This window comes from Pseudomonas sp. SWRI68 (genome assembly GCF_014269165.1).
Lineage (GTDB): Bacteria > Pseudomonadota > Gammaproteobacteria > Pseudomonadales > Pseudomonadaceae > Aquipseudomonas > Aquipseudomonas capeferrum.
Map to the genome: position 1 here is coordinate 227804 of NZ_JABWRU010000004.1, position 57082 is coordinate 284885.

52 protein-coding genes and 2 tRNA genes (2 of these 54 cut by a window edge) are annotated in these 57082 nt (G+C 63.2%); 39 read left to right on the top strand and 15 right to left on the bottom strand.

Annotated features, from left to right (window positions below; all coding sequences use genetic code 11):
• On the top strand, positions 1 to 447 hold the end of the coding sequence (cytX, locus tag HU770_RS09115; RefSeq protein WP_186663513.1) for a putative hydroxymethylpyrimidine transporter CytX. 837 nt of this gene lie to the left of the window's left edge; the window shows 447 of its 1284 coding nt (coding positions 838-1284); the start codon falls outside the window, past its left edge; it ends in the stop codon at positions 445 to 447.
• Here cytX and HU770_RS09120 read toward each other — a convergent pair.
• On the bottom strand, positions 416 to 1162 hold the full coding sequence (locus HU770_RS09120) for an RsiV family protein (RefSeq protein ID WP_033701838.1): 747 nt from the start codon (positions 1160 to 1162) through the stop codon (positions 416 to 418). The genes cytX and HU770_RS09120 overlap by 32 nt on opposite strands.
• Before the next feature lie 185 nt (positions 1163 to 1347).
• On the opposite strand from HU770_RS09120, the gene HU770_RS09125 reads away from it, so the two are divergent.
• From HU770_RS09125 to HU770_RS09165, 9 genes are all read left to right on the top strand, one after another.
• On the top strand, positions 1348 to 1965 hold the full coding sequence (locus HU770_RS09125) for an NUDIX domain-containing protein (RefSeq protein ID WP_033701837.1): 618 nt from the start codon (positions 1348 to 1350) through the stop codon (positions 1963 to 1965).
• The gene (locus HU770_RS09130) at positions 1956 to 2408 is read left to right on the top strand and encodes a DUF1249 domain-containing protein (RefSeq protein WP_027592506.1); all 453 of its coding nucleotides are present in this window, start codon (positions 1956 to 1958) and stop codon (positions 2406 to 2408) included. The genes HU770_RS09125 and HU770_RS09130 overlap by 10 nt, the downstream gene beginning before the upstream one ends.
• Positions 2409 to 2493: 85 nt before the next feature.
• A complete protein-coding gene (gene cpdA, locus HU770_RS09135) occupies positions 2494 to 3300 on the top strand; it encodes a 3',5'-cyclic-AMP phosphodiesterase (protein ID WP_189673082.1) in 807 nt (268 codons plus the stop codon).
• Positions 3301 to 3451: 151 nt separating this feature from the next.
• Positions 3452 to 4060 carry a YqiA/YcfP family alpha/beta fold hydrolase gene (locus HU770_RS09140; protein WP_186663514.1) on the top strand — a complete coding sequence of 203 codons (609 nt, stop codon included), beginning with the start codon at positions 3452 to 3454 and terminating at the stop codon, positions 4058 to 4060.
• 48 nt (positions 4061 to 4108) lie between these two features.
• Positions 4109 to 6013 (top strand): DNA topoisomerase IV subunit B, encoded by a 1905-nt coding sequence (gene parE / locus HU770_RS09145; protein WP_033701834.1) that lies wholly within the window; start codon positions 4109 to 4111, stop codon positions 6011 to 6013.
• Positions 6010 to 6996, top strand: a complete 987-nt coding sequence (locus tag HU770_RS09150; RefSeq protein ID WP_186652772.1) for an esterase-like activity of phytase family protein — start codon at positions 6010 to 6012, stop codon at positions 6994 to 6996. The genes parE and HU770_RS09150 overlap by 4 nt, the downstream gene beginning before the upstream one ends.
• Positions 6993 to 7511 carry a TIGR02281 family clan AA aspartic protease gene (locus HU770_RS09155; RefSeq protein WP_186652769.1) on the top strand — a complete coding sequence of 173 codons (519 nt, stop codon included), beginning with the start codon at positions 6993 to 6995 and terminating at the stop codon, positions 7509 to 7511. Before HU770_RS09150 ends, HU770_RS09155 begins: the two co-directional genes overlap by 4 nt.
• A 10-nt stretch (positions 7512 to 7521) precedes the next feature.
• Positions 7522 to 9780 carry a DNA topoisomerase IV subunit A gene (parC, locus tag HU770_RS09160; protein ID WP_033701831.1) on the top strand — a complete coding sequence of 753 codons (2259 nt, stop codon included), beginning with the start codon at positions 7522 to 7524 and terminating at the stop codon, positions 9778 to 9780.
• Between the two features lie 173 nt (positions 9781 to 9953).
• Complete coding sequence (locus HU770_RS09165) at positions 9954 to 10664, top strand: ABC-type transport auxiliary lipoprotein family protein (protein ID WP_033701830.1); 711 nt, start codon at positions 9954 to 9956, stop codon at positions 10662 to 10664.
• 240 nt (positions 10665 to 10904) lie between these two features.
• On the opposite strand, the gene HU770_RS09170 is transcribed toward HU770_RS09165, so the two are convergent.
• On the bottom strand, positions 10905 to 12368 hold the full coding sequence (locus tag HU770_RS09170; protein ID WP_186652767.1) for an AhpA/YtjB family protein: 1464 nt from the start codon (positions 12366 to 12368) through the stop codon (positions 10905 to 10907).
• A gap of 135 nt (positions 12369 to 12503) precedes the next feature.
• Between HU770_RS09170 and serB the strand changes: the two genes are divergently transcribed.
• A complete protein-coding gene (gene serB / locus HU770_RS09175; RefSeq protein WP_033701828.1) occupies positions 12504 to 13718 on the top strand; it encodes a phosphoserine phosphatase SerB in 1215 nt (404 codons plus the stop codon).
• 46 nt (positions 13719 to 13764) lie between these two features.
• Here serB and asd read toward each other — a convergent pair whose 3' ends face one another.
• Genes asd through HU770_RS09185 form a run of 3 tightly spaced genes read right to left on the bottom strand, consistent with a single transcriptional unit; the run spans position 13765 to position 17027 of the window.
• Positions 13765 to 14628, bottom strand: coding sequence for an archaetidylserine decarboxylase (gene asd, locus HU770_RS27030; RefSeq protein WP_033701827.1), 864 nt, complete (start codon positions 14626 to 14628; stop codon positions 13765 to 13767).
• A 9-nt stretch (positions 14629 to 14637) separates the two neighbouring features.
• Positions 14638 to 15447: a rhodanese-like domain-containing protein gene (locus HU770_RS27035; RefSeq protein WP_186701747.1), complete on the bottom strand. Its 810-nt coding sequence runs from the start codon at positions 15445 to 15447 to the stop codon at positions 14638 to 14640.
• Positions 15448 to 15491: 44 nt separating this feature from the next.
• Complete coding sequence (locus HU770_RS09185; RefSeq protein ID WP_186652761.1) at positions 15492 to 17027, bottom strand: HDOD domain-containing protein; 1536 nt, start codon at positions 17025 to 17027, stop codon at positions 15492 to 15494.
• Between the two features lie 130 nt (positions 17028 to 17157).
• Here HU770_RS09185 and motA point away from each other — a divergent pair, with 130 nt between their 5' ends.
• Positions 17158 to 18009 (top strand): flagellar motor stator protein MotA, encoded by an 852-nt coding sequence (gene motA, locus HU770_RS09190; protein ID WP_033701822.1) that lies wholly within the window; start codon positions 17158 to 17160, stop codon positions 18007 to 18009.
• Positions 18010 to 18012: 3 nt separating this feature from the next.
• Positions 18013 to 19038, top strand: coding sequence for a flagellar motor protein MotB (gene motB / locus HU770_RS09195; protein ID WP_186663515.1), 1026 nt, complete (start codon positions 18013 to 18015; stop codon positions 19036 to 19038).
• A 116-nt stretch (positions 19039 to 19154) separates the two neighbouring features.
• Here motB and HU770_RS09200 read toward each other — a convergent pair whose 3' ends face one another.
• On the bottom strand, positions 19155 to 19634 hold the full coding sequence (locus HU770_RS09200; RefSeq protein ID WP_186663516.1) for a molecular chaperone Tir: 480 nt from the start codon (positions 19632 to 19634) through the stop codon (positions 19155 to 19157).
• A gap of 122 nt (positions 19635 to 19756) precedes the next feature.
• Positions 19757 to 20788 (bottom strand): small ribosomal subunit biogenesis GTPase RsgA, encoded by a 1032-nt coding sequence (gene rsgA, locus HU770_RS09205; RefSeq protein ID WP_033701819.1) that lies wholly within the window; start codon positions 20786 to 20788, stop codon positions 19757 to 19759.
• A gap of 141 nt (positions 20789 to 20929) precedes the next feature.
• Between rsgA and orn the strand changes: the two genes are divergently transcribed.
• Together orn and HU770_RS09215 are read left to right on the top strand one after the other, a co-directional pair.
• A complete protein-coding gene (gene orn, locus HU770_RS09210; protein WP_033701818.1) occupies positions 20930 to 21472 on the top strand; it encodes an oligoribonuclease in 543 nt (180 codons plus the stop codon).
• 91 nt (positions 21473 to 21563) lie between these two features.
• Positions 21564 to 22175, top strand: a complete 612-nt coding sequence (locus HU770_RS09215; protein WP_033701817.1) for a trimeric intracellular cation channel family protein — start codon at positions 21564 to 21566, stop codon at positions 22173 to 22175.
• Positions 22176 to 22199: 24 nt separating this feature from the next.
• Here the strand turns inward: HU770_RS09215 and queG are convergent, their stop codons facing one another.
• Positions 22200 to 23264, bottom strand: coding sequence for a tRNA epoxyqueuosine(34) reductase QueG (gene queG / locus HU770_RS09220; RefSeq protein WP_186652751.1), 1065 nt, complete (start codon positions 23262 to 23264; stop codon positions 22200 to 22202).
• A 65-nt stretch (positions 23265 to 23329) separates the two neighbouring features.
• Here queG and HU770_RS09225 point away from each other — a divergent pair, with 65 nt between their 5' ends.
• From HU770_RS09225 to HU770_RS09280, 12 genes are all read left to right on the top strand, one after another.
• Positions 23330 to 24190, top strand: a complete 861-nt coding sequence (locus HU770_RS09225) for an NAD(P)H-hydrate dehydratase (RefSeq protein WP_186652748.1) — start codon at positions 23330 to 23332, stop codon at positions 24188 to 24190.
• Positions 24178 to 24642 (top strand): tRNA (adenosine(37)-N6)-threonylcarbamoyltransferase complex ATPase subunit type 1 TsaE, encoded by a 465-nt coding sequence (tsaE, locus tag HU770_RS09230; RefSeq protein WP_033701813.1) that lies wholly within the window; start codon positions 24178 to 24180, stop codon positions 24640 to 24642. The genes HU770_RS09225 and tsaE overlap by 13 nt, the downstream gene beginning before the upstream one ends.
• Positions 24643 to 24662: 20 nt before the next feature.
• Positions 24663 to 26096 (top strand): N-acetylmuramoyl-L-alanine amidase, encoded by a 1434-nt coding sequence (locus HU770_RS09235; RefSeq protein WP_156311294.1) that lies wholly within the window; start codon positions 24663 to 24665, stop codon positions 26094 to 26096.
• Positions 26093 to 27991: a DNA mismatch repair endonuclease MutL gene (gene mutL, locus HU770_RS09240; RefSeq protein ID WP_186652746.1), complete on the top strand. Its 1899-nt coding sequence runs from the start codon at positions 26093 to 26095 to the stop codon at positions 27989 to 27991. Before HU770_RS09235 ends, mutL begins: the two co-directional genes overlap by 4 nt.
• A gap of 1 nt (position 27992) precedes the next feature.
• Positions 27993 to 28964, top strand: a complete 972-nt coding sequence (miaA, locus tag HU770_RS09245) for a tRNA (adenosine(37)-N6)-dimethylallyltransferase MiaA (protein WP_186652744.1) — start codon at positions 27993 to 27995, stop codon at positions 28962 to 28964.
• A gap of 94 nt (positions 28965 to 29058) precedes the next feature.
• Positions 29059 to 29319 (top strand): RNA chaperone Hfq, encoded by a 261-nt coding sequence (hfq, locus tag HU770_RS09250; protein ID WP_003258160.1) that lies wholly within the window; start codon positions 29059 to 29061, stop codon positions 29317 to 29319.
• A gap of 12 nt (positions 29320 to 29331) precedes the next feature.
• Entirely contained in the window at positions 29332 to 30633 is a 1302-nt protein-coding gene (hflX, locus tag HU770_RS09255) for a ribosome rescue GTPase HflX (protein ID WP_033701809.1), read from the top strand.
• 96 nt (positions 30634 to 30729) lie between these two features.
• Positions 30730 to 31911, top strand: coding sequence for an FtsH protease activity modulator HflK (hflK, locus tag HU770_RS09260; protein ID WP_186652742.1), 1182 nt, complete (start codon positions 30730 to 30732; stop codon positions 31909 to 31911).
• A complete protein-coding gene (gene hflC / locus HU770_RS09265) occupies positions 31911 to 32780 on the top strand; it encodes a protease modulator HflC (protein WP_186652739.1) in 870 nt (289 codons plus the stop codon). The genes hflK and hflC overlap by 1 nt, the downstream gene beginning before the upstream one ends.
• Positions 32781 to 33081: 301 nt before the next feature.
• Positions 33082 to 34269 (top strand): ATP phosphoribosyltransferase regulatory subunit, encoded by a 1188-nt coding sequence (locus HU770_RS09270; RefSeq protein WP_033701805.1) that lies wholly within the window; start codon positions 33082 to 33084, stop codon positions 34267 to 34269.
• A 56-nt stretch (positions 34270 to 34325) separates the two neighbouring features.
• Positions 34326 to 35618 (top strand): adenylosuccinate synthase, encoded by a 1293-nt coding sequence (locus tag HU770_RS09275; RefSeq protein ID WP_008095424.1) that lies wholly within the window; start codon positions 34326 to 34328, stop codon positions 35616 to 35618.
• A 179-nt stretch (positions 35619 to 35797) separates the two neighbouring features.
• On the top strand, positions 35798 to 37732 hold the full coding sequence (locus HU770_RS09280; RefSeq protein WP_186663517.1) for a methyl-accepting chemotaxis protein: 1935 nt from the start codon (positions 35798 to 35800) through the stop codon (positions 37730 to 37732).
• 107 nt (positions 37733 to 37839) lie between these two features.
• Here HU770_RS09280 and HU770_RS09285 read toward each other — a convergent pair whose 3' ends face one another.
• From HU770_RS09285 to HU770_RS09300, 4 genes are all read right to left on the bottom strand, one after another.
• Positions 37840 to 39405: an iron ABC transporter permease gene (locus tag HU770_RS09285; RefSeq protein WP_186663518.1), complete on the bottom strand. Its 1566-nt coding sequence runs from the start codon at positions 39403 to 39405 to the stop codon at positions 37840 to 37842.
• Entirely contained in the window at positions 39405 to 40418 is a 1014-nt protein-coding gene (locus HU770_RS09290; protein ID WP_186663519.1) for an extracellular solute-binding protein, read from the bottom strand. Before HU770_RS09290 ends, HU770_RS09285 begins: the two co-directional genes overlap by 1 nt.
• A gap of 199 nt (positions 40419 to 40617) precedes the next feature.
• Positions 40618 to 40704, bottom strand: a tRNA-Leu gene (locus HU770_RS09295).
• Between the two features lie 88 nt (positions 40705 to 40792).
• A tRNA-Leu gene (locus HU770_RS09300) sits at positions 40793 to 40879 on the bottom strand.
• A gap of 275 nt (positions 40880 to 41154) precedes the next feature.
• Between HU770_RS09300 and rnr the strand changes: the two genes are divergently transcribed.
• The 8 genes from rnr (at position 41155) to HU770_RS09340 (ending at position 50782) form a co-directional block, all read left to right on the top strand.
• A complete protein-coding gene (rnr, locus tag HU770_RS09305; protein ID WP_186652733.1) occupies positions 41155 to 43731 on the top strand; it encodes a ribonuclease R in 2577 nt (858 codons plus the stop codon).
• Positions 43728 to 44474, top strand: coding sequence for a 23S rRNA (guanosine(2251)-2'-O)-methyltransferase RlmB (gene rlmB, locus HU770_RS09310; RefSeq protein ID WP_027592540.1), 747 nt, complete (start codon positions 43728 to 43730; stop codon positions 44472 to 44474). Before rnr ends, rlmB begins: the two co-directional genes overlap by 4 nt.
• Positions 44475 to 44779: 305 nt before the next feature.
• Entirely contained in the window at positions 44780 to 45205 is a 426-nt protein-coding gene (gene rpsF, locus HU770_RS09315; RefSeq protein ID WP_033701800.1) for a 30S ribosomal protein S6, read from the top strand.
• Between the two features lie 28 nt (positions 45206 to 45233).
• Entirely contained in the window at positions 45234 to 45464 is a 231-nt protein-coding gene (gene rpsR, locus HU770_RS09320) for a 30S ribosomal protein S18 (RefSeq protein WP_003249563.1), read from the top strand.
• A 34-nt stretch (positions 45465 to 45498) separates the two neighbouring features.
• Complete coding sequence (locus tag HU770_RS09325) at positions 45499 to 46362, top strand: hypothetical protein (protein WP_186652731.1); 864 nt, start codon at positions 45499 to 45501, stop codon at positions 46360 to 46362.
• Between the two features lie 20 nt (positions 46363 to 46382).
• The gene (gene rplI / locus HU770_RS09330; RefSeq protein ID WP_033701798.1) at positions 46383 to 46829 is read left to right on the top strand and encodes a 50S ribosomal protein L9; all 447 of its coding nucleotides are present in this window, start codon (positions 46383 to 46385) and stop codon (positions 46827 to 46829) included.
• 113 nt (positions 46830 to 46942) lie between these two features.
• A complete protein-coding gene (gene dnaB / locus HU770_RS09335; RefSeq protein WP_186652730.1) occupies positions 46943 to 48340 on the top strand; it encodes a replicative DNA helicase in 1398 nt (465 codons plus the stop codon).
• A gap of 141 nt (positions 48341 to 48481) precedes the next feature.
• Positions 48482 to 50782, top strand: coding sequence for a YgiQ family radical SAM protein (locus HU770_RS09340; protein WP_186652729.1), 2301 nt, complete (start codon positions 48482 to 48484; stop codon positions 50780 to 50782).
• A 43-nt stretch (positions 50783 to 50825) separates the two neighbouring features.
• On the opposite strand, the gene HU770_RS09345 is transcribed toward HU770_RS09340, so the two are convergent.
• Complete coding sequence (locus HU770_RS09345) at positions 50826 to 51413, bottom strand: TIGR00730 family Rossman fold protein (RefSeq protein WP_033701796.1); 588 nt, start codon at positions 51411 to 51413, stop codon at positions 50826 to 50828.
• A gap of 349 nt (positions 51414 to 51762) precedes the next feature.
• Between HU770_RS09345 and azu the strand changes: the two genes are divergently transcribed.
• Positions 51763 to 52212, top strand: coding sequence for an azurin (gene azu, locus HU770_RS09350; protein ID WP_033701795.1), 450 nt, complete (start codon positions 51763 to 51765; stop codon positions 52210 to 52212).
• Between the two features lie 130 nt (positions 52213 to 52342).
• Here azu and nadE read toward each other — a convergent pair whose 3' ends face one another.
• Both nadE and pncB read right to left on the bottom strand, forming a co-directional pair.
• Positions 52343 to 53170, bottom strand: a complete 828-nt coding sequence (nadE, locus tag HU770_RS09355) for an ammonia-dependent NAD(+) synthetase (protein WP_033701794.1) — start codon at positions 53168 to 53170, stop codon at positions 52343 to 52345.
• Between the two features lie 3 nt (positions 53171 to 53173).
• Positions 53174 to 54379 (bottom strand): nicotinate phosphoribosyltransferase, encoded by a 1206-nt coding sequence (gene pncB / locus HU770_RS09360; RefSeq protein WP_186663520.1) that lies wholly within the window; start codon positions 54377 to 54379, stop codon positions 53174 to 53176.
• A gap of 457 nt (positions 54380 to 54836) precedes the next feature.
• Here pncB and HU770_RS09365 point away from each other — a divergent pair, with 457 nt between their 5' ends.
• From HU770_RS09365 to livM, 3 genes are all read left to right on the top strand, one after another.
• Complete coding sequence (locus HU770_RS09365) at positions 54837 to 55973, top strand: branched-chain amino acid ABC transporter substrate-binding protein (protein WP_186663521.1); 1137 nt, start codon at positions 54837 to 54839, stop codon at positions 55971 to 55973.
• Positions 55974 to 56130: 157 nt separating this feature from the next.
• Positions 56131 to 57045 (top strand): branched-chain amino acid ABC transporter permease LivH, encoded by a 915-nt coding sequence (locus HU770_RS09370; RefSeq protein ID WP_186663522.1) that lies wholly within the window; start codon positions 56131 to 56133, stop codon positions 57043 to 57045.
• Between the two features lie 2 nt (positions 57046 to 57047).
• Positions 57048 to 57082 carry the 5' portion of a high-affinity branched-chain amino acid ABC transporter permease LivM gene (gene livM, locus HU770_RS09375; RefSeq protein WP_186663523.1) on the top strand. The gene runs 1267 nt beyond the window's last position, so only the first 35 of its 1302 coding nucleotides appear in the window; its start codon is at positions 57048 to 57050; its stop codon lies beyond the right edge, outside the window.

Consider the following 57082-nt stretch of genomic DNA (forward strand, 5'->3'; position numbering starts at 1 on the left):
TTGGGTATTCCGCTGCTGCTCATTCTGCTGGACGAGTCGGAAAAGGCCTTCGCCGACATCCATTCGGCAGCGGTTTCAACCGGTGTGCTTTTGCCACTGAAGGTCGAGCACCTGGCGCTGGCCATCGGCGTGCTGTGCACCCTGATCGCCCTGCTGGCGCCGCTGGCCCAGTACGAAAACTTCCTGCTGCTGATCGGTTCGGTGTTCGCACCGCTGTTCGGCGTGGTGCTGATGGACCACTACGTGATCCGCCGCCGCCGCTTGCCGGCGCAGGTCGATGGCTTGCACTGGCAGGCGTTGCTGGCCTGGGCCGCGGGGGTGGCGGCTTATCATCTGATCGCCGCGCAAGCGCCGGACCTGGGGGCGACCCTGCCAGCGCTGGTGCTGGCAGGTGTGCTGCATGCGCTACTGAGCTTCAGCCGCGGCCGGGAAACAGCTCAGGCTTGATCACGCCGTTCAGGCGCGGGTAGGGGATCTTAAGCTCGACGTGGCCCATGGAGTAGGGCGCGATGGCATAGACCTCATACTTGACCACCACCGCGCCGTACGTCAGGGCGACGTGCGGCGACTTCTTGAAGGGCCAGGTCTTGATGAATTCGGCGTCCTTGTCCATGCCCACGCTGATCATCCACGCGCGGTGCGACTCTTCGACGGTTTTCCAGAAGGTCTCTTCCTGGCCTGGCACCAGCATGTCCTGCAGGGTCAGGACCTTGTCCAGCTTGCGCGAATAGTTGATGAAGCCACGCCCCGGCATGCCGTGGGCACCCCCGCTGTCCAGGTAGCTGGACAGTTCGATGATCACCAGTCCGTCATGCTGCTCGCGTACCTTGGCCTGCAGGTAGCTGCTGTTGCGCTTGTCGGCGCTGGCCAGGTACTGCTGCTCGTACGCCTGCAAGGTGGTTGGCGCGGCGCCGCGCTGGTTGTCTTCGGTCAGTTGCAGCAGGCGCTGTTCGACGATGCCATCGAGCTTGGGTAGGGCCGGGAAGTGAATGGTGTCGATGTTCACCAGGGGGCAGTCGCTTTCGCTGCAGCCGGGCTTGACGTGCTCCCAGGCGTCACGCTTGACCTCGAGCGGTGCCCGGTAATTAGGCGTGAACAGGCTCTGGCAGGCACCCAGGGCCAGTGCCAGCACGGCCACGGAAGTCAGTTTGACAAGTGTCATGATGATCCTTGCAGAACAGGGAAAAGTCGGCCTTTGACCGTCGGCGCGGCCTTCAGTTCGCCACTAAGCTAACAGACAGAAGGCGCGCTGTCCCGAGTGCGCGAACGGTTGCTGGAAACGGATGAAAGAGGCCGGCAGGCGGAGTAGGATGGCGCGAAGCGGTAAATGAGGTAACGAGGATTTCTATGTCAGACACGCTCAATTCAGTCCCCAAGGCGGTCGAGATCGTCAAGCGGGCCAACTGCTTCCAGGGCTTCTACAAGCTCGACAAGGTGCACCTGCGCCACGAACTGTTTGCCGGGGGCATGGGCCGCGAGATCAGCCGCGAACTGTTCGTGCGTCATGATGCGGTCTGTGTGCTGCCTTATGACCCGCTACGCGATGAAGTGGTGTTGATCGAGCAGTTTCGTGTCGGCGCGCTCGACAAGGTCGCCAACCCGTGGCTGATCGAGATGGTCGCCGGGCTGATCGACAAGGACGAGCAGCCTGAAGAGGTTGCACACCGCGAGGCAGAAGAAGAGGCCGGTTTGACCTTCAGCGCCTTGTGGCCGATGACCCGCTACTTCCCGTCGCCCGGTGGCAGTGACGAATACGTCCATCTGTTCCTTGGGCGTTGCACCAGCGAGGGCGCGGGCGGCCTGCATGGCCTGGAAGAAGAGGGCGAGGACATCCGCGTGCGCGTCTGGTCGTTCGAAGATGCCTTGCAGGCGGTACGTGACGGCCGTATCTGCAACGCTGCGACGATCATTGGCCTGCAATGGCTGGCGCTCAACAGAGACGAAGTTCGAGGTATGTGGAAGTGAACCTGCTGCGCGAGCGATATCGGGTCGACCTGGTCGGGCTGCAAGCAGCCTGCGAGGCCAACTACGCCCGCTTGATGCGCTTGTTGCCTGACATGCGCACCACCCAGAGCTCGCGTCGTATCGGCATGACCCAAGGCGATCAGATGCTCGGTGTGCTGGTACTCGATGTGGTGCTGGCCTGCCCGTATACCACCACGCTGCACGTGCGCCAGGAGCACAGCTTGCCGTGGCTGCCAGTGCCGCACCTGGAGGTTCAGGTGTACCACGATGCGCGCATGGCCGAGGTGGTCAGCGCCGAGCACGCGCGGCGCCTGCGCAGTATCTACCCGTACCCCAATGCAGGCATGCACCAGCCCGATGAAAAGGCGCAGCTCAACCTGTTCCTCGGCGAGTGGCTGAGCCACTGCCTGGCCTGTGGTCACGAATTGGCAAGCGTTCGCTGAAATGTGATGTGCGTCGGCTTCGGGTGTTTGCTCGCACCCGTTGCACAGCCATAATTCGTGCTGAATCCGTTCGAGGAGACGGCCGTTGCCGCACCTAGACCCAACCCGCCCCGTGCATGTGGTGCAACTCACCGATGCCCACCTGTTTGCCGACCCGGCCGGCACCCTGCTGGGTCTCAATACCCGGGACAGCCTGCGCCATGTGGTTGCCCAGGTGCAGCGCGAGCAACCGGCCATCGACCTGCTGCTGTGCACGGGGGACCTTTCCCAGGACGCCAGCGTGGCGTCGTATGAAGCGTTCCGCGAGTTGACCGCAGGGTTTGGCGTGGCGACGCGCTGGTTGCCGGGCAACCATGACGAAGCCAGGGTGATGGCCGACATCGCGCAGGGCACGGACCTGGTGCAAGCGGTTACCGATATCGGTGGCTGGCGCATCGTGATGCTCGATTCTGCGGTGGCCGGCGCGACCCATGGCCTGCTCGAAGAGGCTCAGCTGAGCCTGCTTGAGGGTGCATTGAAGACAGCGGGCGAGCGCCATTGCCTGGTGTGCCTCCATCATCAGCCGGTGGACATCGGCTGCGCCTGGATCGCCCCGATCGGCCTGCGCAATGCCCAGGCGCTGTTCGGCATCGTTGAACGTTATCCACAGGTGCGCGGGCTGCTTTGGGGGCATGTCCACCAGCCGTGGGATGAAATGCGCGAGGGGTTGCGCTTGCTGGCCACGCCGTCTACTTGCATTCAGTTCGCGGCGCACAGCGAGGACTTCAAGGTGAGCGAGGAACAGCCGGGCTATCGCTGGCTGCGTCTGCACGCCGACGGGCGGTTGGAGACTGGTGTAGAGCGGGCGCGGGACTTCGACGTGAAGCTGGACTTCGACAGCCCGGGGTATTGACGGCCTTGGGGCTGCTGCGCAGCGGCCCTTCAGGTTGCCGAAGAAATTGTTGCGAAAACCCCGCCGCTGCGTCAAAACCCGGCGAACGCGCTACACTGCGCGTCCCTGCGCCTGCCAGATTGGGCGCGAAGCCACAGATTCCGGGGGCAGCATGTCGGGTTCCATCCTCTATATCCATGGCTTCAACAGCTCGCCGCTGTCGAAGAAGGCGCGCCAGCTTGAGGCCGTCATGCAGCTGCTGGGGTTGTCCGAGCGATTGCGCGTACCGGCCTTGCACCATCACCCGCGCCAGGCCATTGCCCAACTGCAAGGCGCTATTGCCGAGTTGGGCGCGCCCCTGCTGGTCGGCAGTTCGCTCGGCGGCTACTATGCCACCTATCTGGCCGAGCGCCATGGCCTCAAGGCCCTGCTGATCAACCCGGCAGTGGCACCGCATCGGTTGTTCGATGGCTACCTCGGCACCCAGCGCAACCTTTACACCGATGAGGCCTGGGAGCTGACTCACGATCACGTGCAGGCCCTGGCCGAGCTGGAAGTGCCCGCCCCCGTGGATGCCAATCGCTATCAAGTGTGGTTGCAGACCGCCGATGAAACCCTGGACTATCGCCACGCCGAGCGCTATTACCGTGCTTGTGCCCTGCGTATCCAGGCCGGTGGCGACCACAGCTTCCAGGGCTTCGTCGAGCGCTTGCCGGCGATGCTGGCCTTCGCCGGTGTTGCCCCGAGTTTGTATGCGGCGCTCGACTTTTCTGTGCTCTGACTTTTGTACTCTGACCTTTTGCATTCACCTGACTGACGACGAGACCCCATGGCCAATCCCAGCGCTAGCGCCTATAACGCAGACGCCATCGAAGTCCTCTCGGGCCTTGATCCGGTCCGCAAGCGACCGGGCATGTACACCGATACCAGCCGACCGAACCACTTGGCCCAGGAGGTCATCGACAACAGCGTCGACGAAGCCCTGGCCGGTCACGCCCGTTCGGTGCAGGTCATCCTCCACGCCGACCACTCGCTGGAAGTCAGCGACGACGGCCGCGGCATGCCGGTGGACATTCACCCGGAAGAAGGCGTGTCCGGGGTCGAGCTGATCCTTACCAAGCTGCACGCGGGCGGCAAGTTCTCCAACAAGAACTACCAGTTCTCCGGCGGCCTGCACGGCGTCGGTATTTCGGTGGTCAACGCCCTGTCGACCCAGGTGCGCGTGCGCGTCAAGCGTGACGGCAACGAGTACCAGATGACCTTCGCCGATGGTTTCAAGGCCAGTGAACTGGAAGTGGTCGGCTCGGTCGGCAAGCGCAATACCGGCACCAGCGTGTACTTCAGCCCCGACCCGAAGTATTTCGATTCGCCTAAATTCTCCATCAGCCGCCTCAAGCATGTGCTCAAGGCCAAGGCCGTTCTGTGCCCGGGCCTGCTGGTCAGCTTCGAGGACAAGGGCAGCGGCGAGAAGGTCGAGTGGCACTACGAGGACGGCCTGCGTTCCTACCTGGTCGACTCGGTCAGCGAGTACCTGCGCCTGCCGGACGAGCCGTTCTGCGGCAGCCTGGCTGGCAACAAGGAAGCCGTGGACTGGGCCTTGCTGTGGCTGCCCGAGGGCGGTGACAGCGTTCAGGAAAGCTACGTCAACCTGATCCCCACCGCCCAGGGCGGCACCCACGTCAACGGCCTGCGCCAGGGCCTGCTGGACGCCATGCGCGAGTTCTGCGAATTCCGCAACCTGCTGCCGCGCGGCGTCAAGCTGGCGCCGGAAGACGTCTGGGAGCGCATCACCTTCGTGCTTTCGATGAAGATGCAGGAGCCGCAGTTCTCCGGGCAGACCAAAGAGCGCCTGTCGTCCCGTGAGGCGGCCGCGTTTGTTTCCGGTGTGGTCAAGGACGCCTTCAGCCTGTGGCTCAACGCCCACCCCGAGCTGGGCATGCAGTTGGCGGAACTGGCCATCAGCAACGCCGGCCGTCGCCTCAAGGCCAGCAAGAAGGTCGAACGCAAACGCATCACCCAGGGCCCGGCGCTGCCAGGCAAGCTGGCGGATTGCGCAGGCCAGGACCCGATGCGCGCCGAGCTGTTCCTGGTCGAGGGTGACTCGGCCGGTGGCTCGGCCAAGCAGGCGCGAGACAAAGAGTTCCAGGCGATCCTGCCGCTGCGCGGCAAGATCCTCAACACCTGGGAAGTGGACGGCGGTGAAGTCCTGGCCAGCCAGGAGGTGCACAACATTGCCGTGGCCATCGGCGTCGACCCCGGCGCCGCCGACCTGTCGCAACTGCGCTATGGCAAGATCTGCATCCTCGCCGACGCCGACTCCGACGGCTTGCACATCGCCACCTTGCTGTGCGCGCTGTTCGTTCAGCACTTCCGCCCCCTGGTGGAGGCCGGTCATGTCTACGTGGCCATGCCGCCGCTCTACCGCATCGACCTGGGCAAGGAAATCTACTACGCCCTCGACGAAGCCGAGCGTGATGGCATCCTCGACCGCCTGGTGGCCGAGAAGAAGCGCGGCAAGCCGCAAGTCACGCGCTTCAAAGGGCTGGGCGAGATGAACCCGCCACAGCTGCGCGAAACCACCATGGACCCGAATACCCGGCGCCTGGTGCAGCTGACCCTGGAAGACGTCGAGGCCACCTGCGAGCTGATGGACAAGCTGCTGGCCAAGAAGCGTGCCGGTGATCGCAAGAGCTGGCTGGAAACCAAAGGCAACCTGGCCGAGGTCATGGTTTGATTCGGCTGCTACTTGCCGCTTGCCTTGCACTGTTCGCCTTGCCGAGTTTGGCGGGCAACTGGCCGCAGTTGAAGATGGCCGCCGAGCACCCGATCGAGGGTATGCGCGGCGGCAACCTGTCTGGCCTGGCCCAGTGCCGAGGTGCGCTATGGGGCGTTTCCGACCGTGACGACGACCGCGTTTACCGCTTCGATCAACAAAATGCCGTGTGGCGTGCCCAACCGCTGACCTTCACCCCGCCGCCGGTACCGGAGAGCGGTTTGCCGTGGGGGCTGAAGTCGCGCAACTGGGCGGCGTCCTATGTCCGCGGTGGTGAACTGGACTTCGAAGGCATCACCTGTGACCAGGCCGGTAACCTTTACCTGGTCAGTGAGGCCCACGCTGCTGTCTTGCAGGTCCCCGTCGAAGGCGAGCCGGACTGGTTGAAGATCGACCCGGCCATGGTACGACAGGCCCGGGCCAGCGGCATGCTGCTGAACTTCAATGCCTTGTTCGAAGGCTTGGCGATCAACCCGGCGGGCGACCGCATCTGGCTTGCCGCCGAGCGCGAGCGCCGGGGGCTGGTGGCGATCGAGCGCCAGCAATCGGTGTGGACGTGCGGGCGCAGCTGCGTGCTGCTGAGCGAGGCCGGGGTCGAGATGCAACCGCCGCAGATGCCCAACGCGCGCGCGCTGTCGCGTGACTTCGCCGACCTGGCCTGGTTCGAGGGCAAGCTGTTTACCCTTGAGCGTAACGCCTACCGCATCTGTCGCCGCGACGCCGACAGCGGCAAGGTCGAGCGTTGCTGGTCGTTTGCCGCCGATGCGCTGGTGGATGCTCGCCGCTATGATCAGCCGTTCGGCCTGGCAGAAGCCCTGGTGATCGACGCCAAAGGCGCCTGGATTGGCCTGGACAACAACAATGGCCGCCGCGCCGATGGCGAGGTGCGGCCGATTGTCTGGCGCTTCGAAGCGCCAGAGGGCGGTTGGAGCGCCAAACCATGAGCCAGGCACCGGGCAAGCGTGCCGGCAAGCTATTGATGATCGTCGCCTGGGCGGCGGCGCTGTTCCTTGCCACGCGCTTTTTCGGTCAATGGGAAGATAGCCAGCGTAATCCCAATACCCAGGTGCGCTCCGAGCACGGCGAAGGCTTTATCGAGGTGCGCCTGCTGAGCAATGGCCAAGGGCACTTCGTGGTGGATGGCGCGATCAATGGCCAGGCGGTGCATTTCATGCTCGACACCGGGGCCACTGACGTGGCGATCCCCGAGGCCCTGGCCAGCGAGCTGGACCTGGCGCGAGGCAGCCCGGTGCTGCTCAGCACCGCAAATGGCCGCACCGAAGGCTACCGCACCCGCTTGACCACCCTGCAATTGGGCGATATCCGCTTGCAGGGCGTGCGCGCAACCGTGGTGCCAGGCCTGGACGGCCAGACCGTGCTGCTGGGCATGAGCGCCCTGAAACAACTTGAATTTACCCAGCGCGGCGGCACCATGCTGTTGCGCCAGAACCTGAAATGACGAGGCCCGCATGAGCGACCCACTGGAACTCAGCCTCGACGGCGTCGAACGCCGCTCGCTGGCTGACTTCACCGAACAGGCCTACCTCAACTACTCCATGTACGTGATCATGGACCGGGCCCTGCCGCACATCGGCGACGGCCTGAAGCCGGTGCAGCGACGCATCATCTACGCCATGAGCGAGTTGGGGCTCGATGCCGATGCCAAGCACAAGAAGTCGGCGCGTACCGTCGGTGACGTGCTCGGCAAGTTCCACCCCCACGGCGACTCGGCCTGCTACGAAGCCATGGTGTTGATGGCGCAGCCGTTCAGCTACCGCTACACCCTGGTCGATGGCCAGGGCAACTGGGGTGCACCGGACGATCCGAAGTCGTTCGCTGCCATGCGTTACACCGAGGCGCGCCTGTCGCGCTACGCCGAAGTGTTGCTCAACGAAGTGGGCCAGGGCACCGTGGACTGGGTGCCGAACTTCGACGGCACCCTGCAGGAGCCCGCAGTACTGCCGGCGCGCCTGCCCAACATCCTGCTCAACGGCACCACCGGCATCGCCGTGGGCATGGCCACCGACGTGCCGCCGCACAACCTGCGTGAAGTGGCCAGTGCCTGCGTGCGCCTGCTGGACGAGCCCAAGGCTACCATCGAGCAGTTGTGCGAGCATATCCAGGGCCCGGACTACCCGACCGAAGCCGAAATCATCACGCCCCGCGCCGAGATCCTGAAGATCTACGAAAGCGGCCGCGGCTCGATCCGCATGCGTGCCGTTTATCGCGTCGAAGATGGCGACGTGGTGGTCACCGCACTGCCGCATCAGGTCTCCGGGGCCAAGGTGCTGGAGCAGATCGCCGCACAGATGCAGGCCAAGAAGCTGCCGATGGTGGCCGACCTGCGTGACGAGTCGGACCACGAGAACCCGTGCCGTATCGTCATCATCCCGCGCTCCAACCGGGTGGATGCCGACGAGCTGATGCAGCACCTGTTCGCCACCACCGACCTGGAAAGCAGCTACCGGGTCAACGTCAACATCATCGGCCTGGACGGCCGGCCGCAGTTGAAGAACCTGCGAGCGCTGTTGCTGGAGTGGCTGGAGTTTCGTACCAACACCGTCCGGCGCCGCCTGCAGCACCGCCTGGACAAGGTGCAGAGGCGCCTGCACCTGCTCGAAGGCTTGCTGACTGCCTTCCTCAACCTGGATGAAGTGATTCATATCATCCGCACCGAGGAGCATCCCAAGCAGGCGCTGATCGAGCGTTTCGAGCTGACCGAAATCCAGGCTGACTACATCCTCGAGACCCGCCTGCGACAGCTGGCGCGCCTTGAAGAGATGAAAATTCGCGGCGAGCAGGACGAGCTGCTCAAGGAGCAGGCCAAGCTGCAGGCCCTGCTCGGCAGCGACGCCAAGCTGCGCAAGCTGGTGCGCAGCGAGCTGATCAAGGACGCCGAAACCTACGGCGACGACCGCCGCTCGCCGATCGTCGAGCGTGCAGAAGCCAAGGCGCTGTCGGAAAACGAGCTGATGCCGACCGAGCCGGTCACCGTTGTGCTATCGGAAAAGGGCTGGGTGCGCTGCGCCAAGGGCCACGACATCGACGCCACCGGCCTTTCGTACAAAGCTGGCGATGGCTTCAAGGCCGCAGCCGCCGGGCGCTCCAACCAGTTTGCCGTATTGATCGACTCCACCGGCCGCAGTTACTCGGTGGCCGCGCATACCTTGCCGTCTGCGCGGGGGCAGGGCGAGCCGCTGACGGGCCGCCTGGCGCCGCCACCTGGGGCGACCTTCGAGTGCGTGCTGCTACCTGAGGACGATGCGCTGTATGTGGTGGCGTCGGATGCCGGTTACGGCTTCGTGGTCAAGGGCGAAGACCTGCAGGCCAAGAACAAGGCCGGCAAAGGCCTGCTCAGCCTGCCCAACGGCGCCAAGGTCATGACCCCGCGCCCGGTGGCCAACCGCGAGCAGGACTGGCTGGCGGCGGTCACCACCGAGGGCCGGCTGCTGGTGTTCAAGGTCAGCGACTTGCCACAGTTGGGCAAAGGCAAGGGCAACAAGATCATCGGCGTGCCCGGTGATCGGGTGGCCAGTCGTGAAGAATTTGTCACCGACCTTGCGGTAATCCCTGAAGGCGCAACCCTTGTATTGCAAGCCGGCAAGCGTACGCTATCGCTGAAAGCGGACGATCTGGAGCACTACAAGGGCGAACGGGGCCGGCGCGGCAGCAAGCTGCCACGCGGCTTCCAGCGCGTCGATGGGTTGCAGGTGGAAGGCCCGGCGTAAGCTGCTGAAATGTCTGGAACGGCAATTTCAAGGCCGTTCCGGGCAGAAATGCTGGAGTCGGACAGCTATTTCGCGGATGATATGGCCCTTGCGGTGCCGGCGTGGCCGTGTGCCCGATTGAATCTACATGAGTATCACTGCGGTCTGCCTGTGGCGACCGCCTGGATGGGATGATGAAACTTCTGCGCCTTCCATTTGCGCTGTTGATGACGGGCCTGCTGGGGCTGGGCGGATGCAGCATGCATCAGCCTGTGGCCTTGTACCAGCTCGACAGCGGTGATCCTGGCCAGCCGTCGCAAAGCGCGGGCATGGCCGTGGTGCTGGGCCCGGTATCGGTTGCCGATTACCTGCAACGCGAGACGTTCCTGCAGCGTCAGGCCGATGGCAGCCTGAGTTCGGCGACCGACGGTCGTTGGGCCGGCAGCCTCTCGTCGGACATTGACCAGTTGCTGGTTCGCCAGCTGGCCTGGCGCCTGGACAGTCAGCGCGTGGTGCTGGCCCCGGCGACCACCGGCTTCAGCCCGGACGTGCAAGTGTTGCTGTCGATTACCCGCCTCGACTCGGGCAAGGATCAGCCGGCGATCCTGGACGCCCAATGGCGCCTGCTCGACCGTCGTGGCCATGTGCGTGACAACCGCATCGTTCACCTTGAGCAGCAGCATGAGGGCAGCGAAGCGTCGCAGGTGCAGGCTCAAGGGCAACTGCTGCAAAAGCTGGCTGAACAGCTGAGCACGGCGGTCAAGCCGCTGGCCAATCAGCCAGCCATTGCCGAAGAGGCGCCGAAGAAGCCCGCTGCGCCGGTACAGGTCAAGAAGGCACCCGAGAAGTCCAAGATCCCGATGGCTTCGCCGATTCGTACCGATATGGAAGTCTATCGGTTCTGATGGTTCCGCCTGATACAAAAAAGCCCGCATCGATGCGGGCTTTTTTGTATCTGCTGCGCGGGCCTTTGTAGGAGCGGCCTTGCGTCGCGAAAGGGCTGCGCAGCGGCCCCCGATTTCAGCGTCGACGCAACTATTGCTGGGGCCGCTGCGCGCCCCTTTCGCGACGCAAGGCCGCTCCTACAAGGGCCGCTGCGCGGGCCTTTCCGACCGGTCCGGCGCCCCGGCAAGGCGGCCTTTGTGTCAGGCCCGGCGCTCGTGCATCCGCGCCAATTGCCGCTCCAGCATCGACGGATACGGCTCCATCAACCGCTCTACACAGCAAGCGCCTTCCGGGCTGGCAATCGGGCGGATCCGCGCGCGTTGACGGATCAGCGCGTCATCACTGATCTGGCGCTCTACCAGCAGCAGGTTACGGCTGTGCTGCGACAGCGCCAGGGCATCCTGGGCTTTTTCGGCCATCAGCAGGTCAACCAGCTCCAACCCTTGCAGGTCATTACCCAGCGCCAGGCCCAGCTGCAGTTGCAGGGTAATGCCGCTGTCGGCCACTTCGATCTGCAAGGCATGGCCCAGCGCACGCAGTAACTCGCCACAGCAGATCGCGTTGGTCAGGTAGTCCTCGCCACAGTCGCGGCTGTGGAACAGCACCAGGGTGCTGCCGTCGTTGAGCGTGTGGGTTTCACCCTCATACAGCGAAGCGGCCTGTTCCAGGCAGTCGCGGTAGCGCTCGAGCAATTCGGTCAGGCGCGTGCGCGGCAGGCGGCGCAGTTGCTCCTGGGAGCCGAGCTGAACGGCCAGTACGGCGCTGTTCTGCGGCTCGTCCGAATCGTATGGCACCGGCTTGGGCGCGCTTTCGTCGTTGTCCAGCAGCCCGGCAAAGGCATCGTCGTCCTCTTCGTCAGCCTGGGCGACAACCTTGGCGCGCGGGGCAATCTTAGGGGCCGGCGCGTGATCGTGCAGGTCGTCGAAGTCGTCTTCGTCGTCCTCTTCTTCCGGCTCTGGCTCAGGTGGCGGCGGCGGGGCCAGGCGAGTGTGCAACTGGCGGGCAATATCGCCGATCTCGTCCTGGCGGTCGGTGGCCGGCGTATAGGGCTGCGGGTCGCGCAGCCACACCCGCAACTGCAGCAGCGGTGTGGTGATATGGCGTGCCTGGCGCAGGCTCAGGCTAAGCGCCAGGGCCAGCAGGATGGCGGCGAGGATGCCCATGCTCTGCAGGCTGATCAGCATCGGCTGCTGGAACTGGCTCATGTCCAGGCTGATGCGCAGTTGCCCGGCCGTGACGTCCTGGAAGGTGATCTTGGTCTGGTACAGGCCTTCGGCTTCACCCAGCAGGCTATTGCGCGGACGCTGGCCAGCCTCGGCGAGGATGCGGTTGTCCACGCTGTAGATGGCCGCATGGGCCACCAGCGGGTTTTTCACCAGGTTGCCCAGCAGCACGTTGAGGCTGAGGATGTCGTTGGACACCAACAGCTCGGTGGCCGACGTGGCCGTCTGCGTGGTCAGGCTCTGGCCGAGCGCGTCGGCCTGCTCGTGCATGGCCTGCTTGAACTGCAGGCCCATCACACAGGCATAGATGACCAGTGCCAGTGCCACCAGGAATATGTTGGTGCAGGCGATGCGTAGCGCCAGAGGGACGCGACGTTGACTCAGGGCACGATAGATCATCAGGAAGAAGTTGTCTGGCTTGACGGGGGTGGGCCGGTTCACAGCGCTCGGCTCTTAATGGCATAAAAGTGTTGGGCAGTATAGCGACACCGGTTTTGTCGGCAAAGCATCGTTCGCGCCCGATGGTCACTGAAAATCGGTAGAATGCGCATTTTTCATCGAAGTCGGAGTCCGGTCTTGCGCGAAATCGTCCTGATCAACATCACAGGTGAAGACCGTCCAGGTCTCACTGCGGCCATCACTGGCGTCCTGCTGCAGGGCGGTGTGAGCATTCTCGACATCGGCCTGGCGGTCATGCACGGCACGTTGTCGTTCGGCATTCTGGTCGATATCCCGGACAACGAAGTGGCCACTCGCCTGCTGCAAAGCGTGCAGGCCAAGGCCCACGAACTGAATCTGCAGGCCCGTTACACGCCGATTTCCGAGGCGGATTACCAGCATTGGGCCGATGGCCACGGAGAGGCGCGTCATATCGTCACCCTGCTCAGCCGCAAGATCACCCCTGAGCAGTTGCAGCGCGTCAGTGCGGTCATCAGCCAGTACGGCCTGACCATCGAGCGCATCGAACGCCTGTCTGCCCGCGTGGGGCTGGATGCCGAGACCGAGAAGGGCAAGGCGGCCATCGAGATCTCCGTGCGCGGCGTGCCGAGCGATGCTCAGGCGTTGCGCGCAGACTTCTTCGCCCTGGCAGAAGCCTTGAGTGTCGACATCGCTTTCCAGAAGGACGACTTGTTCCGTCGCAACCGCCGCCTGGCGGTATTCGACATGGACTCGACCCTGATCGAGGCCGAAGTCATCGACGAGCTGGCCAAGGCCGCTGGCGTGGGCGAGCAGGTGGCAGCGATCACCGAGCGGGCGATGCGTGGCGAGCTGGACTTCCGCGCCAGCTTCAAGGAGCGCATGGCGTTGCTCAAAGGCCTGGATGTAGGGGTGCTGGATGAGATCGGTGCGTCGCTGCGCCTGACCGAAGGTGCCGAGAACCTGTTCGCCGAGCTCAAGCGCCTGGGTTACAAGACTGCGATCCTGTCCGGTGGCTTCACGTACTTCGCCAAGCAGGTGCAGGCGCGCCTGGGTATCGACTATGTGTTCGCCAATGAGCTGGAAGTGGTCGACGGCAAGGTGACCGGCGTTGCCGTGGAGCCGATTGTCGATGCTCAGCGCAAGGCTGAACTGCTGCAGCAACTGGCCAGTGAAGAGGGCTTGCAACTGGACCAGACCATCGCCGTGGGGGATGGCGCCAACGACCTGCCAATGTTGTCGCTGGCCGGCCTGGGCGTGGCCTTCCGCGCCAAGCCGCTGGTGCGTCAATCGGCCAAGCAGGCGATTTCCACCCTGGGGCTGGATGGGGTGCTGTACCTGTTGGGCCTGCGCGACCGCGACGCGCGCGGTTGATCTGAACGACCGGGGCTGCCCAGCAGCCCCAGCTTCTACAAGGCGATCAAGCCTGCGCAGGCGCTGCCAACTGCTGGCCCATGCGCACTGCCGACCCCGCACCCAGGCTTTCAGCCCACTTCACCTGCTCTGGCCCGAACAGCACGATGGCGGTCGAGCCCAGTTTGAAGCGGCCCAGCTCGGCGCCTTTTTCCAGGTGGATCGGCGCACGGCTGGCTTCGTCGTAACGGAAGGTCTTCAACTCACGCTTGGGCGGCGTTACCAAGCCGGCCCAGACCGTCTCGATCGAAGCAACGATCATCGCACCTACCAGCACCACGGCCATCGGGCCGCGTTCGGTGTCGAACAGGCAGACGACGCGCTCGTTACGGGCAAACAGCTCAGGCACGTTTTCGGCCGTGGTCTGGTTCACCGAGAACAGGCGGCCCGGTACGTACACCATCTCGCGCAGGGTGCCGGCCAGCGGCATGTGCACGCGGTGGTAATCCTTCGGCGACAGGTAAATGGTGGCGAATTCGCCGCCCATGAACGGCGCGGCCAGGGCCGGGTCGCCACCCAGCAGCTCCAGGGCGCTGTAGCCGTGGCCCTTGGCCTGGAAGATGCGGCCGTGCTCGATCGGGCCAAGCTGGCTGACAGCACCGTCGGCTGGGCACAGGATGGCGCCGGGGGTTTCGTCGAGCGGACGGGCGCCGGGCTTCAAGGCACGGGTGAAGAACGCGTTGAAGTGTTCGTAAGCGCTCAAGTCCTCGACCAGGGCCTCGGACATGTTCACCTGGTAGCGCTTGGCAAACCAGGCGGTGAAGGCGTTTTTGAACCAGCGTGCACGGCACTCGGCAATGCAGCCGGCCAGCCGCGACAGCAGGTGGTGCGGCAGCAGGTACTGGCTGATGATGAACAAACGGGATTTCATGCAGGTTCCTTAAACTTCAACAGGCGTGTCCGGGTGGTTGCCCCATTCGCTCCACGAGCCAGCGTAAGCCTTGACGCGTGGGTAACCGAGGGCTTTGGCCACCAGGTAGGTGAAACCGGAGCGGCGGTGGCTCTGACAATGGGTGATCACTTCCTTGTCGGGCGTGATGCCCAGCTTTTGCAGGACTTCGGCGATGTCGTGGCGGATGCGCAGGTGGTCGTTGAGGTCCATGCCGGCCGTCCACTCGAAGTTGACCGCGCCGGGGATGTGGCCGCCTTTGGCCGCCAGCACCTTCTCGCCGCTGTACTCCAGCGGGCCGCGGGCGTCCCAGATGACCAGGTCATCGGCGCCCAGGCGGCTTTGCAGGTACTCGCGGGTGGCCGTTGGCTCACTGTGCACCTGCAGGCGCACGGTGGCATTGCTGCTGGCCGGCACGTCGGTGGAGAGCGTGTCCGCCGGCCAGGCCTGAATGCCGCCATTGAGGTAGTGGTAGGCCTTGTGGCCGATCACGTCGAGCAACCAGATGAAGCGCCCGGCCCAGCCGCCGCCTTCATCGTCATAGACCACGTAGACGGCATCGTCGCGATGACCGAGCTCGCTGAACAGTTTTTCCAGGTCGGACAGTGCCGGCAGCAGGCCCGGCGCTGGTGGCAGGCCCAGCTGAGTGCGCTTGCCTTCGACGAAGCGGGCGCCGGGGATGTGCCCGCTGACATAACGGTTCGCGCTGCTCAAGTCGACCAGGATCAAGTGCGGCGAACCCAGGCGCGGCAAGAGATCCGCGGCTTCGATCACCAGGGGCAGGCCGGAAAAGTCAGTCATCCACGGTCTCCAGTGTGGAAAGAGGGGCGATTGTAGCGCAAGGCTCAGCCCTTGCGGTTGGCAAACACGGACAGCGCGCGCTCGATGCATTGCGCGGTTTTACCAAAGGCTTGCACGCTGATATCGGCCAGAGGGTTGCCGCCTTGGTCGGCCACCGCCAGCATCAGGACCTGGTCGTTGACTGCCAGCGAGCGCAGCAGCAGGTGCTCGCTCCGGAAGAGGGCGCGCAGCGGTGCAGGCAGCAGGGCCGAGAACTGGCCGTGGTTTTCCGGGGTCAGGCGCAATTGCCCGGCCTTGCTCATCAGTTTTTGCAGCAGCTTGCTTTGCGGCACTTGCAAGGCCATGGCAGCGGCTTCCTTGGGCAGGCCGGCGGTCTGCTGTACGCGCAGGTAGTCGGTCGCCTTGTCCAGGGTCAGCAGCATGATGCGCTGCATGCCGCAGGCCAGCAGGGCCTCGCGGGCCTGGGTGGCCAGGTGCACGGTATTGGTGAACGGGCTTGGCTGCGCCAGCAGGTCCTGGCACAGCGTGCGCCAGCGGTTCAGTTCTTCACTGCTGGGCGGCGGTGGCGCCAGCATGCCTGGGTGCGGGCGGCGTTGCTGCCAGGGCCAGATCAGCGCTTCGGCCGGGTGGAACAGTGCCTGGTGGGCATGGCGCCGGGCGCTGGCCGCCGCTTGCTGGTGAACCTGCTGCTGCACGTCATCCAGCGACGTCTGCAGGTACAGCGCAGTCAGCAACTGCCAGCGCAGCAGGTGCGGGTTGTCCCAGCCCACCTGCGCCGCCAGGGCCAGGCCGTTGGCCAGCAGCACGGTATTGGCCGGCTGGTTGAACCAGCGGCGCAGGCCGGGCTCCTCATCCAGGCGGTGTTGCTGGCTCAGCACGTCCTGATCGCGGGCAATGTTGAACACCTGCGCCAGTTGCTCGCGTTCATCCAGCAGCATGCGGTAGCCCTGGGTCACCCATTGCGGCAGGCGCCAGTACTCAGCCATGGTCTGGCACAGCGCCATGATGCGCACACCGAACAGTTCCTGCTCCACCTCGGCGGCTTTCTCACCCTTGTGGATAACCCGCAGCTCCCAGGTGTCGAGCAGCTTCGGGTAGGCCAGGGCCAGCGGCCAGAGTGGGGCGAGGAACAGCAGGCTGCCCCAGTGGATTTCTTGCCACAAGCGCGCCAGGCGGCTGGCGAACAGGCCGCTGGCCTGCTGCGAGGCGTGCTGGCTGATCAGCTGGAACTGGCCCAGTACCGGCGGGACCTCGTCGGCTGGCAGCGAGGGCAGGCGCTTGAGCAACTGCTCGATACGCGTCAGGCCCAGCCGGTTCAGGGCAATTTCCAGGCTCTCGGCGGGCTCGGCCTGGCTGGCGTTGGCCGGGTGATTGGCCTCACGCATGACCGAAAGCACCAGTGCCGGGCTATCCTGCATCAGTTCGGCGATATCGCGCAGGGAGCGGCGGCTGTCGTTTATGGCCGCCAATACCCGGTCGTAACTCTGTTTCGGCACAGGTATGCGAACACTCTCCAGCAGCTTTACCCAGGCCTCTAACGTACGTGGCGGCTGAGCGGGCACCTTGGTTTCAATTGGCATTTTGACATCAGTCCGAACTGGCTTTTCGCTTTGAGTGGCTATAGTCTGGCGCAGTTCTGCCGATAAGTAGAAGAAGAGTTTTAAAGCTCCCGTCTCTCACCCTGACCACGACAGCAAGTGCTTTGAACCTATGGCTAAAATTATCGGCATCATCGTCGTATTCGCGAGCGTGCTCGGCGGATACGTGCTCTCCCACGGCAAGATCGCGGCGCTGATCCAGCCGTTCGAAGTACTGATCATCGGCGGTGCGGCCTTCGGTGCATTCTTGCAGGCCAACCCTGGCCACATGACTATGCACGTCATCAAGAAGTCGATGAAGATGTTCGGCTCGCGCTTCACCCACGCCTATTACCTGGAGGTGCTGGGCCTGGTGTACGAGATCCTCAACAAAAGCCGTCGTGAAGGCATGATGGCCATCGAGAGTGATATCGAGGACGCCGCGGCCAGCCCCATCTTCGCCAAGTACCCCACCGTACTGGCTGATGAGCGCATGACCGCGTTCGTCTGCGACTACTTGCGCATCATGTCCACCGGCAACATGGCCCCGCACGAGCTCGAAGGCTTGTTCGACATGGAGCTGCTGAGCATGAAGGAAGAGCTCGAACACCCCTCCCATGCGGTGAACGGCATTGCCGACGGCATGCCGGGCTTCGGGATCGTTGCGGCGGTACTCGGCATCGTGGTGACCATGGCCTCGCTCGGCGAGGGCGACCAGGCGGCCATCGGCATGCACGTGGGTGCGGCACTGGTCGGTACCTTCTTCGGTATCCTGGCGGCCTATGGCTTCTTCGGCCCGTTGGCCAAGTGCCTGGAGCACGATGCCAAGGAAGAGATCAACCTGTACGAGTCGATCAAGGCCTCGCTGGTCGCGTCGGCCTCGGGCATGCCACCGTCCCTGGCTGTCGAGTTCGGTCGCAAGGTGCTTTACCCCAAGCATCGCCCAAGTTTTGCCGAGCTGGAACAAGCGGTTCGCGGTCGCTGAGTCATGGAGAACAATCAGCCGATAATCATCAAGCGCGTCAAGCGCTTCGGCGGCGGCCACCATGGCGGCGCCTGGAAAATCGCCTTTGCCGACTTCGCCACGGCGATGATGGCGTTTTTCCTGGTGCTCTGGCTGTTGTCCACAGCCACGCCTGAGCAGAAGATCGCCATTGCCGGCTATTTCAAGGACCCGATCGGCTTTTCCGAGAGTGGCACGCCCTACGTCATCGACCTGGGCGGTTCGCCCGAGATGGCACCGGAGAAGACTATCAACCCTGAAGTGAAGTCCGAACCGACGCCTGAATCCAGCGTTCAGCTGAGCAAGGACCAGGTCGAGACCATGGCCGAGCAGGTCGAACGCGAGCGCCTCGAGTTGTTGCTGCAGGAGCTGCAGAACAAGGTCGAGGAAAACCCGCAACTGCAGAAGTTCAAGGACCAGATTCTGTTCGAGATCACTCAGGACGGCTTGCGCATCCAGATCATGGATGCCGAGAACCGGCCGATGTTCGACATCGGCAGTGCGCGCTTGCAGCCGTATTTCGAGGACATCCTGCTGGCCATGGCCGACACCATCAAGGCGGTGCCGAACAAGATCAGCATCAGTGGCCACACTGATGCCAAGCCGTTTGCTGGCACCGGTGAGTTCGGCAACTGGGAACTGTCGGCCAACCGTGCCAACGCGGCGCGGCGCGCGCTGGTCGCTGGCGGCTATCCGGACGAGCAAGTGGCCCGGGTGGTGGGTTACGCCTCGTCGTCGTTGTTCGACCGCAAGGACCCGTTCAACCCGGTCAACCGGCGCATCGACATCATCGTGCTGACCAAGAAGGCCCAGCGCAACATCGAGGGTGAACAGGCCGCGCCCGAAACACCGCCGGCCGAGCCCGCAGCACCTGCCGACACCGCCCCCGGCGCCTCGGCCCCGGCTGTGCCAGAGGCCGAGCAGGCGCCGATGCAGCCGCGTGAGCTGCGCGAGAAGCTGAACATCTTCGAGGATGGGACGCTGAAGATGGACGACGCCAAAGAGCAATAGCCCCGCGCGCAGCCGCTCCGATAGAGAAACAGTTATCGCATTGATAGCTGTGCCTCTGTGGGGGCGGGCTTGCCCCGCGAACACCGGCGAAGCCGGTGCCAGCCATCACATGGCCGTCAAAACCCCCGGCGGATCTTGGCCTTGAGATCGGCATGAAAGAAATCGGCATTATCCCTGTCAGTACCCGACCCTCGCTCTGGCGGCAGTGACATAGCCCGCTCGAACGTGCGTTCGTCATGATAGGCCCGCACGAACAGGTCGATATGCGCCTGCTCACGCATGCACGGCCACCTGCCCAGGCATTCCGGTAGCGGCGCTGGCCCTTTGCGATAGAAGCTGACCCGGCGGCAGGCCATTGCCGCAGCCCCCAGCAGCCAAGCAGTCCACCAATCTTCGGCAGTGTCGTCAGGCAGCACCCCGACCCAATGAGTAGCATCGCTCATCTGCTGGCAGAAACTGCCATGCAGGTCATCGCGGGTCTGCCCTTCGCTGTCAAGCTGCACCACTTGGGTGGCGATGCCTTCGAGCAGCAGGCGCTCATTGAGGATGAACGCATCGAGCCGCTCTTCGTGGCGGTAGCTGATAAGAACCGGCATGGCGGTTGCCCTCCCTGATAGAAGGCATGACCATCAGCGAAAGCAGTAGAAGGGGCAATAGATGACGGTAAAACCGGAGCGATCCTACATGCTCCGGTAATACTTCCTACAAAACAGGCTGATCAGTAGCTGTCTTCCGGCAGGCTGGCGATGATCGAGCGGTAGCTGTTCATGCGCTGCTGCTTGATACGGCCATCGTCCAGTGCCTGAAGCAGTGCGCAGCCTGGCTCGCGGTCATGTTTGCAATCGCGGAAGCGACAGGTGCCGAACAGGTCGCGAAACTCGATGAAACCGTCTTCCACGTCATCGCGGCTGACATGGCCCAGGCCAAATTCGCGAATGCCCGGCGAGTCGATCAGGTCGCCGCCGTTGGGGAAGTGGTACAGGCGCGCGGTAGTGGTGGTGTGCGTGCCCTGGCCCGACCACTCAGACAGGTCGCCGACGCGGGTGTCGGCGGCAGGCAGCAGGCTGTTGACCAGGGACGACTTGCCCACGCCCGACTGGCCGACGAATACGCTGATGTGCCCGTCCAGCATCTGCTGCAGGCGTTGCATGCCATCACCCTGGTGGGCAGAAACCTCCAGCAAGGGGTAGCCGAGGTCGCGATAGACTTCGAGCAGCGCATGCAGGGCCGGGCCGTTCTCGTCGTTGATCAGGTCGGCCTTGTTCAGCAGCAGCAGCGGACGGATGCCGGCGTGCTCGGCGGCTACCAGGTAGCGGTCGATCAGGTTCGGGTGTGGCTCGGGCGCTGGCGCGAAGACGATCACGATCAGGTCGACGTTGGCCGCCACCGGCTTGAGCTGGCCGTGGTTGTTCGGCCGGCACAGCTCGGTGCTGCGCGGCATCTGCGCGACGATCACGCCGATGCCTTGGTTACCTGCACGCCAGACCACACGGTCGCCTGTGACCAGTGCGGGCAGGTTGGCCCGCAGGTGGCAACGGAACACCTGGCCGGCCGTATCGCCGTCCTGGGCCTCGACCTCGACCTGCACACCAAAGTGGGCAATCACCAGGCCCAGTTGTTCTGGCCCCAGGTCGCCGCCCTCCAGTTCATGCAGCGTGTGCTGCTCGCGTTTGGCGGCGCGAGCGGCGCGCTCGTTCTGGATTTTTTCGATACGCCAGTTTTGGCGACGATTGAGCTGGCGTTTGGCCATGAAGGTTCCGTGCTGGGACAGATTGAAAACGGCAGGCAGTTTAGCACGCCGGGCGCTCGACCATTGGGCTTACCTTTGCGCCGCGCATGCGCCGGCCGCCCCCGCTAGGCTACTATGACGGCCTATACGAGGAGCCCCTGCATGCACAACCCACAGAACCTGATCTGGATCGACCTGGAAATGACCGGCCTGGATCCGGACAGCGACGTCATCATCGAGATGGCCACGATTGTCACCGACAGCGATCTGAACACCCTGGCCGAAGGCCCGGTGATCGCCATTCACCACAGTGACGAAGTGCTGGCGCGCATGGACGAGTGGAACACCCGTACCCACGGCGGCTCGGGCCTGACCCAGCGTGTGCGCGAAAGCCGCGTCAGCATGGCCGAGGCCGAGGCGCAGACCATCGCCTTCCTCGAGCAGTGGGTGCCCAAAGGCAAGTCGCCCATCTGCGGCAACAGCATCTGCCAGGACCGCCGTTTCCTTTATCGCCATATGCGCAACCTGGAAAACTACTTCCATTACCGCAACCTCGACGTCTCGACCCTCAAGGAGCTGGCCGCACGCTGGGCGCCGAATGTTCGCGACAGCTTCAAGAAGGGCGGCACCCACCTGGCGCTGGACGATATCCGCGAGTCGATCGCCGAGTTGCGCCACTACCGCGAGCACTTCATCAAGGTGTGAGCTGAAAGGGCGCAGATATTGTGTCTGCGCCCTCTTTTGGTGCCTCGGGCAACTGGTTAGACTGCGCGCCTTTCTCGCACGGACTCGCACCATGTTGTTGATGCTCTACCTCATTGCCATCACCGCTGAAGCCATGACCGGTGCCTTGTCTGCCGGCCGCCGCGGCATGGACTGGTTTGGCGTGGTGCTGATTGCCTGCGTCACCGCCCTGGGCGGTGGCTCGGTGCGTGACGTGCTGCTTGGGCACTACCCGCTGACCTGGGTCAAGCACCCGGAGTACCTGGTACTGACCAGCTGTGCGGCACTGCTGACGATTTTCATCGCACCGATGATGCGCCGCCTGCGTTCATTGTTCCTGGTGCTCGATGCCCTGGGGTTGGTGGCGTTTACCTTGATCGGTTGCATGACGGCGCTGGAGATGGGGCAGGGCATGCTGGTGGCGTCGATCAGCGGGGTGATCACCGGGGTATTTGGTGGGATCTTGCGGGATATCTTCTGTAACGACATCCCGCTGGTGTTCCGCCGGGAGCTGTATGCCAGCGTGTCGTTTGCGGCGGCATGGTTCTATCTGGGCTGCGTGCACTTTCAGCTGCCGGCGGAGCAGGCGACGTTGCTGACCTTGTTTGGCGGGTTTCTGCTGCGTTTGCTGGCGATCAGGTTTCATTGGGAAATGCCCAAGTTTCATTACAACGACCAGCAGTGAGGGGCTTCGCCCGCCTGACCCCACCTACACCTGTCCGTGACGCTCCAGCGCCCACTCGACATGCTCACGCACCAGTGCCGACGGGTCATCCCGTCGGGCCTTCAAGGCCTCCAGCACCGGAATCGTCGAAGGGGCATTGCCCAACCCCACCGCCAGGTTTCGCAGCCAGCGTTCATACCCCGCCCGCCGCAATGGCCCGCCTTCGGTCTTGCGCAAAAAAGTCTTTTCATCCCACAGGAACATCTCGGCCAACTCGGCATTCTCCAGCCCATGCCGGGGTTGGAAGTCACTCTCCTGAGTGGGCCGGGCAAAGCGGTTCCACGGGCAGACGATCTGGCAGTCATCGCAGCCGAACACTCGGTTGCCCATCATCGAACGCAACTCGACGGGAATCGCACCCTTCAGCTCGATGGTCAGGTACGAGATGCAGCGCCTGGCATCCAGTACATAGGGGCCGACAAAGGCTTGGGTCGGGCAGATGTCCAGGCACGCCTGGCACCGCCCGCAGTGCTCGCTGGTATGTGCTTCGTCCACCGGCAGTGGCAGGTCGACGAACAGCTCGGCAAGGAAGAAGTAGCTACCGGCCTTGCGATTGAGCAGCAGGGTGTTCTTGCCGATCCAACCCAGCCCAGCTTGCTCGGCAATCGCCTTTTCCAGCACCGGGGCGCTGTCGACGAACGCCCGGTAACCGAACGGGCCAATGTCTTCCTGGATGCGATCGGCCAGGTGCTGCACGCGTTTGCGCACCAGTTTGTGGTAATCGCGGCCAAGGGCGTAGCGCGATACGTAGGCCTTTTCTGGCTGGGCCAGGCGTTGCGCCATCTGCGTGTCGCCTGGCAAGTAGTCCATGCGCAGCGACACCACCCGTACCGTGCCGGGGATCAACTGGTCAGGGTGGGCACGCTTGCCGTCGTGAGCGGCCAGGTACTCCATTTCGCCCTGGTAGCCAGCATCGAGCCAGCGTTGCAGGTGCTGTTCGTGCTCGCCAAGGTCCACACCGGCGATGCCGACGTGGGCAAAACCGAGTTCTCGGCCCCAATTCTTGATCGATTGGGCCAGTGCGGCGAGGTCAAGTGTGCAAGCGGACATGGATGGGCAAGGCAATACGGGCTCAGGTGCGTATAATTCTGCCAGACATTGGAGCCTTTGACCCCATGCCCCAGACCAAACACCCAGGTAGTGCCCCGCAACTGCTCAGCAGCGTGACCGTCGCGCACCTGCCGGCAAGGCAGGCGCATGCCCATAAAGGTGACTTCGGCCATGTGCTGGTGGTCGGTGGCGACCTCGGTACCGGCGGCGCGGTGCTGCTCAGTGCCGAGGCGGCGCTGCGCTGTGGCGCGGGCCTGGTCAGCGTGGCAACGCGGCCGGAACATGTCGGTGCGAGCCTGGCCCGCCTGCCAGAAACCATGTGCCTGGGCGTGAGTTCGGCCAATCAGTTGATGGGCGTGCTGGAGCGCGCCTCGGTGCTGGTGGTCGGCCCGGGGCTGGGGCAGGGCGCATGGGGCCGCAGCCTGCTGTCGGCAGTGGCCAATGCCGCGCGCCCGCAGGTGTGGGATGCCGATGCGTTGAACTTGCTGGCGCGCACGCCGCTGGCCCTGCCCAGTGGCAGCATCCTGACCCCGCACCCTGGGGAGGCGGCGCGGTTGCTGGGGATTTCCACCGAGGCCGTTCAGGCCGACCGACCGGGCGCTGCTCGCAAGCTCGCCCGCCGCTATGCCAGCGTCTGCGTGCTCAAGGGCGCCGGCACCCTGGTGGCCGACCCTGATGGGCAACTGGCGCGCTGTGACCGTGGCCACCCGGCCATGGCCGGTGCTGGTCTGGGCGACGTCCTCACCGGCGTGCTGGCGGCGTTGCTGGCTCAGGGCATGGCGGCCTGGCCGGCGGCCTGCCTGGGTGTCTGGCTGCATGCCTGTGCGGGCGAGCGCCTGGGCGTCAAGGGTAGAGGCTTGGCAGCCAGCGATCTGGCGCCGGTCATTCGTGAGTTGTTGGAGGAGCATTCTGCGTGTCTGGCTTAACCTTGTTTTTGGCCGATGAAGCGGCCATGGTCGCGTTTGGTGCGCGGCTTGCCGAAGTGACCGGCGGTCACGGCGTGATTTTTCTCGAAGGTGACCTGGGGGCTGGCAAGACCACGCTCTCGCGTGGCCTGATCCGCGGCCTGGGCCATACTGGTGCAGTCAAGAGCCCGACCTTCACCGTGGTCGAGCCTTACGAGATCGGAGACGTGCGCGCTTTCCATTTCGACCTGTATCGCCTGGTCGATCCGGAGGAGTTGGAGTACATGGGCATTCGTGACTACTTCGATGGCGATGCGTTGTGCCTGTTCGAGTGGCCGGAAAAGGGTGCGGGCGTTTTGCCAAAGCCTGACCTGACCATTACCATAAGCCCCCAAGCGCGCGGACGCTCGCTGAACCTTTCGCCGCAGGGGGCTCGCGGCGAGGCCTGGTGCGTGGCACTGGGCAAACACTAAAAACAGAAAGTGGGGTAGGTATGCGCATACGCGCACTGGTCGCCATCGTTGGTCTGCTGCTGACAACGGTGACCGTTGAGGCTCTGGCCGTCACACAAGTCAAGAGCGTGCGCCTGTGGCGCGCGCCGGACAACACGCGGCTGGTCTTCGACCTGTCTGGCCCCGTGCAGCACAGCGTCTTCACCCTCAGCGCACCTGATCGCCTGGTCATCGACATCAATGGCGCGACCCTGGCCGCGCCGTTGAACGTGGCCACGTCCAATACACCGATCAGCAGCGTGCGTTCGGCCCAGCGCACGCCTACCGACCTGCGCGTGGTGGTCGACCTGAAAAAGTCGGTCACACCCAAGAGCTTCACCCTCGCGCCCAATGCCCAGTACGGTAACCGCCTGGTGGTCGACCTGTACGACCAGGAGGCCGATGCCGTCGCCGCCAGCACGCCGACCCCACCGCCTGTGCCAGTACAAACGCCTGCGACCACGCCGGCCGTGCCGGTGAGCCCGGCCCAACCGGCCATCAAGCTGCCACCGGTGCCTAGTGGCAAGCGTGACATCGTGGTCGCCATCGATGCCGGTCACGGCGGTGAAGACCCGGGCGCCTCTGGCTCGCGCGGGCAGCACGAAAAAGACATCGTGCTGCAGATCGCCAAGGAACTGCAGCGCCAGATCAACAGCGAGAAGGGCTTCCGCGCCGAGCTGACCCGTACTGGTGACTATTTCATCCCGTTGCGCAAACGCACCGAAATCGCCCGCAAGAAGGGCGCCGACCTGTTCGTCTCGATCCACGCCGACGCCGCGCCATCCAGGGCCGCTTTCGGTGCGTCGGTATTTGCCTTGTCCGACCGTGGCGCCACGTCCGAGACCGCGCGCTGGCTGGCCGACACGGAAAACCGCTCCGACCTGATCGGCGGTGCTGGCAACGTCAGCCTCGACGACAAGGACCGCATGCTGGCTGGCGTGTTGCTCGACCTGTCGATGACCGCCACCCTCAGCTCCAGCCTCAATGTCGGGCAGAAGGTGCTGGGCAACATGGGCCGCGTCACTTCCCTGCACAAGCAGCGGGTGGAACAGGCGGGCTTCATGGTGTTGAAGTCGCCAGATATTCCGTCGATCCTCGTTGAAACAGGGTTTATCTCCAACGCTAACGAGGCGGCCAAACTGGCGACCCGCAGCCACCAGCAGGCCCTGGCGCGCTCGATCCACACCGGCGTGCGGCAGTTCTTCCAGCAGAACCCGCCGCCCGGCACCTACATTGCCTGGCTGCGTGACACCGGCAAGATCGCTGCCGGCCCACGTGAGCACACCGTGCGCCCTGGCGAAACCCTGGCCATGCTTGCGGTTCGCTATCAGGTCAGTGTGGCCAGCTTGCGCAGCACCAACAGCCTCAAGACCGATGAGCTGAAGGTCGGCCAGCGTCTCGATGTGCCAGCCACCACCCTGGCTTCGCAGCAATGAATGGTGGTTCGCGCATCCAGCTGCTAAGCCCGCGGCTGGCTAACCAGATTGCCGCCGGTGAGGTGGTCGAGCGCCCGGCTTCGGTGGCCAAGGAGCTGCTGGAGAACAGCCTCGACTCCGGTGCCCGGCGCATCGATGTCGAAGTCGAGCAGGGTGGGGTCAAGTTGCTGCGCGTGCGCGACGATGGCGGCGGAATCTCCGCCGACGACCTGCCGTTGGCCCTGGCCCGTCACGCCACCAGCAAGATCCGTGAGCTGGAAGACCTCGAAGGCGTGCTGAGCCTCGGTTTCAGGGGGGAGGCCCTGGCCTCGATCAGCTCGGTGGCGCGCCTGACCCTGACGTCACGCACGGCCAGTGCCGGCGAGGCCTGGCAGGTCGAGACCGAAGGCCGCGACATGACCCCGCGCGTGCAGCCTGCCGCGCACCCGGTCGGTACATCGGTCGAGGTGCGCGACCTGTTCTTCAACACCCCGGCGCGGCGCAAGTTCCTCAAGGCCGAGAAGACCGAATTCGACCACCTGCAGGAAGTCATCCGTCGCCTGGCCCTGGCCCGCTTCGATGTCGGCTTCCACCTGCGCCACAACGGCAAGAGCATCCTCAGCCTGCACGAGGCCCATGATGAAACCGCGCGTGCGCGGCGGGTCGGCGCCATTTGCGGGCCTGGCTTCATGGAGCAGGCGCTGCCCATCGATGTCGAGCGCAACGGCCTACGCCTGTGGGGCTGGGTAGGGCTGCCGACCTTCTCGCGTAGCCAGGCCGACCTGCAGTACTTCTTCGTCAACGGCCGGGCGGTGCGCGACAAGCTGGTGGCCCACGCTGTACGCCAGGCGTACCGGGACGTGCTGTTCAACGGTCGGCACCCGACCTTCGTGCTGTTCCTGGAGCTTGAGCCAAACGGCGTCGACGTCAACGTGCACCCGACCAAGCACGAAGTGCGCTTTCGCGAAGGGCGTTCGGTGCACGACTTCCTTTACGGTACCTTGCACCGTGCCCTGGCCGACGTGCGGCCGGAAGACCAGTTGGCCGCGCCCGCCGCCGTTGCCGAAATCGTTCGCCCCAGTGGCCAACAGGCCGGTGAATTCGGGCCTCAGGGTGAGATGCGCCTGGCCTCGCCGGTGCTCGAACAGCCTCGGGCACCTCAGTTTTCGATTTCCAATGGTGGCAGTGGCGCGGGCTATCAGTCCCAGTACAGCCCGCGTCCGTCCCAGCCGTTGCCGGCAGCCGAGTCGCAAGCCGTCTATCGCGAGTTCTACAAGCCGCTGGCCGACGGCGCCGAGACGCCGTCGTCGCTGCCCGAAAGCCAGGGTGATATTCCACCGCTGGGCTACGCCCTGGCCCAGCTCAAGGGCATCTATATTCTGGCCGAGAACGCCGTGGGCCTGGTGCTGGTGGACATGCACGCTGCGCATGAGCGGATCATGTACGAGCGGCTCAAGGTGGCCATGGCCAGCGAAGGCTTGAGCGGTCAGCCACTGCTGGTGCCCGAATCGCTGGCGATGAGCCAGCGCGAAGCTGACTGCGCCGAGGAACATGCCCAGTGGTTCCAGCGTCTGGGCTTCGAGCTGCAGCGCCTGGGCCCCGAGACGTTGGCGATCCGGCAGATCCCGGCGTTGCTCAAGCAGGCCGAGGCCAACCGCCTGGTACAGGATGTGCTCGCCGACCTGATGGAATACGGCACCAGTGACCGCATTCAGGCGCACCTCAACGAATTGCTCGGCACCATGGCCTGCCACGGCGCCGTGCGCGCCAACCGGCGCCTGGCCATCCCCGAGATGAACGCACTGCTGCGCGACATGGAAAGCACCGAGCGCAGCGGCCAGTGCAATCATGGCCGCCCGACCTGGACCCAAATGGGCCTGGACGATCTGGACAAACTTTTCCTGCGCGGTCGATGACATGAGCGGCAAGCCCCCAGCAATATTCCTCATGGGCCCGACGGCGGCCGGCAAGACCGACCTGGCCATCGAGCTGACCAAGGCCCTGCCCTGCGAGCTGATCAGTGTCGATTCGGCGCTGGTCTACCGCGGGATGGACATCGGTACCGCCAAGCCTTCCAAAGAGCTGCTGGCGGCTCACCCACACCGTTTGATCGACATTCTCGACCCGGCCGAAAGCTACTCCGCCGCACATTTTTGCACCGATGCCTTGCAGGCCATGGCCGAAATCACTGCGCGCGGCAAGATCCCGCTGCTGGTCGGCGGTACCATGCTGTATTACAAAGCCTTGATCGATGGCCTGGCGGACATGCCGCCGGCCGACGCCAGCGTGCGTGCCGAGCTGGAAGCCCAGGCGCTTGAACTGGGCCTGGCCGAATTGCACCGTCAGCTGGCCGAAGTGGACCCGGAATCGGCGGCGCGCATCCATCCGAATGACCCGCAGCGGCTGATACGTGCGCTTGAGGTTTACCGGGTGAGTGGCGAGAGCATGACAGCTCATCGCCAGCGTCAATACGCGGAAAGTCGCGGCGCAGACGCAGGCGCTGACGGACATTTGCCCTATACTGTCGCGAGTTTGGCGATTGCTCCTACAGATCGTCACATTTTGCATCAGCGAATTGCGTTACGATTTTCGCAGATGCTGGAACAGGGCTTCATCGACGAGGTCCGATCGCTGCGAGCCAGAAGTGACTTGCACGCCGGGTTGCCGTCTATACGGGCAGTGGGGTACAGGCAGGCCTGGGACTACCTGGATGGCAGGCTAAGTGAGAATGAGATGCGAGAGCGCGGTATCATTGCCACTCGCCAGCTGGCCAAGCGACAGTTCACCTGGTTGCGCGGTTGGTCCGACGTCCACTGGCTCGACAGCCTGGCCTGCGACAATCTGTCCCGCACCTTGAAATACCTGGGAAGCGTCTCCATATTGAGCTGAGTCCCTGCTAATTGCCGTCTATTCTTGCGAAGGGGCGGCCTAATTTATCGATTTTCTTGATTTTCTATTATTTATCCTTACAGGAGTGCGGCATATGTCAAAAGGGCATTCGCTACAAGACCCTTACTTGAACACTTTGAGAAAAGAAAAGGTTCCGGTTTCCATCTACCTGGTCAACGGGATCAAGCTGCAGGGCTCGATCGAATCGTTTGACCAGTTCGTTGTGCTGCTGAAGAACACCGTCAGCCAGATGGTGTACAAGCACGCCATTTCGACTGTGGTGCCTGCGCGTCCGGTTCGCCTGCCAAGCCCGTCCGATTCCGAACACGGTGACAGCGAGCCAGGCAACGCCTGATAGGAGCCTGCATTGTTCTTTGAGCGCCACGGTGGTGGTGAGCGGGCGCTGCTCGTTCACTTGGAAGGACAGAACCCTGAGGCGCGCGAAGACCCGCAGGAGTTTCAGGAGTTGGCTTTGTCGGCCGGGGCGGACATCGTCTCGCTGGTGACCGTGTCACGGCATCAGCCTACGGCCAAATACCTGATTGGCAGCGGCAAGGTCGAAGAATTGCGCGACCGGGTCAAAGCCGATGAGGTCGACCTGGTGATTTTCAATCACACCCTCACGCCCAGCCAGGAGCGCAACCTCGAACGTGTCTTCGAGTGTCGCGTGCTTGATCGCACCGGGCTGATTCTCGATATCTTCGCCCAGCGGGCGCGTACCCATGAAGGCAAGCTGCAGGTCGAACTGGCCCAGCTCGAGCACATGAGCACGCGGCTGGTACGCGGCTGGACGCACCTTGAGCGGCAAAAAGGCGGTATCGGCCTGCGCGGTCCGGGTGAAACCCAGCTGGAAACCGACCGCCGCCTGCTGCGGGTGCGTCTGCGACAGATCAAGGCACGCCTTGAAAAAGTGCGTAGCCAGCGCGAACAGGCCCGTCGCGGCCGACGCCGCGCCGAGCTGCCGTCGGTCTCCCTGGTGGGTTATACCAACGCCGGCAAGTCCACTCTGTTCAACGCCCTGACTCAATCCGACGTCTACGCCGCCGACCAGCTCTTCGCCACCCTCGACCCGACCTTGCGCCGGCTCGAGCTGGATGACCTTGGGCCAATCGTGCTGGCCGACACTGTCGGCTTCATTCGCCACCTGCCGCACAAGCTGGTCGAGGCTTTTCGGGCTACGCTCGAAGAGTCGAGCAACTCCGACCTGCTGCTGCATGTGATCGATGCGCATGAGCCCGACCGCATGGAGCAGATCGAACAGGTTCTGGCGGTATTGGGCGAGATCGGCGCCGAAGGCTTGCCGATCCTCGAGGTGTATAACAAACTCGACCTGCTTGAAGATGTCGAGCCGCAGATCCAGCGCGATGCCGATGGCAAGCCGGAGCGGGTCTGGGTGTCGGCACGAGACGGGCGTGGCCTGGAGCTGGTTGGCCAGGCGATTGCCGAGTTGCTGGGGGATGATCTGTTTGTCGGCACCTTGTGCCTGGAGCAGCGTTTTGCCCGCTTGCGCGCGCAATTCTTTGCCTTGGGGGCGGTGCAGAGTGAAGAGCATGATGAAGAAGGGCGCAGCCTGCTGAGCGTGCGACTGCCCAGGGTCGAGTTGAATCGCCTGGTCAGCCGCGAAGGCATGGAGCCGCAAGTGTTTGTCGAGCAACACACTTTGCAATAAATGCTCGTCGAGGTCGCCGGGCAGCAGTGACAGGCATTCTGTAGCATTGGACGGCGCGCCGTGGGCGCGTCTTTGCTTTATCAGATGGAGAGCGCTATGGCTTGGAACGAGCCGGGTGGCAACTCGAACAATCAGGATCCCTGGGGCGGCCGCCGTGGTGGCGGTGGCGGCGGTGGTGACAAGAAAGGTCCGCCGGATCTGGACGAGGCCTTCCGCAAACTGCAGGACAGCCTGAACGGCATGTTCGGCAGCGGCAAGAAACGTGGCGGCGGTGACCGCAATGTCGGCAAGGGTGGCGGCTACGGCCTGCTGGGCATTGGCCTGGCGGTGCTGGCGGCTATCTGGCTGTACAGTGCCGTGTACGTGGTGGACGAGCAGGAGCAGGCCGTTGTGCTGCGCTTCGGCAAGTACTACGAGACGGTAGGTCCCGGCCTGAACATCTACTTCCCGCCGATCGATCGCAAGTACCTGGAAAACGTCACGCGTGAGCGTGCCTACACCAAGCAGGGGCAAATGCTGACCGAAGACGAGAACATCGTCGAGGTGCCGCTGACCGTCCAGTACAAGATCACCAACCTGCAGGACTTCGTGCTCAACGTCGACCAGCCAGAGGTGAGCCTGCAGCATGCGACCGACAGTGCCCTGCGCCACGTGGTGGGTTCCACCTCGATGGACCAGGTGCTGACCGAAGGCCGTGAGCAGATGGCCGTGGACATCCGCGAGCGCCTGCAGCGCTTCCTCGACAACTACCGCACCGGTATCACCGTCACCCAGGTCAACGTACAGAGCGCGGCAGCCCCGCGCGAAGTGCAGGAAGCCTTCGACGACGTGATCCGCGCCCGCGAAGATGAGCAGCGTGCCCGCAACCAGGCCGAGTCCTACGCCAATGGCGTGGTGCCGGAAGCCCGTGGTCAGGCCCAGCGCATCATCGAGGATGCCAACGGTTACCGCGACGAAGTGATTGCCCGCGCCAAGGGTGAGGCCGACCGCTTCACCAAGCTGGTTACCGAGTACCACAAGGCACCTGACGTGACCCGTCAGCGTCTGTACCTCGAAACCATGCAAGAGGTCTACAGCAATTCGAGCAAGGTCATGGTGGCAACCAAGGACGGGCAGAACAACCTGCTCTACCTGCCGCTGGACAAGATGGTCGAAGGCAGCCGCAACACGTCCGCACCGACCAGCAGCGTGCCTGCGTCGGTCAACGATGCGGCCGCGCGTGCGGCGCAGGACCTGCAACAGCAACAACAGCCGCTGCGCACTAGGGAGAGCCGCTGATGAGCAATAGATCGCTGATCGCCCTGATCGCCGCTGTGGTGCTGGCCGTCGTGGCCTGGAACTGCTTCTACATCGTGTCGCAGACCGAACGCGCCGTGCTGCTGCAATTCGGCCGTGTGGTCCAGGCGGATGTCCAGCCAGGCCTGCATGTGAAGATTCCTTATGTGAACCAGGTGCGCAAGTTCGACGCCCGTCTGATGACCCTTGATGCTCCGACCCAGCGGTTCCTGACCTTGGAGAAGAAAGCGGTCATGGTCGACGCCTACGCCAAGTGGCGCGTCAAGGATGCCGAGCGCTTCTACACCGCCACGTCCGGCCTCAAGCAGATCGCCGACGAGCGTCTGTCGCGTCGTCTGGAAAGCGGCCTGCGTGACCAGTTCGGTAAACGTACCCTGCACGAAGTGGTCTCCGGTGAGCGTGACGCGTTGATGGCTGACATCACCGCTTCGCTGAACCGCATGGCCAACAAGGAGCTGGGTATCGAGGTGGTCGACGTTCGCGTCAAGGCCATCGACCTGCCGAAGGAAGTTAACCGCAGCGTGTTCGACCGTATGAGCACCGAGCGTGAACGTGAGGCTCGCGAGCATCGCGCCAAAGGTAACGAGCTGGCCGAGGGTATCCGTGCGGATGCCGACCGTCAGCGCCGTGTACTGCTGGCCGAAGCCTACCGTGAAGCTGAAGAAACCCGCGGTGACGGTGACGCCCAGGCGGCCGCCATCTACGCCAAGGCCTACAGCCAGGACGCTGATTTCTATGCGTTCCACCGTAGCCTGCAGGCGTACCGCGAAAGCTTCTCCAGCAAGAGCGACGTGCTGGTCCTGGACCCGAAGAACGAGTTCTTCCGCTACCTGGACAAGAGCAAGCCTTGATGCTCTGAGCCCGTTTTCATTGGGGTAACGCCCCGCCTGGCAGCTAAAACACCAGGCGGGGTGCATCCTGAATGAAAAGGGGTGTATGATGAGGCAGCCGGGAAATTTCCCGGCTTTTTTGCGTCTGCAAGGTTGATTGGCACACGGCCAGTTGACGGTTTGGTCAGGTCGCAAGGCAATTCGAGGGTATTGGGTACGGTGGCTGCGCTGGGATCAGTGCTGCCCGCTGCTGTGCGCCGATACCTGCTTTACTGACGGCTCGCCACAGGCAGGCCGCCCGGACCAGAGGGGAAATGGCGTAATGGCAACGGTAGACCGCTGGCTGCTGCCAGATGGCATCGAGGAAGTACTGCCACCTGAGGCTGCGCGCATCGAGATCGCGCGTCGCCAGGTGTTGGACCTGTTCCAGAGTTGGGGCTACGAACTGGTTGTCACCCCGCATATCGAGTACCTGGAGTCGCTGCTTACCGGCGCCGGCCAGGACCTGGATCAGCGCACCTTTAAGGTGGTCGACCCGCAGTCCGGACGCCTGATGGGCTTCCGTGCCGACTTCACCCCGCAGGTGGCGCGTATCGACGCCCACACCCTGCGCCGTGAAGGCCCGAGCCGCCTGTGCTATGCCGGCAGCGTGCTGCACGCCCAGCCGCGTGCACTGTCGACCTCGCGCAGCCCGATCCAGCTGGGTGCCGAGCTGTACGGCGATGCCAGCCCCACCAGCGATGTCGAAGTCATCAGCCTGATGCTCGCCACGCTGCAACTGACTGACGTCGCGGATGTGCACATGGACCTTGGCCATGTCGGCATCTACCGCGGCCTGGCGCGTGCCGCCGGGCTGTCGGGTGCGGTCGAGCAGCAGCTGTTCGATGCGCTGCAGCGCAAGTCGGTCGATGAAGTGCAGGCACTGACTGCCGACCTGCCCAAAGACCTGGGCAACATGCTGCGTGCTCTGGTCGAGCTGTGCGGTGGCCGTGAAGTGCTGGCCGAAGCCCGCGTGCGCCTGGGCCGTGCCCCGGCCAGCGTGCTGGCGGCGCTGGACGACCTGCTGGCGATCGCCGATCGCCTGGCGTCGCGCTACCCGGACCTGCCGCTGTACTTCGACTTGGGCGAGCTGCGTGGCTACAACTACCACACCGGCGTGGTGTTCGCTGTGTTCGTGCCGGGCGAAGGTCAATCGATCGCTCAGGGCGGTCGCTATGACGACATCGGCGCCGATTTTGGCCGGGCACGCCCGGCCACCGGATTCTCCACGGATTTGAAGACCCTGGTCACACTGGGGCGAGCGGAGGTCGTATTGCCAACTGGCGGCATCTGGATGCCTGACAGTGGCGACGCGGCCCTCTGGCAGCAGGTCTGCCAGTTGCGCAACGAGGGCCAGCGTGTGGTCCAGGCTTTGCCTGGCCAGCCGTTGAGTGCTGCTCTCGAGGCGGATTGTGATCGGCAATTGATTCAGCAAGACGGGCGCTGGCAGGTTCTGCCGCTGACCCAGTGAGTTTCTGCGTCGGCAGTAGGCCGGCAACCAAGTTTGCGTGAATGAGGACCAATGTAATGGGTAAGAATGTCGTCGTCCTGGGCACCCAGTGGGGTGATGAGGGCAAAGGCAAGATCGTCGATCTGCTGACCGAACATGCTGCCGCCGTAGTGCGCTACCAGGGTGGCCACAACGCGGGCCACACCCTGGTGATCAACGGTGAAAAAACCGTTTTGCACCTGATTCCGTCCGGCATCCTGCGTGAAGGCGTTCAGTGCCTGATCGGCAACGGCGTGGTCGTTGCTCCAGATGCCCTGATGCGTGAAATCACCAAGCTGGAAGAGAAGGGCGTACCGGTGCGTGAGCGCCTGCGCATCAGCCCGGCTGCGCCGCTGATCCTGTCGTACCACGTGGCCCTGGACCAGGCCCGCGAGAAAGCCCGTGGCGAAGCCAAGATCGGCACCACCGGCCGTGGTATCGGCCCAGCGTACGAAGACAAGGTCGCACGCCGTGGCCTGCGCGTCGGTGACCTGTTCCACCGTGAGCGTTTCGCCGCCAAGCTCGGTGAGCTGCTGGATTACCACAACTTCCAGCTTGTGAACTATTACAAAGAGCCGGCCATCGACTTCCAGCAGACCCTGGACGAGTGCATGGCCTACGCCGAGCAGCTCAAGCCGATGATGCTCGACGTCACCGCCGAACTGCACAACCTGCGCCGCGCCGGCAAGGACATCATGTTCGAAGGCGCCCAGGGCTCGCTGCTGGACATCGACCACGGTACCTACCCGTACGTCACCAGCTCCAACACCACCGCTGGCGGTATCTCGACCGGCTCCGGCGTTGGCCCGATGTACCTGGACTACATCCTCGGTATCACCAAGGCCTACACCACCCGTGTCGGTTCCGGCCCGTTCCCGACCGAATTGTTCGACGAGACTGGCGCTACCCTGGCCAAGCGTGGTCATGAGTTCGGTTCGACCACCGGCCGTGCCCGTCGCTGCGGCTGGTTCGATGCCGTCATCCTGCGTCGCGCCATCGACGTCAACAGCATCTCGGGCATCTGCCTGACCAAGCTGGACGTACTGGACGGCCTGGAAACCATCAACATCTGCGTTGGCTACAAGAACGAGAACGGTGCTGTCATCGACGCGCCTTCCGATGCCGACAGCTACATCGGCCTGGAGCCGGTGTACGAAGAGATGCCAGGCTGGAGCGAGTCGACCCTGGGTGCCAAGACCCTGGAAGAGTTGCCAGAAGCTGCTCGCGCTTACATCAAGCGTATCGAGGAGCTGACCGGCGCGCCGATCGACATCATCTCCACCGGCCCGGACCGCAACGAGACCATCGTGCTGCGTCATCCGTTCGCCTGATCCGCTTTCCAGGCTGATCTGACGCCGCGACCCCGCAAGGGATCGCGGCGTTTTTGTTTATAGGCCTGGGCTGCTAGACCTTGGCGCATATCCCTGCTGTTCCCGGCATAACCCTTGCTGTAAGAAGTTTCTGTAGATGCCATCAAAATAGTGGCGCCAGTAAACACGAGGGTTACACCGTGTCTGCCATCCTCTCACTGTTACGAAGCCGCCTTTTGCGGCCTGTGTTTGTTGCCCTTGGTATCGCCCTTTTGGTGCAGGTACTGGTGGCCGTTGCGCTGACCCGAAGCACCGTCACCGCCCTGGAGGCTGACCTTGGCGAGCGCCTGGGCACCGACAGCCGCAAGCTTGCCAGCGAGCTGGAGCAGGCCGGGCAGGAGGTGCGCTCGGGCCTCGACAGCCTCTCCAGCAGCACGCGTCAGCGCCTGAGCGCGGGGTTGTCCACGCGCCTGCAGAACGAGCAGCAGCAACTGCGCACGACCCTGGAAAAGAACCTCAAGGATTCCGCCAACGACATGGCTGAGCTGCTGGCCTCGGTGGCGCCGCGGGCGATCTGGGACAACGACGTGCCGGTGCTCTCCGATTTCGCCCGGCGTGCCCAGCGCAACCCCAATGTGCTGTTCGTGGTCTACGACGACGCCCAGGGCCAGCACCTGACCCGCTACCTCAACCGGCAAAACCCGATCAACCAGGCGTTGATGGAGAAGGGGCAGGGCGAGCGGGTGCTGGACAAGGTCATCGAGGCGGCGCGCCGCGACCCGGCGGTGTATTTCGTCGAGGCGTCGATCAACCCGAATGGCGCGGAAATTGGCAAGGTGCTGATGGGGGTTTCCACTGCCGGCGTCGATCAGGAACTGGCGGCCCTTGACCAGCGTTTTGCTGCCTTGATCGCCAGTGGTGAGCAACTGGTGGGTGATAGCCTTAATGGCGCCGCCGCCGACAGTGGCAAGGCCCTGCGTGAACGCCTGGAAACGGCGCAGGGCAGTGCCACCGCCATGCAGGCCAATACCGCGCAGACCGTGCGCGAAGCCGCTGCCGAACTGCGTTGGCGCATTGGCCTGGGCTTGGTACTGGTGGGCCTTGGTGTGTTGCTGGTGGTGGCGGTGGTGCTGGGTCGCCGCGTGCTCAGCAAGCTGCGCCTGTTGATCGATGCCCTGAACGATCTGGCCGCTGGCGAAGGCGACCTGACCAAGCGCGTCAGCCTCGACAGCCGCGACGAGATCGGCGACATGGCTTCGGCGGTCAACCGCTTTGTCGACAAGCTGCAGCCCATTGTGCGTGAAGCCGGCGAGGTGGCGCAGCGTACCGGCGTCGAGATTGGTGCCATGGCCCAGCGCAATGCCGGCGCCGATGCCGCTGCTGCGCTGCAACGGGATGAAGTGGCTGCCAGCCTGCGTGATCTGTCGAGCATGGCCGATGAGGCGCAGGCCGAGAGCCACGCCATGCAGTCGGCCTTGCAGCAAGTAGTGGACATCCGCCAGGCGACGGATGAGAACAGCCGCACCTCGACCCAGCTCGCCGGTTTGATCGAGAGCTTGGCAGGGCAGGTGGAGACCGGCTCCCATGTGATCGAACGGCTGGCCAAGCAGAGTGAGCAGATCGAGGTGGTACTGACGGTTATCCACGGCATTGCCGAACAGACCAATCTGCTGGCGTTGAACGCGGCCATTGAAGCAGCGCGGGCCGGGGAGACCGGGCGTGGGTTTGCCGTGGTGGCCGATGAGGTGCGTGCGCTGGCCAGCAAGACGCAAAGCTCGACGGGGGATATCCAGGCGCATATTGCCGCGCTGCAAAAAGGCGCCAAGGAGGCGGTGGCAACCATCGGCCAGGCGGGGCTCAAGGCCAGTGAAGGGTTGTTGGTGCTGCGCGAGAACGAGCGCCGCCAGCAGTCGGTGCAGGTGGCGGTGGAGCAGGTGCATGCGGCGATCGGGCTGGCGACCCGGGCGGCAGAACAGCAGGCGCATGGGGCGCAGGCGGTGCGCGGGCGGGTGGAGACCATCCATGCCCAGGCTGAACGTTCGGCTGAGGTGGTGATGCAGACTACGGCCAGCAGCAAGGTGCTGGATGACCTGGCGGCGCAGTTACGGGCTAGCCTGGGGCAGTTCAGGGCTTGAGATGAGTGGGGGGGGTGTTCGCCGGGCGTCTTTCTGCGCCTATCAGATCGAGCGCCGCGCGGGCGGCGCTCGATTTATGCTGCGATCAATGACTCAAGGCCTACACATCACGCCTTGTTCAAATACATCCGCGTCGTCAGCAAATACACCGGCAACCCCGACACCACGATCAGCAGCGCTGCATAAGGCGCCGCCGCTGCAAACTCGACGTTGGCGGTATGTGCCCAGACCTCGGTGGCCAGGGTGGTCATGCCGGTCGGGCTGAGCAGCAGGGTAGCGGTCAGCTCCTTCATGGCATCGAGGAACACCAGCGCGAACGCCGCCGCCAAGGCTGGGAAGATGATCGGCAGCGTCACCCGGCAAAACGCCGTGAAGCTGCTGGCGCCCAGGGTGCGCGCGGCCTCTTCGAGGGTGGGCGAGGCCTTGTTCAAGGCGGTGCGTACCGGGGCCTGGGCCAGCGGCAGGAACAGCAACCCGTAGGCCAGCAACAACAGGGCAGTGGTCTGGTACAGCGCCGGCACATAGTGCAAGGCGAAGAACACCAGGGTCAGCGCGATCACCAGGCCCGGCAGGGCATGCAGCAGGTAGGGCAGGCGTTCGGCCCAGATCGCCAGGCGGCCTTTGTAGCGCACCACCAGGAAGCTGATCGGCAGTGCCAGCAACACGCACAAGCCCGCGCCGCCAAGCGACACCGACAGCGACGTGAGCAGCGCTTTGGAGATTTCCGCCACCGGGAACGACGCCGACGAGCCGACACTCAGCCAGTACCCGAGCATCGCCAGTGGGATGCCGCTGCCCAGTACCGCCAGGGCCACGCAGAACAGCTGCGCCAACGGCGCCCAGCCGCGCAGGCGCACCGGTTGCGCGCGGCGCGCCACGCCTTGGCCGATGCGCACATGGCGGGCCTTGCCGCGCACCCGCAGCTCCAGCCACAGCATGATCAGGCACAGCGCCAGCAGCACGGCCGAGAGCATGGCAGCGTTGGCGTTGCTGAACTCCAGCTCGAACTGCTGGTAGATAGCCGTGGTGAAGGTCTGCAGACCAAGAATCGACAAGGCGCCAAATTCCACCAGCATGTGCAGGGCAATCAGCAGTGCGCCGCCCAGCATCGATGGCCACAGCAGCGGCAGGGTCACCTTGACGAACACCCCCCAGCGGCTGCAGCCCAGCGTGCGTGCCGACTCTTCAAGCGAGGTGTCGACGTTGCGCAGGGTGGCGGCCACCGGCAGGAACACCAGGGGATACTTGGACAGGGCCATGACCAGGATGGCCCCGCCGAGGCCTTCGAAGTCCGAGCTCAGCGATACCCAGGTAAAGCTGCTGACGAACGAGGGCACTGCGAACGGCAAGCACAGCACTACGCCCCACAGCCGACGGCCCGCCAGGTTGCTGCGTTCGAGCAGCCAGGCCAGGGCCAGCCCGACCACCATGCACACCAGCGTCACCCCGAACATGAGCATCAGGGTGTTGCGCATCAGGCCCCAGACGAACGGGCGCCAGAGCAGATGCAGGGCCTCTCGCCAGCCTGCTTCCCAGGCCTTGAGGGCGACATACGCCAGCGGCAGCAGGCTCATCGCCACCAGAAACAGCACAGGCAGCACCACCCAGATCGAGGGGCGCTTGCGGCGCGGTACGAAGCGTACCGGCACCGGCTCGGACAGGGCGGCGGTCATCAGAGCAGACCGACCTCACGTTCAAGCTCCAGCGCTTCCTCGGCGTTGCCAAGGTCGGCCGGCGAGATCTTCGGCGGGCGCAGCTCTTCGAACGGCTTCAAGCCACGGTCGGACACCATGCCCTTGTGCAGTGGGTATTCGGCGGTGGTCTGGGTGATCACGCGCTGGCCTTCTTCGCTGGCCATCCAGTTGAGCAGGGCCTGGGCTTCCTTGGGGTGCTTGCTGGCCTTGACTGCGGCGGCGCCAGAGATGGTCACCAGGCCACCGGCATCGCCGTCGGCCAGGTAGTACAGCTTGGAGTCCAGCTTGCCGCGCTCACGCTCAAGGGCATACCAGTAGTAGTTGTTCACCAGCACGGCGGCGACTTCGCCTTTTTCCACGGCCTTGAGCGCCACCATGTTGTTGGTGTAAGTCTTGCCGAAGGCTTTCAGGCCGGTCAGCCACTCTTCGGCAGCGCCACGCCCGTGCATCTTCAGAATGGCCACGGCCTGCTCCTGGAAGGCACCGCTGGTCGGTACGAAGCCGACGCGGCCGTCCCACTCAGGGTTGGCGAAGTCCATTACCGATTGCGGCAGGTCTTTCTCATCGATTTGCTTGGGGTTGAACACCACGACGCGGGTACGCGCGGTAACGCCCATCCAGGTGCCGTTGGCGGCCACGTATTCCTTGGGCAGCATGTTCAAGGTGGCGTCGTCGATCTTCGCCAGCAGGCCCAGTTCGCCCAGGTTGTTCAGCGGCGGCGACTCTTCGGTGTAGATGACATCGGCCGGTGAGCGCTCGCCTTCTTCGATGATCTGGCTGGCCAGCTGGTTGCTGCTGCCCTTGCGGATATTGATGTGAATGCCGGTCTTGGCCTCGTAGGCCTTGGCGATGGCGTCGCCGATTTCCTTGTGCTGCCCGTTGTACAGGGTCAGTGTTACCGGTGCGTCTGCCATGGCGGCCGGCGCGCCGATCACCAGGCTCAGTACAGCGGCGGCCAGGGTGCGCATCAGCGGTTGCGGACGGATCGTCATGCGGGTACTTCCTCGCTTACGGCTACATATTTGGAAACAATGGTAAACGAAATCGTTTCTCAGGTGGCCGGGTGACGAGAAATTCATCGCGAGACGATCGTCGAGTGGCGGAGTGCGCGAGGGTGTCGTGCGCAAAGGGGAGGGGAAACAGAAAACGCAGGCAAGAAAAAACCCACTAGCAAGCTAGTGGGTTTTTGTATGGTGCCCAGGAGAAGACTCGAACTTCCACGACCTTGCGGTCACTGATACCTGAAACCAGCGCGTCTACCAATTCCGCCACCTGGGCAAAGCTTTACATCGTCTGATGAAGGCGACTATCGTTCGCTTTCACACAGTAGTAATAGATCCTTGGTCATCTATTACTTGATAATACTTGGTGCCCAGGAGAAGACTCGAACTTCCACGACCTTGCGGTCACTGATACCTGAAACCAGCGCGTCTACCAATTCCGCCACCTGGGCACACATTTCGTCGAGGTCACATGATGCTTTACATCGCGTTTCATCTCAACTACAACGTCGTCTGTCCGTCGTTGTGGTGCGCACTATACGGACGGTCCTGTAGGCTGTAAAGCCCCCGGTCGAAAAAAATTTCAAAAAATTCAACTTGTTGATTCTTCAGCCCTATTACGACTTCCTCGACTCATTGCTGGGGGGCTGTCCAAGGCTGACATTTCCGGTTTCAATACGCCTATGCCAGAATTCCTATCTATATACCCCAAGGTGAACCCCTTCTGATGGCCGATTGGCAATCCCTCGATCCCGAGGCCGCTCGCGAAGCGGAAAAATACGACAACCCTATCCCCAGCCGTGAGCTGATCCTCCAGCGTCTTGCCGATCGCGGCGAGCCGGCCGCCCGCGAGGAGCTGGCGGCAGAATTCGGTCTGTACGAGGAAGACCAGATTGAAGCCCTGCGCCGCCGTCTGCGTGCCATGGAGCGCGATGGCCAGCTTATCTATACCCGGCGCGGCACCTATGCCCCGGTAGACAAGCTGGACCTGATCTGTGGCCGCGTTTCCGGCCATCGCGATGGTTTTGGCTTCCTCATCCCCGATGACAAGAGCGACGACCTGTTCCTCAGCCCTTCGCAGATGCGCCTGGTGTTCGACGGCGACCGCGCCCTGGCGCGTGTCTCCGGCACCGACCGCCGTGGCCGCCGTGAAGGTGTACTGGTAGAAGTCATCTCCCGTGCCCACGAAAGCGTGGTCGGGCGTTACTTCGAAGAGGGTGGTATCGGCTACGTGACGCCGGACAACCCGAAGATCCAGCAGGAAGTGCTGGTGACCGCCGGTCGCAATGGCGGCGCCAAGATCGGCCAGTTCGTCGAGATCAAGATCACCCACTGGCCAACCCCGCGCTTCCAGCCGCAGGGTGATGTGGTCGAGGTGATCGGCAACTACATGGCGCCGGGCATGGAAATCGACGTCGCCCTGCGCAGCTACGACATTCCGCACGTCTGGCCCGACGATGTGGTCAAGGAAGCGCGCAAGTTCCGCTCCGAAGTGGAAGACAAGGACAAGGAAAAGCGCATCGACCTGCGCCACCTGCCTTTCGTCACCATCGACGGCGAAGATGCCCGCGACTTCGACGACGCGGTCTATTGCGAGCCACTGGGCAAGCTGCGCATGTTCTCGGGCGGATGGCGCCTGTATGTGGCGATCGCCGACGTTTCCAGCTACGTGCGCCTGGGTTCTGCCCTGGACGTCGAAGCCCAGCAGCGCGGCAACTCGGTGTATTTCCCCGAGCGCGTGGTGCCGATGCTCCCCGAGGAGCTGTCCAACGGCCTGTGCTCGCTGAACCCGCACGTCGATCGCCTGGCCATGGTCTGCGAGATGACCATCAACAAAGCCGGCCAGATGGTCGACTACCAGTTCTACGAAGGCGTGATCCACTCCCATGCCCGCCTGACCTACAACAAGGTCAGCAGCATGCTCGAGCATTCCCGCACCCGTGAAGGCAAGGCGCTGCGCGAGCAGTACAAGGAAGTCCTGCCTGACCTCAAGAGCCTGTATGCGCTCTACAAGGTGCTGCTGGACGCGCGCCACACCCGCGGTGCGATCGACTTCGAGACCCAGGAAACCCGCATCGTCTTCGGTGACCAGCGCAAGATCGCCGAAATCCGCCCGACCGTGCGCAACGATGCGCACAAGCTGATCGAAGAATGCATGCTGGCGGCCAACGTGGCCACCGCCGAGTTCCTGCAAAAGCACGGCGTGCCGGCCCTGTACCGCGTTCACGACGGCCCGCCGCCGGAGCGCCTGGAAAAACTGCGCGCCTTCCTCGGTGAGCTGGGCTTGTCGCTGCACAAGGGCAAGGACCCGTCGCCGAAGGATTACCAGGCACTGCTGGCGAGCATCGCCGAGCGCCCGGACTTCCACCTGATCCAGACCGTGATGCTGCGTTCGCTGAGCCAGGCGGTGTACAGCACCGACAACAATGGCCACTTCGGCCTGAATTACGAGGCGTACACCCACTTCACCTCGCCGATTCGCCGTTACCCGGACCTGCTGGTGCACCGCGCCATTCGCAGCATCATCCGCTCCAAGGTGGATACCCCGCACGTCAAGCGTGCGGGTGCCATGAGCATTCCCAAGGCGCGTATCTACCCGTACGACGAGAACACCCTGGAGCAGCTTGGCGAGCAGTGCTCGATGACCGAGCGTCGCGCCGACGAAGCGACCCGCGACGTGGTCAACTGGCTCAAGTGCGAATACATGAAAGACCGCGTGGGCGAGACCTTCCCAGGCGTGATCACTGCGGTGACCGGCTTCGGGTTGTTTGTCGAGCTGACCGACATCTACGTGGAAGGCCTGGTGCACGTCAGTGCGCTGCCGGGTGACTACTACCACTTCGACCCGGTCCACCATCGCCTTTCCGGCGAGCGTACCGGGCGCAGCTTCCGTCTGGGCGATACCATCGAAGTCAAGGTCATGCGCGTCGACCTGGACGAGCGCAAGATCGACTTCGAAGTCTCCGAGAAGACCCTCAGCGGCCCGATCGGTCGCAAGCAGCGCGGTGCAGCGCCAACCGACGGCAAGGCCGAGCAGCAGCAACCGGCCACCGAAGCGAAAGCTACGCCCAAGCCGCGCAGCCGCAAGAGCGAGGCTTCCGAGGCTTACTTCCCTAAAGATGCCGTGCAGCGTAATGCTGAAGTGCGCAAAAGCCGCGAGATGAAGAAGGCGTTGATGACCGACGCGCGCAGCACTGCCGGCAGCAAGTCGGAGAAGGCTGGCAAGCCATCCGGCAAGCCGACCAAGCATCGCAAAGGCCCGCCGAAGTCCGGTGCGCCCCGCAAGAGCAAGAGCAAGTCATGAGTCAGCTGGAAAAGATCTACGGCGTACACGCCGTGCAGGCGTTGTTGCAGCACCACCCCAAGCGGGTCAAGCAGGTCTGGCTGTCGGAGGGGCGTAGCGAGCCCCGCCTGCAGAAGCTGCTGGAGCTGGCCGCGGAAAACCGTGTGGCGGTCGGCCAGGCCGAGCGCCGTGAGCTGGATGCCTGGGTTGAAGGCGTGCACCAAGGCGTGGTCGCCGAGGTCAGCCCGAGCCAGGTGTGGGGCGAGTTGATGCTCGAAGAGTTGCTTGAGCGCACCGAAACGCCGCCGCTGATCCTGGTGCTGGACGGTGTCACCGACCCGCACAACCTCGGCGCCTGCCTGCGCACCGCCGATGCCGCCGGTGCCACGGCGGTGGTGGTGCCCAAGGACAAGTCGGCGACCCTGACGCCGGTGGTGCGCAAGGTGGCCTGTGGCGCTGCGGAGGTGATCCCGCTGGTGGCCGTGACCAACCTCGCGCGTACCCTTGAAAAGCTCCAGCAGCGTGGCCTGTGGGTGGTCGGCACTGCCGGCGAGGCCGAGCAGGAGATTTACCAGCAGGACCTGACCGGGCCTTTGGTGATGATCATGGGGGCAGAAGGCAAGGGCATGCGCCGACTGACCCGTGAGCATTGCGATTTCCTGGTGAAGTTGCCGATGGGCGGTAGCGTCAGCAGCCTGAACGTCTCGGTCGCGACCGGCGTTTGCCTGTTCGAGGCCGTGCGCCAGCGTCAAGCCAAGCGCTGATATTCAGTCTGTGCTGGCCTGTTCGCGGGGCAAGCCCGCTCCCACAGGATTACTGCAATGGCTGAGGCTGCAGTTGGCCTGTGGGGCGGGCTTGCCCCGCGAAGGGTTGGTGCAGGCAAAATATGTTTCCGGCTGTTCAAATAATCGCCAATCACCTTGCTTGTGCGCCACGCCTTCTCTACAATTGCGCCCCTTGCCGAGCTGGCAGGCGCTCATGTGCCTCCCCTCCATGGCAAGACATACAGTGTCATTCACTCCTTGTCTGACCAGCGTTCTGGCAGACTACTAACCCGTAAGGAGCATTCATGCGTCATTACGAAATCATCTTTCTGGTTCACCCGGACCAGAGCGAGCAAGTCGGCGGCATGGTTGAGCGTTACACCAAGCTGATCGAAGAAGATGGTGGCAAGATCCACCGCCTGGAAGACTGGGGCCGTCGTCAACTGGCCTACGCAATCAACAATGTTCACAAGGCTCACTACGTGATGCTGAACGTTGAGTGCACCGGCAAGGCCCTGGCCGAGCTGGAAGACAACTTCCGCTACAACGATGCCGTGATCCGTAACCTGGTCATCCGTCGCGACGAAGCCGTAACCGGTCAGTCCGAGATGCTCAAGGCAGAAGAGAACCGCAGCGAGCGCCGTGAGCGTCGTGAGCGTCCTGAGCATTCTGACTCCGCCGAAGGCGATGACAGCAATGACAGCGACTCCAGCGATAACGCTGACGAGTAATCCACGGACCTTTTGAGGAGCCTATTACATGGCACGTTTCTTCCGTCGTCGTAAATTCTGCCGCTTCACTGCTGAAGACGTGAAAGAGATCGACTTCAAAGATCTCAACACCCTGAAAGCTTACGTATCCGAAACCGGCAAGATCGTTCCAAGCCGTATCACCGGTACCAAAGCTCGTTATCAGCGTCAGCTGGCTACCGCTATCAAGCGCGCCCGCTTCCTGGCCCTGCTGCCCTACACCGACAGCCACGGCCGCTGAGACCGGGTCGTCGACAAGCAGTAAGGGATAAAGCATGCGAGCGTTAGCTGATTTCATCATGCGCGGTCGTGTGCAGGCCACCCTGGTGGTGGTCATCAGTGCAGTGTTACCGCTGTTGTTCTGGTTGAGTGCCGCTGCCGGGAGCCTCGTGCTTCTGCGGCGCGGGTTCAAGGATGCTTCAACGGTCATCGCGTTCGGGCTTTTGCCGGCGGTGGCCATCTGGGCCTTTGGCGACCCAAGCACCTTGCTGGTGCTGTTGGGGACGCTGGGGCTGGCCGCCTTGTTGCGTGCCGGGCATTCCTGGAGCCGGGTGTTGATGTCCAGTGTTGTGCTGGGGTTGGTCTACAGCCTCATCCTGGACACGGTACTGCGTGAAACCTTCGAGGTGTTGGCCAAGGCGCTTGTACAAGCCCTGCCACAAATCGAAGGCAAACCGGTGATCCCCGGTGAGCTGATCGGCCCTGTGCTGGTCGCTTCAACGGCGGTGATGCTGCAGCTGTTCAGCGTGCTGGCTTTGATGCTGGCGCGGTATTGGCAGGCTGCGTTGTACAACCCTGGAGGCTTCGGTCGCGAGTTTCGCGCCCTGAAGTTGCCGCGGGTCACCATGCTGGCGCTGGTGGCACTGATGGTGCTGGGTCCGTTCATCGGGCCGCAGTTCATCGTCCTTGCCTCTGCATCCAGCCTGGTGCTCGTCCTGGCCGGCATCGCCTTGATGCATGGGCTGGTGGCACAGGGCCGACTGGCTGGTTTCTGGCTGGTGGGCATGTACGTGACGCTGCCGCTGATCATGCAGCTGATTTATCCGTTGCTCGTGGTTTTGGCCATTGTCGACAGCCTGATTGATTTTCGCGGTCGCAAGTCCCCTGAGGGGAATGACTCCGCGAACGGTGAAGGTTAAAAGTTAAGAGGTTTTACCAAATGGAACTGATCCTGCTGGAAAAAGTCGCTAACCTGGGCAACCTGGGCGACAAAGTAAAAGTTAAGGCTGGTTACGGCCGTAACTTCCTGCTGCCATTCGGCAAGGCCACCGTTGCCAACGCCGCCAACCTGGCTGCGTTCGAAGAGCGTCGCGCCGAGCTGGAAAAAGCAGCTGCTGACCGTAAAACGTCGGCTGAAAGCCGCGCTGCCCAACTGGCCGAGCTGGAAGTGACCATCACTGCCACCGCTGGCGACGAAGGCAAGCTGTTCGGTTCGATCGGCACCCACGACATCGCTGACGCCCTGACCGCTTCCGGCGTTGAAGTGGCCAAAGCTGAAGTGCGTCTGCCGAACGGCACCATCCGTCAGGTTGGCGAATACGACGTAGCCGTGCACCTGCACAGCGACGTTGAAGCCACCGTACGCGTGGTCGTCGTAGCTGCCTAAGCTGCGCTGACTGGCTGGCCGTCCGCGGCCCAGCCGGTTAACATCGGGCACGGTCCTGTCTTCTACAGGCCGTGCCCTTTGTCTTTTTCGTCCCCCAGAATTCTTTCGTGGCCATGAACGAGATCACCACCTCCGAACAGCTCGACCTGCAAACCGCAGCCCTAAAGGTGCCGCCGCATTCCATCGAGGCCGAACAGGCCGTGCTCGGTGGCCTGATGCTGGACAACAACGCCTGGGAGCGGGTACTGGATCAGGTCTCGGATGGCGATTTCTATCGGCATGACCACCGCCTGATCTTCCGCGCCATCCACAAGCTGGTCGACCTGAACCACCCGTTCGACGTGGTCACGTTGCACGAGCAGCTGGACAAGGAGGGCGTGTCGTCGCAAGTCGGCGGCCTGGCCTACCTGGCGGAGTTGGCCAAGAACACCCCGTCGGTGGCCAACATCAAGGCCTATGCCGCGATCATTCGCGAGCGGGCCACGCTGCGACAGCTGATCAGCATCAGCACCGATATCGCCGACAACGCCTTCAATCCACAAGGGCGCAACGCCGAAGAAATCCTCGACGACGCCGAGCGGCAGATCTTCCAGATCGCCGAGGCGCGGCCGAAGACCGGCGGCCCGGTGGGGGTCAACGAGCTGTTGACCAAGGCCATCGACCGTATCGACACGCTGTTCAACTCCGACAGCGACATTACCGGTATTTCCACCGGTTACACCGACCTGGATGGGAAGACCAGCGGCTTGCAGGCGGCCGACCTGATCATCGTTGCCGGCCGTCCGTCGATGGGCAAGACCACCTTCGCCATGAACCTGGTGGAAAACGCCGTGCTGCGCAGCGACAAGGCGGTGCTGGTGTTCTCCCTCGAAATGCCAGGCGAATCGCTGATCATGCGTATGCTCTCGTCGCTCGGGCGCATCGACCAGACCAAGGTGCGTTCCGGCCAACTCGACGACGACGACTGGCCACGCCTGACCTCGGCGGTCAACCTGCTCAACGACCGCAAGCTGTTCATCGACGATACCGCTGGCATCAGCCCGTCGGAAATGCGTGCGCGTACCCGCCGCCTGGCTCGGGAGCACGGTGAGATCGGCATGATCATGGTCGACTACCTGCAGTTGATGCAGATTCCGGGCTCTTCCGGTGACAACCGGACCAACGAGATTTCCGAGATCTCCCGCTCGCTCAAGGCCCTGGCCAAGGAATTCAACTGCCCGGTCATCGCCCTGTCGCAGCTCAACCGCTCCCTGGAGCAGCGGCCGAACAAGCGCCCGGTGAACTCCGACTTGCGTGAATCCGGTGCAATCGAGCAGGACGCCGATGTGATCATGTTCGTTTACCGTGACGAGGTGTATCACCCGGAGACCGAGCACAAGGGCATTGCCGAAATCATCATCGGTAAACAGCGTAACGGCCCCATCGGTTTCATCCGCCTGGCCTTCATCGGCAAGTACACCCGCTTCGAGAACCTTGCGCCGGGCATGTACAACTTCGACGACGACGAATAACAACCCTGTGGGTCGGGCTTGCCCGGCCCCACGGAGTTATTCGTGTTGCAGATGAATCCGACAACCACCGTCGGATTTGGTCAAAATTTGTGCTATATTCCGCGCCCGCGATTTCCCTGCACACCAGAACCGGTCACTGACATGCAAGCAGCCAAACCACTCTACGACTATCCCAAGTACTGGGCCGAATGCTTCGGGCCAGCACCGTTCCTGCCAATGAGCAGGGAGGAGATGGATCAGCTCGGCTGGGATTCCTGCGACATCATCATCGTGACCGGGGACGCCTACGTCGACCACGCGTCGTTCGGCATGGCCATCATCGGCCGTCTGCTGGAAGCCCAGGGCTTTCGCGTTGGCATCATCGCCCAGCCAAACTGGCAGTCCAAAGACGACTTCATGAAGCTGGGCGAGCCGAACCTGTTCTTCGGCGTCGCGGCCGGCAACATGGACTCGATGATCAACCGCTATACCGCGGACAAGAAGATCCGCTCCGACGACGCCTACACCCCTGGCGGCATGGCCGGCAAGCGCCCAGACCGCGCCAGCCTGGTGTACAGCCAGCGTTGCAAGGAGGCCTACAAGCACGTGCCGATCGTGCTCGGTGGCATCGAGGCCTCGCTGCGCCGTATCGCCCATTACGATTACTGGCAGGACAAGGTGCGCCACTCGATCCTGATCGACGCCAGTGCCGACATCCTTTTGTATGGCAACGCCGAGCGGGCGATCGTCGAAGTCGCCCAGCGCCTGTCCCAGGGCGAGAGCATCGAGCACATCACCGACGTGCGCGGTACCGCGTTCGTGCGCCGTGACACGCCCCAGGGCTGGTTCGAGATCGACTCCACCCGCATCGACCGCCCAGGCCGGGTCGACAAGATCATCAACCCCTACGTCAACACCCAGGACACCCAGGCCTGCGCCATCGAACAGGCCAAGGGCGACGTGGAAGACCCGAACGAAGCCAAAGTGGTGCAGATTCTCGACAGCCCGGGCATGACCCGTGACAAGTCGGTGATACGCCTGCCGTCGTTCGAAAAAGTGCGTAACGACCCGGTGCTGTACGCTCACGCCAACCGCGTGCTGCACCTGGAAACCAACCCAGGCAACGCCCGCGCCCTGGTGCAGAAACATGGCGAAGTGGATGTGTGGTTCAACCCACCACCCATCCCCATGACCACCGAAGAAATGGACTACGTGTTCGGCATGCCCTACGCGCGTATCCCGCACCCGGCGTATGGCAAGGAGCGCATCCCGGCCTACGAGATGATCCGCTTCTCGGTGAACATCATGCGCGGCTGCTTCGGTGGCTGCACCTTCTGCTCGATCACCGAGCACGAAGGGCGGATCATCCAGAACCGCTCCCACGAATCGATCCTGCACGAGATCGAGGAGATGCGTGACAAGGTGCCAGGCTTCACCGGCGTGGTCTCCGACCTCGGCGGCCCGACCGCCAACATGTACCGCATCGCCTGCAAGAGCCACGAGATCGAGAAGCACTGCCGCAAGCCGTCGTGCGTGTTCCCGGGTATCTGCGAGAACCTCAACACCGACCACAGCTCGCTGATCGAGCTGTACCGCAAGGCGCGTGCCTTGCCGGGCGTGAAGAAGATCCTGATCGCCTCTGGCCTGCGCTACGACCTGGCGGTGGAATCGCCGGAGTACGTCAAGGAGCTGGTTACCCACCACGTGGGCGGCTACCTGAAGATTGCCCCGGAGCACACCGAGCGTGGCCCGCTGGACAAGATGATGAAGCCGGGTATCGGTTCCTATGACCGCTTCAAGCGCATGTTCGAGAAGTACTCGAAAGAGGCGGGCAAGGAGCAGTACCTGATCCCGTACTTCATCGCCGCGCACCCGGGCACCACCGACGAAGACATGATGAACCTGGCCTTGTGGCTCAAGGGCAACGGCTTCCGCGCCGACCAGGTGCAGGCTTTCTACCCGTCGCCAATGGCGTCGGCCACGGCGATGTACCACTCGGGCAAGAACCCGCTGCGCAAGGTGACCTACAAGAGCGAAGGGGTCGAGATCGTCAAGAGCGATCAGCAGCGCCGGCTGCACAAGGCGTTCTTGCGCTATCACGATCCGAAGGGCTGGCCAATGCTGCGCGAGGCGCTGGAGCGCATGGGCCGCGCCGACCTGATCGGGCCGGGCAAGCACCAACTGATCCCGTTGCACCAGCCGCAGTCCGACAGCTACCAGAGTGCCCGGCGCAAGAACTCGACCCCAGCTGGCAGCCACAAGGTGGCCAAGGAACAGAAGATCCTGACCCAGCACACCGGCCTGCCACCGCGCGGCAGCGATGGCAGCAAGCCGTGGGACAAGCGTGAGAAGGCCAAGGCTGATGCGTTTGCCCGCAACCAGCAGGCGGCCAAGGAGCGCAAAGAAGCGGCCAAGGGCGGCAAGGCTGGCAAGAAGCCGCGTCAGCCTGTCATTCCACGCTGATTGATCCATTTAGGGGCTGCAAAGCAGCCCCAGAATGCCAAGCTCAATCAGGCTGCTTGTCGACCCACTTCGGCACCACCGGCGCGACGAACTCGTTCATCCCGTCCAGCAGCGCATCCGGCTGCTGACCCAGCAGCAACATGGCCCGATGCTGCGGCCGCACGAAACCCTCTTCGACGATATGGTCGAGGAACCCGCCCAGCTTTTCATAGAAACCATTGACATCGAGCAGGCCCAGCGGCTTGGCGTGATAGCCCAGTTGCCCCCAGGTCCACACCTCGAACAACTCCTCCAGCGTACCCAGGCCACCCGGCAGTGCAATGAACGCATCGCTGAGTTCGGCCATGCGTGCCTTGCGCGCATGCATGCCATCGACCACTTCCAGGCGGGTCAGGCCTTTGTGGCCGACCTCTGCGTCCAGCAGGCTTTGCGGGATGATCCCGACCACTTCGCCGCCTGCGGCCATGGCAGCGTCGGCGACGATGCCCATCAAACCGACCGCGCCACCGCCATAGACCAGGGTCAGGCCGCGCCGGGCGATGGCCTGGCCAAGGGCGACGGCCGCTTCACGGTAGGCAGGGTTGGCGCCGATGCTGGCGCCGCAGAAGACACAAACGGAACGTACAGGCATTGCTCATCTCCAGTCACTCAGGGTGACAGGGTACGGCGCCTGCCTGGCAGTTCCAAGGCCGCTTTCACTCCGGCCTGGAGAATTCGCAGACGGCGCCAGTGGCACCCTGGGCGTAGGCGGCGAGCAGGCTGTTCAGAAAGCTGGACATGGGCATTTGGTATTGCTCCTAAATGAGAGGTTGTCCCATCGTCTATTAAAAGGGCATGATGTGCCCTTAGATTGGTTGTATACAATCCATTGAACAATTCAACTGACTGGCCACTTGACACCCCCTTGACCCATATCAGCAAGGGGCTGAACGGTTTCAGGCAGTCTCGCAATTGATAAAACCCTGCCAAGGAGATTCATGATGTTTGCGAAAGCTGTAGCGGTATCCCTGCTGACCCTCGCCAGCGCCTCTGTCTTCGCCGCCGAGTGCTCGGTAACTGTCGACTCGACCGACCAGATGTCCTTCAATACCAAGGAAATCACCGTCGACAAGAGCTGCAAGGAATTCACCGTCAAACTGACCCATTCCGGCAACCTGCCGAAGAACGTCATGGGCCATAACCTGGTGATCAGCAAGACTGCCGACATGCAGGGCATTGCCACCGAAGGCATGACTCAAGGCCTGGATAAGGACTACATCAAGGCCGACAACGCCGGCATCATCGCTCACACCAAGATGATCGGCGCGCCAGAGAAAGAAACCGAAGTCAAATTCGACGCTACCAAGCTGGAAGCCGGCGGCGACTACAGCTTCTTCTGCACCTTCCCGGGCCACATCTCGATGATGAAGGGCAAGGTCGTCGTCAAGTAAGGACGATGGCGTAGAGGCGAGGGCTTTGCCCTCCATTCGCGGGGCAAGTCGGATCGCCGCACCGCCGCTCCCCCAGGCCTGATGCCAGTGGGGGCGGCGGTGCGGCGATCCGACTTGCCCCGCGAAGCTTTTACGGGGCGAACGGCAGTTCGCGCTTGTGCTGGGTCTTGCGGTAGGTGGCGACGATGATGTCGAACGCTTCCTGCTCGACCGGCTCACCTTGCAGGAACGCATCGATCTGCTGGTAGGTCACGCCATGTGACGCCTCGTCCGGCTTGCCCGGCGCCAGGTCTTCCAGGTCCGCTGTCGGGACCTTCTCCACCAGCGATTCCGGCGCACCGAAGCTGCGTGCAATCGCTCGCACCTGGTGCTTCACCAGCCCGCTCAGCGGTGCCAGATCGCACGCGCCATCACCAAATTTGGTAAAGAAGCCCATCACCGCTTCGGCCGCATGGTCGGTACCGATCACCAGGCCCGCGCGCGCGCCGGCGATGGTGTACTGCGCGACCATGCGCGTGCGTGCCTTGATATTGCCGACAACGAAGTCCACCAGGGTCGGCGACCCCCCTTGCAACGCCTCGGTTTCGGCCGCCAGTGCACGCACGGCGGGTGCGATGTCGACGGTGTGCACTTCATCGGCGTTGATCACCTCCAGGCAAGCCTGGGCGTCGTGCTCGTCGTGCTGCACCTGATAGGGCAGGCGCACGGCAATGAAGCGGTAGGCCGCATCGCCCGTTTCGGCACGCAGCTCGTTGATCGCGCGCTGGGCGAGCAGGGCGGCGGTCAAGGAATCGACGCCGCCGCTGATGCCCAGTACCAACGTCTTGAGCCGGGCATTGGCCAGGCAGCCCTTGATGAACGCCACGCGCCGGGCCACTTCCTGGTCGAGCGCGGCAGCATCGGCGAACGGCGGCTGCACCTTGAGCGCTTGGGCAATCTCTCGCTGAACGGCTTGCATGGGTTACTCCTTGCTGGGGATTTTGAAAACGTGGCGCATGTAGGCAACGAAGTTTTCGTCGCGGCATTGGGTCTTGGCCGCCTCGTCGGAGATTTTCGCCACCGGCGAGCCGTTGCAGTCGGTCATTTTAAGCACGATGTTCATCGGTGCCACACCCGGGATGTCGCAGGTCAGGTTGGTGCCGATGCCGAAACTGACGTTGATGCGCCCGCGCAGGGCGCGGAAGATTTCCAGCGAGCGGGTCAGGTTCAGGCCGTCGGAAAACACCAGGGTCTTGGTCATCGGGTCGATGCCCAGCTTCTGGTAATGGGCGATGGCCTTTTCCGCCCAGGCCACCGGCTCGCCCGAATCGTGGCGCAGGCCGTCGAAAAGCTTGGCGAAGTACAGATCGAAGTCGTTGAGGAAAGCGTCCATGGTGATGCAGTCGGTCAGGGCGATACCCAGCAGGCCACGGTACTCGCGCACCCAGCAGTCCAGCGCGGCAATCTGGCTGTCGATCAGCCGCGGCCCAAGCTGTTGATGGGCCATGAACCATTCATGGGCCATGGTGCCCAGGGGCTTGATATCCAGTTTCCATGCCAGGTCGACGTTGCTGGTGCCGACGAAGCGGGCCGGGAAGTCATCGCGCAGTACCCGTACCACCTCTTCCTGCACGCGGCTGGAGAAGCGCCGACGGGTGCCGAAGTCGGCCACCTGCAGGTCGGCCAGCTCATCTTCGCTGGCATGCGCACGCAGCCAGTCGAACTTGCGGTACAGCTGGTCACGGGCTTCGGCCAGGCGCATGTGCGGGTGCAGGTGGCGGTTGCGCACTTCGCTGATCATGGCCAGCAAGGGCACTTCGAAGAGGATCACATGCAGCCAGGGGCCACGCAGGCGCAGGTACAGCTGATCGTTTTCGATGCCGATGCGCACGTAGCGCAAGTTGAAGCGGAACAGCCGCAGAAAGCGCAGGAAGTCGGGCTTGAGGAAGCTGATACGTTCGAGGAAGGCCAGTTGGCCGTCATCCAGGGTCAGCTCGCTGAGCCGTTCGAGCTGGTTGCGGATCTCGCCGAGGTAAGGGCGCAGGTCTTCGCCGTTGCGGCAGCGGAATTCCCATTCCACGTCGGCGTCCGGGTAGTTGTGCAGCACGCCCTGCATCATGGTGAGTTTGTAGAAGTCGGTGTCGAGCAGGTTGTGCACGATGCGCTCGGCGAATGCGCTTTCGCTCATCAAGGGTGGCTCCAGAAGCGGCGAATGGCGGCCATTGTGCCACAGGTATTGGGATGAACTGGCTGGCACTGGGGCGGGTTTATCCGCGAAGAGGCCAGCACCGGCAAAACAGGTGTTTTTCCGTGCACCAGCTAGCCTTCAAACGGTGCTGCCTGTAGCAGTCGCGCACCAGCGGTGTGCACTTCGGTGACGTCTGCTGTTACAGGGCGGTTGCACGTAAACACTTGCCAGGGTTGCAATGATGGCACTCGACGGTTGCTACTTGTCTGTACGTGTGGTGGCGCCTGCCGCAGGGCAGACGGTTGCACGCTCAATAAAGAAAAGGCCGTCGGTCGCCTGCTGGCGACCTTCACAGTGTGTTTTCCCGGAAGACAAAACCAATGGCACGGCCCTTGCTCAGAGCACAGGGTTGAGAAGTTGTAGTGCCAACCAAAAAAAACTCTAGGAGCACCACCTCATGTCGCAGACGTTTTACAAGAAAGGTTTCCTGGCTCTGGCCGTAGCTACGGCACTGGGTGTTTCTTCGTATGTTCAGGCCGACGTCAAGATCGGTGTTGCGGGCCCGATGACCGGTGCCAACGCAGCGTTTGGCGAGCAGTACATGAAAGGTGCCCAGGCGGCGGCCGACAAGATCAACGCCGGCGGTGGGGTCAACGGCGAGAAGATCGTCCTGGTGAAAGGCGATGATGCCTGCGAACCCAAGCAGGCCGTGGCCGTGGCCAACCGCCTGGCCGATCAGGACAAGGTCATCGGCGTGGTGGGCCACTTCTGTTCTTCCAACACCATCCCGGCGTCCGAGGTGTATGACGAAGCGGGCATCATCGCCATTACCCCCGGGTCGACCAACCCACAAGTGACCGAGCGCGGGCTCAGCGGCATGTTCCGCATGTGCGGCCGTGACGACCAGCAGGGTATCGTTGCCGGTGACTACATTGTCGACGTGCTCAAGGGCAAGAAAGTTGCGGTGTTGCACGACAAGGACACCTATGGCCAGGGCCTCGCCGATGCGACCAAGGCGCAGCTTGAAAAGCGCGGCGTGAAGCCTGTGCTGTATGAAGGCCTGACCCGTGGCGAGAAAGACTTCAGCGCCGTGGTTACCAAGATCCGCGGCGCTGGCGCGGACGTGGTCTACTTCGGTGGTCTGCACCCGGAAGCCGGGCCTTTGGTACGTCAGTTGCGTGAAGCGGGGCTCAATGACGTCAAGTTCATGTCGGACGACGGCATTGTCACCGACGAACTCGTAAATACCGCAGGCGGCGCCAAGTTTGTCGACGGCGTATACATGACCTTCGGCGCCGACCCACGCCTGCTGCCCGACAGCAAGGCTGTTGTGGAAGAGTTCCGCAAGAACGGTACCGAGCCTGAAGGCTACACCCTGTACGCCTATGCCTCGCTGCAGGCGCTCGCCGCCGCATTCAACGGCGCCAAGTCGAACAAGGGCGAAGACGCTGCCAAGTGGCTCAAGGCCAACCCGGTGCAGACCGTCATGGGCGAGAAGAAGTGGGACAGCAAGGGCGACCTGACGGTGTCCGACTACGTGGTCTACCAGTGGGACAAGACCGGTAAATACCACCAGCTGGAAAAACAAAAATAATAACGGCTACCGGCCCGGGCGCACGTTGCCCCGGGCCGCAGCCCCGCGGTACCTGTCTTTATCCGTAGATCTGCACAGTTCTGCGCTGCGAGGGCCGCTGCATTCATGGCCCGCCGTGGACGGCGCTCGTGCAATCTCAATCAGGTGAGATTGCGTTATGGATGGTATTTTTCTGCAGCAACTGGTCAACGGCCTGACCCTCGGGTCGGTCTATGGCCTGATCGCCATCGGCTACACAATGGTCTATGGCATTATCGGCATGATCAACTTCGCGCACGGCGAGGTGTATATGATTTCCGCGTACCTCGCGGCAATCAGCCTGGCATTGCTGGCCTATTTCGGCGTCGAGTCGTTCCCGCTGCTCATGCTGGGCACGCTGTTGTTCACCGTCGTCGTCACGGGCGTTTATGGCTTTACCATCGAACGCATCGCTTACAAGCCCCTGCGCAACTCCACCCGCCTGGCACCGCTGATCAGTGCCATCGGTATTTCGCTGATCCTGCAGAACTACGCTCAGATCAGCCAGGGCGCTCGCCAGCAAGGCGTGCCGACCCTGCTGGAAGGCGCCATGCGCATCGAAGTCGGCACCGGCTTCGTGCAACTGACCTACACCAAGATCTTCATCCTGATTGCCGCGTTCGCCGGCATGGGCCTGCTCACCTACGTCATCAAGTACACCAAGCTCGGCCGCATGTGCCGCGCCACGCAGCAAGACCGCAAGATGGCCTCGATCCTGGGCATCAACACCGACCGGGTGATTTCCTACGTGTTCGTCATCGGTGCGGTAATGGCCGCCCTGGCGGGCGTGCTGATCACCATGAACTACGGCACCTTCGACTTCTACGCCGGCTTCATCATCGGCATCAAGGCGTTCACGGCGGCGGTACTGGGCGGCATCGGCTCGCTCCCGGGGGCCATGCTCGGCGGCATCATCCTGGGCATTTCCGAGTCGCTGTTCTCTGGCCTGATCAACTCCGACTACAAGGACGTGTTCAGCTTCTCGCTGCTGGTGCTGATCCTCATCTTCCGTCCCCAAGGCCTGCTGGGTCGCCCGCTCGTGGCTAAGGTGTGAACATGTCCACTGCCAAAACTGCCCCTGTTTCCGAAAC

What these genes read in the sequence shown, in the direction of transcription:
- mutL (WP_186652746.1), top strand. Translation starts at nt 26,093, where the DNA reads ATGAATGGTGGTTCGCGCATCCAGCTGCTAAGCCCGCGGCTGGCTAAC.
- azu (WP_033701795.1), top strand. Translation starts at nt 51,763, where the DNA reads ATGTTTGCGAAAGCTGTAGCGGTATCCCTGCTGACCCTCGCCAGCGCC.
- hflK (WP_186652742.1), top strand. Translation starts at nt 30,730, where the DNA reads ATGGCTTGGAACGAGCCGGGTGGCAACTCGAACAATCAGGATCCCTGG.
- dnaB (WP_186652730.1), top strand. Translation starts at nt 46,943, where the DNA reads ATGAACGAGATCACCACCTCCGAACAGCTCGACCTGCAAACCGCAGCC.
- rnr (WP_186652733.1), top strand. Translation starts at nt 41,155, where the DNA reads ATGGCCGATTGGCAATCCCTCGATCCCGAGGCCGCTCGCGAAGCGGAA.
- HU770_RS09345 (WP_033701796.1), bottom strand. Translation starts at nt 51,413, where the DNA reads ATGCCTGTACGTTCCGTTTGTGTCTTCTGCGGCGCCAGCATCGGCGCC.
- HU770_RS09365 (WP_186663521.1), top strand. Translation starts at nt 54,837, where the DNA reads ATGTCGCAGACGTTTTACAAGAAAGGTTTCCTGGCTCTGGCCGTAGCT.
- motB (WP_186663515.1), top strand. Translation starts at nt 18,013, where the DNA reads ATGGAGAACAATCAGCCGATAATCATCAAGCGCGTCAAGCGCTTCGGC.
- parE (WP_033701834.1), top strand. Translation starts at nt 4,109, where the DNA reads ATGGCCAATCCCAGCGCTAGCGCCTATAACGCAGACGCCATCGAAGTC.
- miaA (WP_186652744.1), top strand. Translation starts at nt 27,993, where the DNA reads ATGAGCGGCAAGCCCCCAGCAATATTCCTCATGGGCCCGACGGCGGCC.
- HU770_RS09185 (WP_186652761.1), bottom strand. Translation starts at nt 17,027, where the DNA reads ATGCCAATTGAAACCAAGGTGCCCGCTCAGCCGCCACGTACGTTAGAG.
- HU770_RS09235 (WP_156311294.1), top strand. Translation starts at nt 24,663, where the DNA reads ATGCGCATACGCGCACTGGTCGCCATCGTTGGTCTGCTGCTGACAACG.
- hfq (WP_003258160.1), top strand. Translation starts at nt 29,059, where the DNA reads ATGTCAAAAGGGCATTCGCTACAAGACCCTTACTTGAACACTTTGAGA.
- HU770_RS09285 (WP_186663518.1), bottom strand. Translation starts at nt 39,405, where the DNA reads ATGACCGCCGCCCTGTCCGAGCCGGTGCCGGTACGCTTCGTACCGCGC.
- HU770_RS09275 (WP_008095424.1), top strand. Translation starts at nt 34,326, where the DNA reads ATGGGTAAGAATGTCGTCGTCCTGGGCACCCAGTGGGGTGATGAGGGC.
- rpsF (WP_033701800.1), top strand. Translation starts at nt 44,780, where the DNA reads ATGCGTCATTACGAAATCATCTTTCTGGTTCACCCGGACCAGAGCGAG.
- queG (WP_186652751.1), bottom strand. Translation starts at nt 23,264, where the DNA reads ATGTCCGCTTGCACACTTGACCTCGCCGCACTGGCCCAATCGATCAAG.
- HU770_RS09225 (WP_186652748.1), top strand. Translation starts at nt 23,330, where the DNA reads ATGCCCCAGACCAAACACCCAGGTAGTGCCCCGCAACTGCTCAGCAGC.
- pncB (WP_186663520.1), bottom strand. Translation starts at nt 54,379, where the DNA reads ATGAGCGAAAGCGCATTCGCCGAGCGCATCGTGCACAACCTGCTCGAC.
- rplI (WP_033701798.1), top strand. Translation starts at nt 46,383, where the DNA reads ATGGAACTGATCCTGCTGGAAAAAGTCGCTAACCTGGGCAACCTGGGC.
- HU770_RS09340 (WP_186652729.1), top strand. Translation starts at nt 48,482, where the DNA reads ATGCAAGCAGCCAAACCACTCTACGACTATCCCAAGTACTGGGCCGAA.
- HU770_RS09290 (WP_186663519.1), bottom strand. Translation starts at nt 40,418, where the DNA reads ATGACGATCCGTCCGCAACCGCTGATGCGCACCCTGGCCGCCGCTGTA.
- HU770_RS09270 (WP_033701805.1), top strand. Translation starts at nt 33,082, where the DNA reads ATGGCAACGGTAGACCGCTGGCTGCTGCCAGATGGCATCGAGGAAGTA.
- motA (WP_033701822.1), top strand. Translation starts at nt 17,158, where the DNA reads ATGGCTAAAATTATCGGCATCATCGTCGTATTCGCGAGCGTGCTCGGC.
- HU770_RS09165 (WP_033701830.1), top strand. Translation starts at nt 9,954, where the DNA reads ATGAAACTTCTGCGCCTTCCATTTGCGCTGTTGATGACGGGCCTGCTG.
- asd (WP_033701827.1), bottom strand. Translation starts at nt 14,628, where the DNA reads ATGAAATCCCGTTTGTTCATCATCAGCCAGTACCTGCTGCCGCACCAC.
- HU770_RS09215 (WP_033701817.1), top strand. Translation starts at nt 21,564, where the DNA reads ATGTTGTTGATGCTCTACCTCATTGCCATCACCGCTGAAGCCATGACC.
- HU770_RS09370 (WP_186663522.1), top strand. Translation starts at nt 56,131, where the DNA reads ATGGATGGTATTTTTCTGCAGCAACTGGTCAACGGCCTGACCCTCGGG.
- rpsR (WP_003249563.1), top strand. Translation starts at nt 45,234, where the DNA reads ATGGCACGTTTCTTCCGTCGTCGTAAATTCTGCCGCTTCACTGCTGAA.
- HU770_RS09120 (WP_033701838.1), bottom strand. Translation starts at nt 1,162, where the DNA reads ATGACACTTGTCAAACTGACTTCCGTGGCCGTGCTGGCACTGGCCCTG.
- HU770_RS09140 (WP_186663514.1), top strand. Translation starts at nt 3,452, where the DNA reads ATGTCGGGTTCCATCCTCTATATCCATGGCTTCAACAGCTCGCCGCTG.
- rlmB (WP_027592540.1), top strand. Translation starts at nt 43,728, where the DNA reads ATGAGTCAGCTGGAAAAGATCTACGGCGTACACGCCGTGCAGGCGTTG.
- nadE (WP_033701794.1), bottom strand. Translation starts at nt 53,170, where the DNA reads ATGCAAGCCGTTCAGCGAGAGATTGCCCAAGCGCTCAAGGTGCAGCCG.
- hflC (WP_186652739.1), top strand. Translation starts at nt 31,911, where the DNA reads ATGAGCAATAGATCGCTGATCGCCCTGATCGCCGCTGTGGTGCTGGCC.
- HU770_RS09325 (WP_186652731.1), top strand. Translation starts at nt 45,499, where the DNA reads ATGCGAGCGTTAGCTGATTTCATCATGCGCGGTCGTGTGCAGGCCACC.
- HU770_RS09155 (WP_186652769.1), top strand. Translation starts at nt 6,993, where the DNA reads ATGAGCCAGGCACCGGGCAAGCGTGCCGGCAAGCTATTGATGATCGTC.
- orn (WP_033701818.1), top strand. Translation starts at nt 20,930, where the DNA reads ATGCACAACCCACAGAACCTGATCTGGATCGACCTGGAAATGACCGGC.
- parC (WP_033701831.1), top strand. Translation starts at nt 7,522, where the DNA reads ATGAGCGACCCACTGGAACTCAGCCTCGACGGCGTCGAACGCCGCTCG.
- HU770_RS09200 (WP_186663516.1), bottom strand. Translation starts at nt 19,634, where the DNA reads ATGCCGGTTCTTATCAGCTACCGCCACGAAGAGCGGCTCGATGCGTTC.
- HU770_RS09125 (WP_033701837.1), top strand. Translation starts at nt 1,348, where the DNA reads ATGTCAGACACGCTCAATTCAGTCCCCAAGGCGGTCGAGATCGTCAAG.
- HU770_RS27035 (WP_186701747.1), bottom strand. Translation starts at nt 15,447, where the DNA reads ATGACTGACTTTTCCGGCCTGCCCCTGGTGATCGAAGCCGCGGATCTC.
- rsgA (WP_033701819.1), bottom strand. Translation starts at nt 20,788, where the DNA reads ATGGCCAAACGCCAGCTCAATCGTCGCCAAAACTGGCGTATCGAAAAA.